Origin of the sequence: Domibacillus enclensis (assembly GCF_900156125.1) — a bacterium.
In the GTDB taxonomy this organism is placed as follows: domain Bacteria; phylum Bacillota; class Bacilli; order Bacillales; family Domibacillaceae; genus Domibacillus; species Domibacillus enclensis.
Genome location: NZ_FTLX01000004.1, coordinates 1 through 57,671, shown reverse-complemented (window position 1 = coordinate 57,671; position 57,671 = coordinate 1). Strand labels below are relative to the sequence as shown.

General features: G+C 42.6%; 52 protein-coding genes, 2 tRNA genes and 2 rRNA genes. 12 read left to right on the top strand and 44 right to left on the bottom strand.

Annotation, left to right across the window (positions count from 1 at the left end):
* Positions 1 to 33: 33 nt before the first annotated feature.
* The 4 genes from BW952_RS09560 to BW952_RS09545 all read right to left on the bottom strand — a co-directional run bounded on the left by BW952_RS09560 (position 34) and on the right by BW952_RS09545 (position 7,590).
* On the bottom strand, positions 34 to 2,079 hold the full coding sequence (locus tag BW952_RS09560; protein WP_045849122.1) for a molybdopterin oxidoreductase family protein: 2,046 nt from the start codon (positions 2,077 to 2,079) through the stop codon (positions 34 to 36).
* 192 nt (positions 2,080 to 2,271) lie between these two features.
* Complete coding sequence (locus BW952_RS09555) at positions 2,272 to 2,661, bottom strand: hypothetical protein (protein WP_045849121.1); 390 nt, start codon at positions 2,659 to 2,661, stop codon at positions 2,272 to 2,274.
* Between the two features lie 154 nt (positions 2,662 to 2,815).
* Positions 2,816 to 3,643: an aldo/keto reductase gene (locus tag BW952_RS09550; RefSeq protein WP_045849120.1), complete on the bottom strand. Its 828-nt coding sequence runs from the start codon at positions 3,641 to 3,643 to the stop codon at positions 2,816 to 2,818.
* Between the two features lie 149 nt (positions 3,644 to 3,792).
* On the bottom strand, positions 3,793 to 7,590 hold the full coding sequence (locus BW952_RS09545) for a GH32 C-terminal domain-containing protein (RefSeq protein ID WP_052698321.1): 3,798 nt from the start codon (positions 7,588 to 7,590) through the stop codon (positions 3,793 to 3,795).
* A 349-nt stretch (positions 7,591 to 7,939) separates the two neighbouring features.
* Here BW952_RS09545 and BW952_RS09540 point away from each other — a divergent pair, with 349 nt between their 5' ends.
* Entirely contained in the window at positions 7,940 to 8,980 is a 1,041-nt protein-coding gene (locus BW952_RS09540; protein ID WP_045849119.1) for a LacI family DNA-binding transcriptional regulator, read from the top strand.
* Between the two features lie 68 nt (positions 8,981 to 9,048).
* Positions 9,049 to 10,272 carry a benzoate/H(+) symporter BenE family transporter gene (locus tag BW952_RS09535; RefSeq protein WP_045849118.1) on the top strand — a complete coding sequence of 408 codons (1,224 nt, stop codon included), beginning with the start codon at positions 9,049 to 9,051 and terminating at the stop codon, positions 10,270 to 10,272.
* Between the two features lie 46 nt (positions 10,273 to 10,318).
* Here BW952_RS09535 and BW952_RS09530 read toward each other — a convergent pair whose 3' ends face one another.
* Entirely contained in the window at positions 10,319 to 10,867 is a 549-nt protein-coding gene (locus tag BW952_RS09530) for a GNAT family N-acetyltransferase (protein ID WP_045849117.1), read from the bottom strand.
* A gap of 28 nt (positions 10,868 to 10,895) precedes the next feature.
* Complete coding sequence (locus tag BW952_RS09525) at positions 10,896 to 12,836, bottom strand: helicase-related protein (RefSeq protein ID WP_052698320.1); 1,941 nt, start codon at positions 12,834 to 12,836, stop codon at positions 10,896 to 10,898.
* A 243-nt stretch (positions 12,837 to 13,079) separates the two neighbouring features.
* Here BW952_RS09525 and BW952_RS09520 point away from each other — a divergent pair, with 243 nt between their 5' ends.
* On the top strand, positions 13,080 to 13,313 hold the full coding sequence (locus BW952_RS09520) for a hypothetical protein (protein WP_045849116.1): 234 nt from the start codon (positions 13,080 to 13,082) through the stop codon (positions 13,311 to 13,313).
* A gap of 13 nt (positions 13,314 to 13,326) precedes the next feature.
* Here the strand turns inward: BW952_RS09520 and BW952_RS09515 are convergent, their stop codons facing one another.
* The 6 genes from BW952_RS09515 to BW952_RS09490 form a co-directional block, all read right to left on the bottom strand.
* A complete protein-coding gene (locus BW952_RS09515) occupies positions 13,327 to 15,300 on the bottom strand; it encodes a glycosyl hydrolase 53 family protein (protein ID WP_052698319.1) in 1,974 nt (657 codons plus the stop codon).
* Positions 15,301 to 15,416: 116 nt separating this feature from the next.
* Positions 15,417 to 17,483: a beta-galactosidase GanA gene (locus tag BW952_RS09510; protein WP_045849115.1), complete on the bottom strand. Its 2,067-nt coding sequence runs from the start codon at positions 17,481 to 17,483 to the stop codon at positions 15,417 to 15,419.
* A gap of 40 nt (positions 17,484 to 17,523) precedes the next feature.
* A complete protein-coding gene (ganQ, locus tag BW952_RS09505) occupies positions 17,524 to 18,363 on the bottom strand; it encodes a galactooligosaccharide ABC transporter permease GanQ (protein WP_045849169.1) in 840 nt (279 codons plus the stop codon).
* A 12-nt stretch (positions 18,364 to 18,375) separates the two neighbouring features.
* Positions 18,376 to 19,632 carry a galactooligosaccharide ABC transporter permease GanP gene (gene ganP / locus BW952_RS09500; RefSeq protein ID WP_045849114.1) on the bottom strand — a complete coding sequence of 419 codons (1,257 nt, stop codon included), beginning with the start codon at positions 19,630 to 19,632 and terminating at the stop codon, positions 18,376 to 18,378.
* 102 nt (positions 19,633 to 19,734) lie between these two features.
* Positions 19,735 to 21,012, bottom strand: a complete 1,278-nt coding sequence (gene ganS / locus BW952_RS09495) for an arabinogalactan oligomer ABC transporter substrate-binding protein GanS (RefSeq protein ID WP_045849113.1) — start codon at positions 21,010 to 21,012, stop codon at positions 19,735 to 19,737.
* 160 nt (positions 21,013 to 21,172) lie between these two features.
* Positions 21,173 to 22,165: a galactan degradation operon transcriptional regulator GanR gene (locus BW952_RS09490; protein ID WP_045849112.1), complete on the bottom strand. Its 993-nt coding sequence runs from the start codon at positions 22,163 to 22,165 to the stop codon at positions 21,173 to 21,175.
* A gap of 264 nt (positions 22,166 to 22,429) precedes the next feature.
* Between BW952_RS09490 and BW952_RS09485 the strand changes: the two genes are divergently transcribed.
* Both BW952_RS09485 and hpaB read left to right on the top strand, forming a co-directional pair.
* Positions 22,430 to 22,642 carry a hypothetical protein gene (locus BW952_RS09485; RefSeq protein WP_045849111.1) on the top strand — a complete coding sequence of 71 codons (213 nt, stop codon included), beginning with the start codon at positions 22,430 to 22,432 and terminating at the stop codon, positions 22,640 to 22,642.
* 147 nt (positions 22,643 to 22,789) lie between these two features.
* The gene (hpaB, locus tag BW952_RS09480) at positions 22,790 to 24,229 is read left to right on the top strand and encodes a 4-hydroxyphenylacetate 3-monooxygenase, oxygenase component (protein WP_045849110.1); all 1,440 of its coding nucleotides are present in this window, start codon (positions 22,790 to 22,792) and stop codon (positions 24,227 to 24,229) included.
* Between the two features lie 221 nt (positions 24,230 to 24,450).
* Here hpaB and BW952_RS09475 read toward each other — a convergent pair whose 3' ends face one another.
* A complete protein-coding gene (locus BW952_RS09475) occupies positions 24,451 to 24,981 on the bottom strand; it encodes an immunoglobulin-like domain-containing protein (protein ID WP_045849109.1) in 531 nt (176 codons plus the stop codon).
* Between the two features lie 320 nt (positions 24,982 to 25,301).
* On the opposite strand from BW952_RS09475, the gene BW952_RS09470 reads away from it, so the two are divergent.
* On the top strand, positions 25,302 to 26,648 hold the full coding sequence (locus tag BW952_RS09470; RefSeq protein WP_045849108.1) for a TrkH family potassium uptake protein: 1,347 nt from the start codon (positions 25,302 to 25,304) through the stop codon (positions 26,646 to 26,648).
* Between the two features lie 503 nt (positions 26,649 to 27,151).
* Here BW952_RS09470 and BW952_RS09465 read toward each other — a convergent pair.
* From BW952_RS09465 to lgt, 7 genes are all read right to left on the bottom strand, one after another.
* Complete coding sequence (locus BW952_RS09465; protein WP_139325436.1) at positions 27,152 to 27,832, bottom strand: hypothetical protein; 681 nt, start codon at positions 27,830 to 27,832, stop codon at positions 27,152 to 27,154.
* Between the two features lie 513 nt (positions 27,833 to 28,345).
* Positions 28,346 to 28,942: a YdhK family protein gene (locus BW952_RS09460; protein WP_045852562.1), complete on the bottom strand. Its 597-nt coding sequence runs from the start codon at positions 28,940 to 28,942 to the stop codon at positions 28,346 to 28,348.
* Positions 28,943 to 29,239: 297 nt separating this feature from the next.
* Positions 29,240 to 29,527, bottom strand: a complete 288-nt coding sequence (locus tag BW952_RS09455) for a hypothetical protein (protein ID WP_045852563.1) — start codon at positions 29,525 to 29,527, stop codon at positions 29,240 to 29,242.
* 82 nt (positions 29,528 to 29,609) lie between these two features.
* Positions 29,610 to 31,217 (bottom strand): multicopper oxidase family protein, encoded by a 1,608-nt coding sequence (locus tag BW952_RS09450; RefSeq protein ID WP_052698562.1) that lies wholly within the window; start codon positions 31,215 to 31,217, stop codon positions 29,610 to 29,612.
* Between the two features lie 163 nt (positions 31,218 to 31,380).
* Positions 31,381 to 31,680 carry a hypothetical protein gene (locus tag BW952_RS09445; protein ID WP_139325435.1) on the bottom strand — a complete coding sequence of 100 codons (300 nt, stop codon included), beginning with the start codon at positions 31,678 to 31,680 and terminating at the stop codon, positions 31,381 to 31,383.
* Between the two features lie 150 nt (positions 31,681 to 31,830).
* Positions 31,831 to 32,769, bottom strand: a complete 939-nt coding sequence (locus tag BW952_RS09440) for a F510_1955 family glycosylhydrolase (RefSeq protein ID WP_052698563.1) — start codon at positions 32,767 to 32,769, stop codon at positions 31,831 to 31,833.
* The gene (gene lgt, locus BW952_RS09435; protein WP_045852565.1) at positions 32,753 to 33,580 is read right to left on the bottom strand and encodes a prolipoprotein diacylglyceryl transferase; all 828 of its coding nucleotides are present in this window, start codon (positions 33,578 to 33,580) and stop codon (positions 32,753 to 32,755) included. Before lgt ends, BW952_RS09440 begins: the two co-directional genes overlap by 17 nt.
* Positions 33,581 to 33,791: 211 nt before the next feature.
* Here lgt and asnB point away from each other — a divergent pair, with 211 nt between their 5' ends.
* Entirely contained in the window at positions 33,792 to 35,690 is a 1,899-nt protein-coding gene (gene asnB, locus BW952_RS09430) for an asparagine synthase (glutamine-hydrolyzing) (protein WP_045852566.1), read from the top strand.
* Positions 35,691 to 35,790: 100 nt separating this feature from the next.
* Here the strand turns inward: asnB and BW952_RS09425 are convergent, their stop codons facing one another.
* The 6 genes from BW952_RS09425 to BW952_RS09400 all read right to left on the bottom strand — a co-directional run bounded on the left by BW952_RS09425 (position 35,791) and on the right by BW952_RS09400 (position 41,955).
* A complete protein-coding gene (locus tag BW952_RS09425; protein ID WP_082084696.1) occupies positions 35,791 to 36,669 on the bottom strand; it encodes a C39 family peptidase in 879 nt (292 codons plus the stop codon).
* Between the two features lie 11 nt (positions 36,670 to 36,680).
* Complete coding sequence (locus BW952_RS09420) at positions 36,681 to 37,406, bottom strand: urease accessory protein UreH domain-containing protein (protein WP_045852567.1); 726 nt, start codon at positions 37,404 to 37,406, stop codon at positions 36,681 to 36,683.
* A 90-nt stretch (positions 37,407 to 37,496) separates the two neighbouring features.
* Complete coding sequence (locus tag BW952_RS09415; RefSeq protein ID WP_045852568.1) at positions 37,497 to 38,414, bottom strand: cupredoxin domain-containing protein; 918 nt, start codon at positions 38,412 to 38,414, stop codon at positions 37,497 to 37,499.
* A gap of 294 nt (positions 38,415 to 38,708) precedes the next feature.
* Positions 38,709 to 40,136, bottom strand: coding sequence for a sensor histidine kinase (locus BW952_RS09410; RefSeq protein ID WP_045852569.1), 1,428 nt, complete (start codon positions 40,134 to 40,136; stop codon positions 38,709 to 38,711).
* Positions 40,133 to 40,846 (bottom strand): response regulator transcription factor, encoded by a 714-nt coding sequence (locus BW952_RS09405; RefSeq protein WP_045852570.1) that lies wholly within the window; start codon positions 40,844 to 40,846, stop codon positions 40,133 to 40,135. Before BW952_RS09405 ends, BW952_RS09410 begins: the two co-directional genes overlap by 4 nt.
* A 401-nt stretch (positions 40,847 to 41,247) precedes the next feature.
* Complete coding sequence (locus BW952_RS09400) at positions 41,248 to 41,955, bottom strand: response regulator transcription factor (RefSeq protein WP_052698564.1); 708 nt, start codon at positions 41,953 to 41,955, stop codon at positions 41,248 to 41,250.
* Between the two features lie 150 nt (positions 41,956 to 42,105).
* On the opposite strand from BW952_RS09400, the gene BW952_RS09395 reads away from it, so the two are divergent.
* The gene (locus BW952_RS09395; RefSeq protein WP_076496269.1) at positions 42,106 to 42,432 is read left to right on the top strand and encodes a four-helix bundle copper-binding protein; all 327 of its coding nucleotides are present in this window, start codon (positions 42,106 to 42,108) and stop codon (positions 42,430 to 42,432) included.
* Positions 42,433 to 42,640: 208 nt separating this feature from the next.
* On the opposite strand, the gene BW952_RS09390 is transcribed toward BW952_RS09395, so the two are convergent.
* Positions 42,641 to 43,663, bottom strand: a complete 1,023-nt coding sequence (locus tag BW952_RS09390) for a C40 family peptidase (RefSeq protein WP_076496267.1) — start codon at positions 43,661 to 43,663, stop codon at positions 42,641 to 42,643.
* Positions 43,664 to 43,973: 310 nt separating this feature from the next.
* Entirely contained in the window at positions 43,974 to 45,023 is a 1,050-nt protein-coding gene (gene spoIIP, locus BW952_RS09385) for a stage II sporulation protein P (RefSeq protein WP_045852571.1), read from the bottom strand.
* 182 nt (positions 45,024 to 45,205) lie between these two features.
* Between spoIIP and BW952_RS09380 the strand changes: the two genes are divergently transcribed.
* Positions 45,206 to 45,658: a DUF305 domain-containing protein gene (locus BW952_RS09380; protein ID WP_045852572.1), complete on the top strand. Its 453-nt coding sequence runs from the start codon at positions 45,206 to 45,208 to the stop codon at positions 45,656 to 45,658.
* A 488-nt stretch (positions 45,659 to 46,146) separates the two neighbouring features.
* Here BW952_RS09380 and BW952_RS09375 read toward each other — a convergent pair whose 3' ends face one another.
* The 5 genes from BW952_RS09375 to groES all read right to left on the bottom strand — a co-directional run bounded on the left by BW952_RS09375 (position 46,147) and on the right by groES (position 49,301).
* On the bottom strand, positions 46,147 to 46,329 hold the full coding sequence (locus BW952_RS09375) for a hypothetical protein (RefSeq protein WP_045852573.1): 183 nt from the start codon (positions 46,327 to 46,329) through the stop codon (positions 46,147 to 46,149).
* A gap of 9 nt (positions 46,330 to 46,338) precedes the next feature.
* A complete protein-coding gene (locus BW952_RS09370; RefSeq protein ID WP_045852574.1) occupies positions 46,339 to 46,617 on the bottom strand; it encodes a hypothetical protein in 279 nt (92 codons plus the stop codon).
* Between the two features lie 74 nt (positions 46,618 to 46,691).
* Positions 46,692 to 46,976, bottom strand: coding sequence for a hypothetical protein (locus BW952_RS09365; RefSeq protein ID WP_045852575.1), 285 nt, complete (start codon positions 46,974 to 46,976; stop codon positions 46,692 to 46,694).
* 346 nt (positions 46,977 to 47,322) lie between these two features.
* Positions 47,323 to 48,957, bottom strand: a complete 1,635-nt coding sequence (gene groL / locus BW952_RS09360; protein ID WP_045852576.1) for a chaperonin GroEL — start codon at positions 48,955 to 48,957, stop codon at positions 47,323 to 47,325.
* A gap of 59 nt (positions 48,958 to 49,016) precedes the next feature.
* Positions 49,017 to 49,301 carry a co-chaperone GroES gene (gene groES / locus BW952_RS09355; RefSeq protein WP_045852577.1) on the bottom strand — a complete coding sequence of 95 codons (285 nt, stop codon included), beginning with the start codon at positions 49,299 to 49,301 and terminating at the stop codon, positions 49,017 to 49,019.
* Positions 49,302 to 49,495: 194 nt separating this feature from the next.
* On the opposite strand from groES, the gene BW952_RS09350 reads away from it, so the two are divergent.
* Positions 49,496 to 50,215 (top strand): CPBP family intramembrane glutamic endopeptidase, encoded by a 720-nt coding sequence (locus BW952_RS09350; RefSeq protein ID WP_045852578.1) that lies wholly within the window; start codon positions 49,496 to 49,498, stop codon positions 50,213 to 50,215.
* Positions 50,216 to 50,227: 12 nt separating this feature from the next.
* On the top strand, positions 50,228 to 50,422 hold the full coding sequence (locus tag BW952_RS09345) for a YdiK family protein (protein ID WP_045852579.1): 195 nt from the start codon (positions 50,228 to 50,230) through the stop codon (positions 50,420 to 50,422).
* A gap of 13 nt (positions 50,423 to 50,435) precedes the next feature.
* Here BW952_RS09345 and tatC read toward each other — a convergent pair whose 3' ends face one another.
* From tatC to BW952_RS09330, 3 genes are read right to left on the bottom strand one after another with little or no spacing between them, the layout of a single operon-like run.
* On the bottom strand, positions 50,436 to 51,191 hold the full coding sequence (tatC, locus tag BW952_RS09340; protein WP_045852580.1) for a twin-arginine translocase subunit TatC: 756 nt from the start codon (positions 51,189 to 51,191) through the stop codon (positions 50,436 to 50,438).
* A gap of 18 nt (positions 51,192 to 51,209) precedes the next feature.
* Positions 51,210 to 51,392: a twin-arginine translocase TatA/TatE family subunit gene (locus BW952_RS09335; protein ID WP_045852581.1), complete on the bottom strand. Its 183-nt coding sequence runs from the start codon at positions 51,390 to 51,392 to the stop codon at positions 51,210 to 51,212.
* Between the two features lie 55 nt (positions 51,393 to 51,447).
* Complete coding sequence (locus BW952_RS09330) at positions 51,448 to 52,101, bottom strand: redox-sensing transcriptional repressor Rex (protein ID WP_045852591.1); 654 nt, start codon at positions 52,099 to 52,101, stop codon at positions 51,448 to 51,450.
* Between the two features lie 148 nt (positions 52,102 to 52,249).
* Here BW952_RS09330 and BW952_RS09325 point away from each other — a divergent pair, with 148 nt between their 5' ends.
* Positions 52,250 to 54,172 carry an ABC-F family ATP-binding cassette domain-containing protein gene (locus BW952_RS09325; RefSeq protein WP_045852582.1) on the top strand — a complete coding sequence of 641 codons (1,923 nt, stop codon included), beginning with the start codon at positions 52,250 to 52,252 and terminating at the stop codon, positions 54,170 to 54,172.
* A 158-nt stretch (positions 54,173 to 54,330) separates the two neighbouring features.
* On the opposite strand, the gene tsaD is transcribed toward BW952_RS09325, so the two are convergent.
* From tsaD to BW952_RS09285, 8 genes are all read right to left on the bottom strand, one after another.
* Positions 54,331 to 55,350: a tRNA (adenosine(37)-N6)-threonylcarbamoyltransferase complex transferase subunit TsaD gene (gene tsaD / locus BW952_RS09320; protein ID WP_045852583.1), complete on the bottom strand. Its 1,020-nt coding sequence runs from the start codon at positions 55,348 to 55,350 to the stop codon at positions 54,331 to 54,333.
* A complete protein-coding gene (gene rimI, locus BW952_RS09315) occupies positions 55,350 to 55,796 on the bottom strand; it encodes a ribosomal protein S18-alanine N-acetyltransferase (RefSeq protein WP_175607573.1) in 447 nt (148 codons plus the stop codon). Before rimI ends, tsaD begins: the two co-directional genes overlap by 1 nt.
* Positions 55,789 to 56,496 (bottom strand): tRNA (adenosine(37)-N6)-threonylcarbamoyltransferase complex dimerization subunit type 1 TsaB, encoded by a 708-nt coding sequence (gene tsaB / locus BW952_RS09310; RefSeq protein ID WP_045852584.1) that lies wholly within the window; start codon positions 56,494 to 56,496, stop codon positions 55,789 to 55,791. Before tsaB ends, rimI begins: the two co-directional genes overlap by 8 nt.
* Entirely contained in the window at positions 56,477 to 56,959 is a 483-nt protein-coding gene (gene tsaE, locus BW952_RS09305) for a tRNA (adenosine(37)-N6)-threonylcarbamoyltransferase complex ATPase subunit type 1 TsaE (RefSeq protein WP_045852585.1), read from the bottom strand. Before tsaE ends, tsaB begins: the two co-directional genes overlap by 20 nt.
* A 104-nt stretch (positions 56,960 to 57,063) precedes the next feature.
* Positions 57,064 to 57,140: transfer RNA gene (locus tag BW952_RS09300), tRNA-Asp, on the bottom strand.
* A 6-nt stretch (positions 57,141 to 57,146) separates the two neighbouring features.
* Positions 57,147 to 57,220: transfer RNA gene (locus tag BW952_RS09295), tRNA-Met, on the bottom strand.
* 32 nt (positions 57,221 to 57,252) lie between these two features.
* A 5S ribosomal RNA gene (rrf, locus tag BW952_RS09290) occupies positions 57,253 to 57,368 on the bottom strand.
* 209 nt (positions 57,369 to 57,577) lie between these two features.
* Positions 57,578 to 57,671 (bottom strand): 23S ribosomal RNA (locus BW952_RS09285); the annotation flags it as partial.

Genomic DNA, 57,671 nt, shown 5'->3' with positions numbered 1-57,671 from the left:
GGAGGCATGAATCTATTCGCTTGAAATCTCCTCTTACCGCGCCATTTTTGATACATTTACCCGGCCGGAAAAAAAGACCGCGCCGCCGCCCATGTCTGACAGACGGTCCGGCGTGAGAGAATTAACGAGCTGCTTTGTGCCGGCCTTGTCCGCCCAGAGTCCCTGCGATACAACCACACCCGGGAGAACATGTTCACCAACGGCCGCGGTCAACATACATTCACCGCGTGAATTCCAGACGCGGACCTGTTCACCGTCCTGTATGCCGGACGCTTCGGCATCTTTTTCGTTCATATATAAGCTCGCTTCTTTCGCCATCCGCTCATGCTTTTCATTGTTAGAAAACGTTGAATTTAAAAACTGATGATTCGGTGCCGGGATAAAAAGGTACGGGCCGTCCTCATCGTCTTGAAGCGGCACATAAGTCGGCAGCGGCGGATAGCCGTCCTGCTTCATTTGCTCGGAATACAATTCAATTTTCCCGCTCGGTGTTGGCAATGTTCCTGGAAACATCGGCTCTACCTCTGCCTTGATAAATTGCTCCTCCGCAAGTGAATCATACCGAATGCCCCGAATAAACGGATTGAAGTCATAATCCAATGCCTGATCAATCATGTCTTTTTCTGTTTCTTGAAACAGCGCATCATCAAACCCCATGCCCTTGGCCAGCAGACGGAATACATCCACATTGGATTTCGATTCCCCGTACGGCTTGATCACCGGCTGCTGCAGCTGAATAAAATGGTGCCAGTACGACGCGAAAAAATCAGTGTTTTCATATGACGAAGTAGCAGGCAGCACAATATCGGCATATCGTGCTGTTTCCGTTAAAAACAAGTCATGCACGACGAGGAACAAATCTTCCCGCAAAAGCCCCTGTCTGACCTTGTTGCCTTCCGGCGCCACGACCGCTGGATTCGTACTGTACACAAACATGGATTGGATCGGCTCCTCGAGTTCCGTCAGCGCATGGCCGATTCGATTCATATTGATATGTCTCGTTTGTGGATGTTGAAGCAAATCCGGCCGCTGCAGGGCATCAGAATGAAAAGCCAGGTAGTCGGAGTTCGCCTTGATCGCGCCTCCGCCTTTTTGAAGCCACTGGCCTGTAATAGCCGGCAGACACGAAATGGCCCGGATACACATACCGCCGTTATCGTGATGCTGCAGCCCGTTTCCAATCCGGATAAAGGAAGGAGAGGCCGCCCCGTACATACGGGCGAGCTTGTATATATCTTCTGCAGGAATGCCCGTTATATTCGCCACCGTTTCAGGATCGTACGACTTCACGTGCTCGCGCAGCTCTTCCACACCAACGGTATATTCTGTCAGAAACGATTCATCCGCCGCTCCTTCCGCAAATAAAACATGCATGATGCCAAGCGCCAGTGCTGCATCCGTGCCAGGCATGATCGGAATAAACCAGTCCGCGAGCTTGCCGGTTTGATTTTGATGCACATCAATGACGACGATCTTCGCGCCGTTTTTCCGCGCCTGCTGGGCAAGCACCACCTGATGCATGTTCGTACTCACCGCATTGATTCCCCAGAAAATGATCAATTGAGCATGAACGGTTTCCTCCGGATCGGTTCCCTTGCTCGTGCCCATCGTATAACGATAACCGGCTTCACCCGCAGACTGGCAAATAGTCCGGTCCAGCAACGATGCCCCAAGCCGGTGAAAAAAACGCCGGTCCATGCTTTCCGAGTTTAAAATACCCATATTCCCGTAATAGCTATAGGGCAGGATGCTTTCAGGACCATCTGTTTCGATCAGCTCTTTCCAGCGGGACGTAATCGTTTGAATGGCTTCCTCCCAGCTGATCCGCTCAAACTGCCCTTCGCCTTTTTTGCCGGTGCGCTTCATTGGATAACGAAGACGCTTTTCATCATAAAGCCGCTCCTTCATGTTGCGCACTTTGTTGCAGATGCTGCCCTTTGTCACCGGGTGGCTCGGATCGCCTTCCACCTTAATGATCTTTCCGTCCTTTTTATGAACAAGCAATCCGCACTGGTCCGGGCAGTCAAGTGAACAAACAGATGGAAACACACCAGTCGGTTGATCTTTAAAAGAATGCATGCTGATTCTCCTCATCTTTATTAATTCTCTTCCATAAGAATAGCACGTCCTTCGCTGCAGGAAAAAGGCCCTGCGCTGAATCTTGAAGAAAACAACGAGGAAAGGGTAAAATGCGGGTGATATAAAGAGGAAAGAGAGAGGAAGAGGTGGAAATGTTCAGCCGCTCTCATAGAAAGAGCGACAATGTGCGCATTATGGCTCTTTCCTGCAGGAAAACATGATGTGATGGGCATCTTCTGTTACAACGATGTCGATGCTGCTTGTATCAATAGGAAAGACAAAATCGACCGTCTCCGTTAGTCCGTTCTGCCACCTTTTCGTGTACTGCCCGCTCACTTCCTGGCGCTCGTAGTGGATGCTGATTGGAATCGTTTCAGACCCGTCCCGATCATTAATGATAACGAACTCTTCTTCTTGATCCATTTGATGGACAGGATTGGCAACGGTCGCGGATATCGCTTTAAATCCGAGAGTGTCCCGGTCAAACTGATTGTTGACCTTGCATTTCCCTAAAAGCGGCAGATCGATCTCCTCCACCCACAGCTGCTCCTTTGCAGCCAGTAGCTCTTGCATGTTCCCCATTTCAACGGCCCCCTGACATGATCTGTACGGATTCAATGTAACACATCCATCCATTTCCTTATAGAGTTGGATGTGTTAGGCCGATAATTCTCTCCCCACTACTTACGTTAAACAAAAAAAGAACCTTGAATACAGGTTCTTTTCCGTTCGTAAATTAGTCTCGCTTGTTCATTTCATTCGGATGGGAGCCGTTGCGGCGGTCACGGTTTAACTGCGTGATTTCGCTCATTTCCTCCGCTGTCAGTTCAAAATTAAACACATGGAAATTTTCTTCAATTCTGGATGGCGTAACGGATTTTGGAATCACGACTGTGCCATTTTGCAAATGCCAGCGCAGCACGACCTGGGCCGGCGTTTTGCCATGCGCATCCGCTATTTTTTGAACAACATTGTCCTTCAGCACTTCTCCGCCTTGATCAAGCGGGCTCCAGGCTTCGATCAAAATATCATGCTTCGCACAAAAATCCTTTAAGTCCTGCTGCACAAGATATGGGTGGCATTCCACCTGGTTGAGCACAGGCTTGACCTCACATTCCGTTAACAGGCGTTCCAAATGCTCAATTTCAAAATTACAAACCCCAATCGACTTCACTCGGCCGTCTTTATACAGCTTTTCCATCGCTTTATACGTTTCTACATATTGATCAAACTTCGGTGTCGGCCAGTGAATCAAATACAAATCAACATACTCCAGCCCCAGCCGCTCCAGGCTTTCATCATACGCATGCAATGTGCTCTCGTATCCCTGGTCGCCATTCCAGACCTTTGTCGTAATAAAAAGCTCTTCTCGCGGAACGGATGAATTTTTCAGCGCCTGTCCCACACCCCGCTCGTTTTTATAAATCATCGCCGTATCAATTGACCGGTAGCCAGTCTCCAGCGCTTTCCCAACAGCAGAAGCGGCTTCATCGTCTGGCACCTGCCAGACACCAAATCCAAGCTGCGGCATTTTCAGCCCGTTGTTCAATGTCACAAAGTGCATATCATCCAGCTCCTTTTTTCATTAGTCAAAGCGATCTCTCTTAGAAAGTATACGCTTTCTTTTATTCCCCTTCAATTACTGAAATTTTAGTAATGTGATTGCAAAAAGGATAGCTGCTATCTATTTTATAGTAGAAAACGGCTTTGTTTTTAATCAGCTGACAATACCCACTGCTGGTTTTCTTCATTTGGGTTCAACTCGTGGAGTGTTAGCATTCCCTCTCCTGAAAGTCCTACCGCCTGTCCGTTGTGAACAGAGAGAATGCTTACTGTTCCATTGTTATTTTCTTTGATCATCCATCGCTGATTTTGATAGCCCAAATAGCTGTAGAGCTGAATTTTGTTTTGCTGTGTATCCAGATCAAGTGCTTTCCCTTCTTCTGTCCGGATGGAGTACGAACCGTGTTCATCACCTGTAGGAATCAGCACCCAGTTGGTTGCTTGACCTCCATCTGCTGCAGTCACCGGCTCACCGTTTTGAGATTTCGCCGCATAAATAGCTTTTCCTGTTTCAGGATTCGTAATACTTGCGGCCATTACATTTGCTTCTGACATACCACTGACTTTCACATTTTGATAGGAAGCCTGACCGCCAAAAACATTTAAACCAAAATGACCGCTCGCAAACGTCCCGTCTTTTATATCCATGATTTTTTCGCCATCTACACTGATCTGAATATGTGGACCGTTCGCTTCAATTTTCACCTTGTACGTTTTTCCAGGCTTAATAAAGGCAGGCACTTTCCCAATGACCATTCGATCTTCAAAACGGCCGTCAACCTTGTAAAAAAGCCGGAACGCTTTCATATTCGGGTCCATGTTAAAATAATAACCGCTTCTTCCATCCTCACTCGCCCGGAACAAAATAGAACCAGCTCCTCCTGTCTCTCCGAGCATCATATCCGCTTCATATGTGAAGTTCCCGGCCTTTTCCTTTGCCACATAGTTTGCATCACTTGTATGCGTACCACGAATGCCATTTTCAGTAATAGTCCATTTGAAAGCAGACAAATCGGACGTCCAGCCAGTCAGGTTTGTATGAAACTCCCCATCGTATACCTTTACGTTCACATGGGCCGAAGCCTTTCCATTTGGCATAGAAGCTGTAATGACGGCTTCACCGGTGCGTCCTGCTTTTACAATCGCTTTAGTATTACGGGCAGTATTCACTTTTACTATAGTCGGATCACTGGATGTCCACTTAATCGGCTGATTTCTTTTGCCATTTTTCACAGAAGCGAACAGTTCAAGTGAAGCACCACTATTCATCTCCCGTTGATTCGTATCCATGACAATGCTCGTCACTTCGTTTTCCTGCACAGTCCACGTATCTGCCAGAGAATGGACATTTAACGATACAATTTTCACCTCTCCGCCCTCGGTGTAAAAACTCATGTTCCGGCTTGCTGGGTCGGGAAAAATAACATCAGAAAATACCACTTTTCCGTCATTTGCGAATACTTCAATAGAGGAATCATCGACAAACAGATTCAGCTTAATCCGTTTGTTTTCCGGCTTTACGTGCGCCTCATGCAAGGTGGTAAAAAGATTAGAAAAATCAGCTTCTCCTGATTCCGTGCGGTCAACAAATAATTGTTCCTCTGCTGGTTTGTATCCAACAACCGTTTTTTCTCCCGCACCTTCCCGAACATTAAATCCGAACTCTGTCACATCGCTGGCTGCAGGGATTTCGATCTCCGCTTCAATTTCAAATGCACCTGAGGTAAGGCCTTTTAATACATTTTGAGCGTTATCCGGGTTGACGACTTTGTTTTCTGTCTGCCGGACGGTGCTGCGGATCGACTTCAGCTCTTGAATCGGGGCTTGTGCAAGTCTGATCCCTTCTTCCGTCTCGACCAGTCTGACTTCTCTCGGAATCGTCAGCTCTCCCTTCCAGCCCAGCGTCGGGAACGCAAAAGGATAATCCCAGTTTGTCATCCATGCCATCATTACCCGTCGGTTATCCGGCATATCAGAGAAAGACATCGAAGCATAAAATTCCTTGCCGAAATCTGTTTTCAACACATTTCCAGCGGGATTGTCATTCACGAATTTCCCTTCCGCTGTTAACTGACCGATAAAATACTCCGCATCAGAGCCTTGTGTGTTCGGATTGGCTCCCGTACTGATCATCAACACCCACTTTTTCTCTTCTGTGCCTTCCACTTGAAGCTGAAAAAGATCCGGACATTCCCATACGCCGCCACGCACGTACTCCCCATAGCCAAAATTATCTGTCAGCGTCCAGTCTATTAAGTTCACAGACGTGAAGAAGCGAATATGGTCTCCGCCTGAAACGACCATTATCCAACGGTTATTTTCTTCATCCCTCACCACTTTCGGGTCACGGAAGTCCCAGCCACCCGGATCTTCTCCATTTTTGCCTGGATTCTCAATAACAATTGGACGATCCGCTGCATAGTCCCATTTACGTCCATTGTCAGAGCTGTAAGCAAGGCCAATTCGCTGATTGCCATTTGGCCCGTCCGGATTAAATGACGTGTAGTAGGCAACCAGACCGTTTCCGCCGGTATCAGTGAATAAACCAGACGCATTATTTAAATCTGCTACCGCAGAGCCGGACCAGATATGGCCGTGATCGTTCCACGGCAGCGCAATCGGAAGTCGCTTCCAATTCACCATATCTTTACTGACCGCATGAGCCCACGTCCCGCCATCCTGATGAAACAAATGATATTCGCCTTCATAATAAACGAGGCCGTTCGGGTCACTCACTGAGCCACGGGCTGGCGTATAATGATAATCCGGACGGTATTTTTCGTTGTAATAATCAGAAGACGGAACAAGGTAAATATCCTGGAAATAAGCCGTACCCTGTCCAACCGTCACCCCGGAAAGACCCGTACTGTAAGTGCTGTCCGTTACTTTCACAGCGGGTTCAGTATAACCATCAACATACAGCTCAATCTCGTCTTTATTTGCGATAATCTCAAGATGATGCTTTGTTTCTTCCTGCGTTTTATATACGCGGTCAGATGTTTTCAAAACGGTGCCGTCTGCTTTCTTCAGCTGCGCCTTCACCGTGCTTCCTTCCTTTAAAAGAACTGCCTCATACCCGGCTGTTCCTTGCTCGTTCATGCGAAAAGCAAGAGCTGCTTCTGCCGGACTTTGATCAAAGGATAGATTTCCTTCTAAAATAAAATTGTCTCCACTTTTATTGTAAAGCTGTCTGGCTTTCCCTCCACTAGCGGCCGTTCCTTTTAACCCTTTAATATCTGGCTCCCAGCTTCCATTTTGGTAAATAGGCATACCCAGATTCGTTGAAAGCTCGCTCACTTTTACATTTTGAAAAAGCGCAGAGCCGTTCCAGACGTTCAATCCAAGAAACCCTTTCTCATATGCAGCGTTTCGAACATCGATAACCGGCGCGTACTGATCTCCCCAATACACTTGAATGCGATCCCCCACTGCCTTTACCTTTAAATGATAAATTTCTCCCTCCTGCACTGTCACAGGGTGTTCTGCCTTTAAACGGTTTTCATCGCGGGCATCCCGAAGACGGATGATGCCTGCGTTAGGGACGATTTGCAGCATATAGGAATCCCAGCCATCTTCATTGGAACGGAAGACCAATGTAGCATCCGCGTTTTGATCCACCAATTTTATATCTGCTTCGTATATAAAATTGGTGGACGTTACATCAGAAATCGCCGTCACATTTTCATTTGGCTCTGACGAAAGCAAAAGCCCTTGTTCTGTATCCTCGAGCGTCCCTTCTCCTTTCACTTGCCAGCCTGTTACATTTGTATTTGAATGAGATGTGCTATCAGAAATGATTGTTTCCTCCTCTGATTCATTTGTATTTGCTGCCGATCCCGCTGAAGGCCGCAGAAGGATTGTCTCCACAGAAGCCAAACTCAATATGCTGATTAATCCGGCAATAATCCACTTTCTTACTATTAATTTCACGTTTCCATCACTCCTCATCTTTATTTTATTCTCATTTGATGTCGATTCATTTCACCTTTAATAAAAGCGCTTTCATTTTGTCTATTAAATTTAACAAACAGAATCATCCCAGTCAATACATTTTGTAAAATTTAATTTTTACATTTGACAATAAATATTTTTACAAAAATAACTGTTTCTACTTAAATAAATTTTGTTTCTTCTATATTAGCGCATCAACAGCGATGTCCGTTTATCATTCATTAATGTTGTTTCTTTTCATTTGTCCATCCATTGAATAGTGGCCGGTTGCTATATTTCACAGCGTATTATACATTTGACATAATAAATTCAGACAATTTTACAAAAGCAAGGGTGAATATACATTATGGCAAAGGAAAAAACAACTATTCAAGATATTGCAGATGCGCTCGGCATTTCCAGAAACACCGCTTCTAAAGCGTTAAATGGAACTAGCGCGATTCCAGAAGAAACGCGCACTAAAGTAATTGAAAAAGCCATTGAGCTGAAATACAAGCAATTTGCTTTTATGGATAGCAGTACACTTTTCGCAAAAAGCACAGGAAATATCGCTCTGTTGACGGCAAACTTGCCGAAATCCTCTCATTTCGGCTCACGGTTGATCAGCGGCCTTGAAAAGCATATTCGTGCGCAAGGATACACGTTGTCTTTTCACATTGTGCGGAACATCGACCAGGAGCAGTTAGTTTTGCCAAACAACTTCGATTCTGAAAATGTAGACGGCATTGTTTGCATTGAATTGTTTGATTTAAACTACAGCAATCTCGTCATGAGCCTTGGCATTCCAACCATTTTTGTCGACTGCCCGGCCAACGTGACCTTCTCAGACTGGAAAGCTGATTTGCTCATGATGGAGAATCAGCACAGCGTTTGCCACCTGACCAGCATGTTAATTGAAACTGGGTATACGACACTCGGATTTGCAGGGGATTATCATCATTGTCTGAGCTTCAACGAAAGATGGCTCGGTTTTCAGAAAGCGTTAACCGCAGCAGGCATCTCACTTAATACGTCTCAATGTATTCAGGGCGACGATTCTTTTTTCTTTGAGCCGGACTGGATAGAAGAACAGCTTAAAAAAATGACGGCTCTCCCTTCTGTATTTGTTTGCGCCAATGATTTTACCGCGATTAATGTAATGAAGGCACTGAAAAACATGAACATCTCCGTGCCTGATCAAGTAGCGATATGCGGGTTTGATAACGGTCCGGAAACAAGTATTGTCGACCCGCAATTAACAAGTATTCATATTCATAGTGATGAAATGGGGATAAAAGCGGCAGAGATGCTGTTATCGAGAATTCAAAAGCCGACGCAGCCGCATCAGGTTTCATATGTATTCACAAAGCCTTTAATTCGGGCCTCCACTCCTTTACTTCATAAATAACAGTCCAGATGATAGAAGGGAATTGCTATAATAAGAGACAAGCACGAATTCAAAGGAGATTTTTCTGAATGAAAGGGTCAAATCCGAAGCAAAAAAACGCACCGTCCTATCGCCTGTCTGCCAGAAGGGATTTGATTCAAGGGGTGACGAGCCAAAACGTCGCAGCCGGGCTTATTTCAAGCACGCTTGTCATGACCGGACCGGCAGCCATTATTTTAGACGCAGCGAATTCCGGCGGGTTTACCGCTGAACAGACGATCAGCTGGATGTTTGCCGTTTATTTTTTCGGTGGTCTGTTCGGCATCATTCTGCCGCTGCTTTATAAAATTCCGATTACCGGCGGTCATTCGATTACTGGTGTGGCTTTTTTAGCCACCGTCACGTCCCAGTTTACGTATTCACAGCTGATTGGCGGCTACATGATGGCGGGTCTGCTTATTTACCTGGTTGGCATATCGGGTCTTTTCACGAAAATGATTCGGCTCGTGCCAAAAGAAGTCATCGCCGCGATGCTGGGCGGGCTGATCACCGGCTATGTCGTCCGGATGATCCCCGCCGTAAAGGAACTGCCGCTTATCGGGGGTGCTGCACTTATCGTGTTTTTCCTGTTAACGAAATTCAAAAGCAAGTTCCCGCCTGTTGTAGGCGCCGTTCTTGCCGCTTTTTTCGTTTTGTTTCTAACCAATGGATTCGGTACGGCAGCCGCGGATATTCCATTTTCGCTTCCTTCCCTGCATATGCCTGAATTTACGTGGATGGGCTTTTTAACACTGGCGATCCCGCTGGCACTGCTTATTTTAAGCAATGACGCCGCACCCGCTGTCGGGGCTCTTGAAAGCACAGACTTTCATCCGCCGATCCGCCCCATTTTATCAGCCAGCGGCATTTTTTCCGTGTGCGCCGCTTTTTTTGGCGGCCAAAGCGCCAACATTGCCGGCATGATGACCGCGATCTGTGCAGATCCATCCGCCGGACCAAAGCAAAAACGGTACGTCGCTTCAGTCGTTTCTGGCGTCATGGTTCTCCTGTTTGGAATCTTTGCCTGGAAAATAGCGCCGTTTATTCAATCGCTTCCGCAGGCACTGGTCGCGATCCTCGCAGGCATTTCATTAGTCGGCGCGCTGCAGTCCAGCCTGCAGACAGCTTTTTCCGTGACACGCTACCGGCTCAGTGTCCTTGCTGCTTTTGTCGTTTCACTTGCGAATGTTTCTTTTCTTCATATGAGCGGTCCCGTCTGGGCATTGATTCTCGGTGCCGTCATCGCCTGGACGATCGAAAAGCCGCAAACGTAAAAACCCTGCACAGTCTTTATGTGCAGGGTTTTTTCGTGCAAAACATCTATTCTGTTCCCCGATCCGATTCCTTGCGAACAAGCCGGTCCATATGCAGCGTTTGCCAAACAGGATCGTCCTCTGCCAGACGTTCTTGAAAACCAAGGTGCTGCCAAAACGGAATCCCGCCGGGCAGAAAAGGATGAGTATGCAAATACAGTGTACGGTAGCCCAGTCGTTCTGCTTCTTTTTTCACCGCTTGAAACAAAATGGTGCCAATGCCAAGCCGCCGGTATGCAGGATCAATGTAGCACCTGACCACTTCGGCTGTGTCGGATTCATCGTACAGCCCGGCAATCTGCTTTAGCCGTCCGTCATACGGACAAAGACCAATGGTGCCCATTATCTTTCCTTCTTCTGAGCAAGCTGCAAAAAAAGCACCGCCTGCGGATTCCGTGTAAAACGATGCAAACTGAAGAATATCTGCCGGCTGTTCATTTGCCGAAAGCATTGGGAACAATGCGCTGCGCTGCTCCATTAAAAATGCTGCAACTGCCTTTGAATTCATCTCCTCTGCCCGCTTCACCTGAATGGCTGGACGCTGTTGTGTATTCATTTTTTCACCTTTTTCTTCATTTCTTCTTTTACCAAATCTCCTGCATACGCTCATAGCACGCCTGGCAAATACCGTGCGGGTAGTCCCAGTCCAGCTGTTTGCCACAGCGGCTGCATGCTTTGCTTAAGGTTTTCATGTTGTGGCCGAGCCAGTGGTGAATGTCGTCTGCTAGTTCCTTTTTCACCCGCTCCCAATAATAGGCTTCCGTTACCTGGTCTTCCCGGTACAAAAACATTAAATGAAGCTCTACTGCTTTGTAGGAAAGCTCCAGCTTCTCCAGACTTCCTTTTTCAATGGCCGGCTCCGGCAAGGCCTTGCCACTAATTAGGGAGAGAAGCGTCCCTTTCCACTGGCTTGACAGCGTTCGGTCGTAAGCGGAAAAAGGCATCTGCAAACAGCTGTACAGCTCCTGCATCGGCAGACGTTCTTCAATTACGCTTCCTTTTACTAGTCCATACAGCAGCTTTTCCTGGGCAAGCGATGCTTTTTGTGTTCCTTTCGGCGGTGTGAATTCTTCCCAGAGCGAAAAGAACGTGCCCAGATTCTGATAATGGCGTCCGAATCGCTCCAGCACGCTCCGGGTCGGGGCAATGGTGAACGTTTGAATGGGCGCGTCACCGCCTTCAAGCAGCTGCTTCATTTTCTTCCGCTCTTCCATGAAAATCACTTCGCCCTGATCGTACATGCCCCTGCGCCCGGCTCGTCCGGCAATTTGCTTGACTTCCTGTGCTGTCAAAATGCGCCGCCGGGTACCGTCAAATTTGTGGCTGTCCATTAAAATAACCCGGCGGATCGGCAAGTTCAGTCCCATGCCGATCGCATCCGTCGCAACCACCACCTGCGTTTTCCCGGAAACAAAATCATCCATCTGACGCTGACGCGATTCAGGCGGCATGTTCCCATAAATGACACTGACTCCATGTCCATCCGCTTCAAGCTTCGCTGCCAGCTGCAGCACCCGCTTTCTTGAAAACGCCACGAGCGCGTCGCCCTTTTGCACACGATTCAACCGGAACGCTTTATCGTGCACAAGCAGCGGCGTTTCCCGCTTGTACTGCCGAATGTCTACATTGGCGTCTTCGCCGAGCAAGCCTAGCACAATCTTTTTCATATTCGGACTGCCGATAATATGGACTTCCTTTGCCCGCGCCCGCGTGATGCTGCGAAACCAGTGAAAGCCGCGCTCCCGGTCTTGAATCATTTGCGCTTCATCAATGACGATGATGTCATACGGTGTTTTCTCTTCAAACATTTCCACCGTGCAGGCCGCATGCGTGGCGCCGTCGATCCGCTTTTCTTCTTCTCCGGTTTTCATGTCGCACAACACGCCTTCACGGTTCAGCTTTTCGTACACCTCCAGCGCCAGAAGCCGAAGCGGCGCAAGATACAGGCCGCTTTCCCTCTTTTTCAATTCTTCCAGTGCAGTGTACGTTTTGCCCGTATTCGTGTCTCCGATATGAACGACATACTGAATGTCCGACAGCGGTGCCGGCGTGTATTCTTCTCCGAAAATAGAGGAAAGATGCTGCTGTCGTTTCGATTGCTCGGCCTGCGCCTTTTTTTTACGTGGAGACAGCACGAGCCGCTCCCGTTTTTTCCCGGCCGCTGGAGCGTTTTCCACCAGCTGGTTCCACTTATCCTTGTACTCCGATCGTACCCACTCATGGCCGTTAAAAGGGCGAAAATCCTTTAGCTCCTGATAAAAAAGCCGGTTCATCTGGCCAGGCGACCGCCCCGCGTTCTGTACATAGGCCGCTTTTTCCTCGCCGCTAAAGGAGCTGACGAGCATTTCCCGCCACGTCTTCTGCCAAACGGCTTTTAAGTACACTTTTCGCTTGCTTACATATTCCTGCAGACGAGGATTTTCTTCCGTTTCTATGTACTCCTGTACATTGCGCTGAATGTGCTGCTTCGTCCGTCTGACTGCTTTTTCGTGTCTCGCTTCGATCTCTTGCTTCGTAATTGCCATGTTCACGGCTCCTTTTCATTGTTCCTTCTTTCTACTTTACCACGAGAGCCAGCTGACGGCTAACACCTAAAGAACTTATGTTCCTAAAATAGCATGATCTGACTAATCTGACAAACAAAAAGACAACCAGCAAAAAAACTCTTTCACACAGGCCCGGTTGAGCCGCATGAAAGAGCAATAAAATGGAATATATGGTACAGTTAAACCTGCCATATTTAGTCATTGGAAAGTGAGCGTGACATCATGACCTATAAGAAGATAAAGATCGGGCTGGCCCTCATCATCACGGTGCTGGCTGTTTATCAGTTTACGTCTGAGCCCAACAATACTCTTTCCGCCTGGTTATCCGTTTGCAACAGTTTGCTTTTGGGAGTCACCGGCATAGATGAGTGGCGTAAAAAAGGCCGGGCCGGCTGGGGAGCTCCCGCTTTAGTTGCAGCTGCGCTCACCTTCATAGCCGCTTTGTTTACCTTTTAAAGAAAACCCATGATTACTTTTCCTGATACAAAGAAAAATCATCCAGGCTTCCCCACGCTCCGCCGTCCGCTTTTATTCTAGCGCCTATCGTAATGGTTCCATCCTGGACTGGAATCCCTTGTACAATAGGGTTGCTCCAGTTTGTCCAGCCCTGGACCGATGTATCCACTTTGTATTCTTTTCCGCCGGTTCGGGCATACACGTACATAGTCGAGTTGTGCGCATCCCCGCCCTGTAAAAACATAGAAAGATTATACGTACCAGAGGCTACTCCTGAAATTGTTTGTTCAACCGTAAAGTCTACTGACTCGGGTGAAAAAAATTGCAATGAATAGGTGCCTGCTTTCGCGTCTGATGCTTTATCTTGAAAACTTGTATGTGGAGAAGCGCCATCTCCGTAGGCAATCTGCCACATTGAACGGTCACTTTCTTCAAACCCTGCATTTAACACAAGGTTTTTCGGCTTAATATCAAGGTGAGCACTGACGGGCTTGCCCCCTTTTACAAATCCTCGAATCACATACGAGCCGGTTCCGTTATCGATCGCTTTATTTAAAGCGGCCTTGTTCCATTTCACCGGAAGCTCCCGTTTGCTTCCATTGTTGTAGGTAGCAGACACTCGTTCAGGCAAAGACACCGTTTCTCCTGCGATGAAGCTTATTGAAATGTCTTTAATTTCATCGATTTTAACCGGTGCAACTGCTCCAGTATTCACGTACATAAAGACATTCAAAGAAGAAAGCGGCCGTCCTGTAAAATCGAAGAGCGCCTGGTTGTCTACTGCACTGCCTCCATACCAATTTCCGGCATCCTCCGGGTCGTATTCTGCTGCGTAGCTCGTTGCCCAGCCCGATCCGTATTTTTCCCATACCTTTTTTCGTTCTTCCAGTTTTTTATGAGGAACAACAGGCAGCCAGGCTGGTTCCCAGTAAAAAACTCCAATCCCCGCGTCTCCTACATTCGCTACTGCCTGGATCACATCTCTCACAGCCGTTGCCTGACCTTGAACGGTTACAGGGTAATTCAACGTCTGTCCAGAACTTTTGGGCGCTGTATTTTCATGCCCGTCCCCATCTCTTGCTGTGTAGGCATAAGAAGTTTCTGCGACCATTACTTTTTTGTCATACGTATCTGCTACATGCTTTAAGACAGCGGTTAAATTCGACAGTGTCCCGTGCCAGAAAGGATAATAGGAGCTGGCAAAAACGTCATAATCGACACCCTGATCGTCCAATGTTCTGGCAATATCAGCATACCGGCCCGGCGTTTCAGGATTTGTAAAGTGCAGCGCGACTAAAATCGATGAATCCAGCTCCCGCACTGCCCGGCTTCCTGCTTGAAACAAGCCGCTCATGTTCGTCCAGGTTGTTTCTCCAGCAAGTCCACCATTTGTTTCATTGCCGATTTGCACCATGCCAATATCGACTCCCGCATTCTCCATTGCTTGCAGGCTTTCTTTCGTATACGTGTAAAGAGCCTGCTGCTTTTTCTCATAACTGAATGACGCCCATGCTTTTGGTGCCTTTTGTTTCGCTGGATCTGCCCAAAAATCTGAGTAATGAAAGTCGACAAGAACCTTCATTCCATGATCAGTGGCTCTTTTGCCCATTTTAATGGCTGTTTCGAGATCATTGTTGCCGCCACCATACCCGTTTCCGCTGGCATCGTACGGATCATTCCAAACACGGATGCGCACGTAATTAACACCCGATTGTTTTAACGTTTTAAACACGTCTTGTTTTTTTCCTTTTTCACTGCGAAAGGTTGCGCCGCTTTTTTCCAGCGCAATAAGACTGGATACATCCACTCCCTTAATGAAGTCGTTCTCGATACCCTCTACTTTTTTCACAAAAATATCGGCCGCAACCGGGCTTTTTGCCGGACCGGCAGCAGCTTCTGCTTTTTGACCGGAACTGCCTGCAGGAAACATCATCACCGCCACACATGCGATTGTTAAAAAAAAACGATTAAAGCAGCTTTTATTCATTTTCCTTTCACACCCTTCGTTATTCCGCCTTTAAACGGGCTTTATGTGACCGCTTTCGTAAATGGATAAAAAGACATCCACCCGGCTTTCTACTGCTCAAGTGGATGACCTTTCTTTTACTGATTGTGTAAAGTTTCGACAATTTTCACTTCATACTTCGCCAGCGTTACTTCACCTGCCAGCTCTTCTCCGGTTTCCATGTCCTTTACCGCTTCCTCAAAGGCAACCGTCTGCGCTTCTTCGGTGAAGTTCATGACAAAAATATAGTTTTTATCCTTCGATTGGCGAACCTGCACGGATACACCCTTTTCATGCTGTACAGCAACAGCAGGTGCAAGCGCCAGCTCATTCATCAATGATTGATAAAAATCCCGATGAAAGTCGTCCTGTAACCGGCCACCGATATAATACGCTTTTCCCTGTCCATGCGAATTGCTCGTGACAGCTGGTGTTTGGGCATAAAAATCTTCTTGATACAACGCCTCTACATGAGCTGACTGATTTTCGATTACCGTCGCATACTCTTTTATTTCATACGTGTTCCCTTGATACTGCACATTATTTCTATCGCCCGGGTACAGCGTATCGGTTTCAATTGGTTTTATTCCAAATAAGTCCTGTAAATCCTGGTGCCAGCCGCCCATATAGGTGAGATCATATTCATTGACGATTCCACTTATATACGTCATCACGAGCGTACCACCGTCTGCCACGAACGATTTCAGCCGTGAAATGGTTTGTTCACTGGCTAAATACAGCATCGGGACGATCAATAGTTTGTAAGAAGAAAAGTCTTGCTCCTTCGTAATGACGTCCACTGGAATATCTCGCTCCCAAAATGGACGATAATGATCATGCAGCGTTTGCGGATAACGCTTTGACTGTAACCCGAAGCCTTGTGCATCATTCAGTGCCCAGTTGTTTTCCCAATCATACAAAATCGCCACATCCGCCGGACGGTTGGTTCCGACAACATTAGAAAGCTGCTGCAGCGCTGCACCGACTTCGGCGACCTCCTGGAACACCCGATTATCGGCACTGTTGTCGTGGTCTACAACAGCTCCATGAAACTTCTCCGATGACCCGCGGGATTTCCGCCATTGGAAATACAAAACACTGTCTGATCCGTGCGCGACCATTTGCATAGAAGAGAGCATATGCATGCCTGGCCGTTTTGCTTTATTGACAGGATGCCAGTTGACCGCGCTCGGCGTCGACTCCATCAGCAAAAAAGGCTGCTGCTTTAAGCTTCTGTACAAATCATTAATAAAGCCGACCTTCATCGCTAAATCCGCTGTACTTTCCCAATCGTTGTGCCAGGCGGGATAAGCATCCCAGCTGATGACATCCAGATGCTTGGCAAACTTGCTGTAATCCAGGCTTTGAAAAGGAATTAAGTCATGCGTATCGGCCATGAAGTTCGTGGTAATCGGAATGGCTGGCGTCAGTTCTTTTAGCGGAACTACTTCATTTTCAAAAAACGAAATCGTTTGATCCGTTACAAAACGGCGCCAATCTAAATTCAAGCCATGAACTGCGTGTTCACCAATAGGCGATGGCGATTCTATTTGAGACCAGTCATTGAAGGTATGACTCCAAAAAGGCCCCCACCATGCATCGTTTACCTGCTTAAGATCTTCATTATATTTCTCCTTCAGCCAATGTCTAAATGCCTGCTGGCACGCATCGCAATGGCATTCACCGCTGTATTCGTTGGAAATATGCCACATAAGCAAAGCAGGGTGGCTGCCATACCGTTCTGCCAGCAGCCGATTCATTTTTTGTGTTTTTTCACGGTAAACCTTGGATGAAAAACAATGATTGTGACGTCCGCCATGCAGCTGCTTCTGCCTTGAAGCATTCACTCTCAGCACTTCCGGGTATTTCTGTGACATCCAGGCAGGGCGGGCGCCGCTCGGCGTGGCTAAAATAATCCGCCCGCTCATCTGGTGAATATTTTCGATGACTTCGTCCAGCCATTCGAATGTATACACGCCCTCTTCCGGCTCCAGTGCGCTCCAGGCAAAAATGCCAAGAGAAAATGTGTTGGTATTAGCCAGCTGCATCAGCTTCATATCGTCCGCCAATATATCCGGCCGGTCCAGCCACTGGTCAGGGTTGTAATCTCCGCCGTGCAGCATAAACGCTGCATCTGTTGTATAGGTTTTATTAAAATTTGACATAATCTTCCCCTTGTCGCTTTATTTAATCGTTTTAACAGGATCAGCCTTTTGTGCCGCCGGCTGTTAAGCCTGACACAAAGTTTTTTTGCAGCAAGATAAAGATCAGGGCGATCGGAATACTAATTAAAATCGCGCCAGCCGCAAATGTTGTATAGCTTGCCCCCATCACTTCATTGACTAGATTGTATAAGCCGATCGGCAGCGTATAGGATTCTGGTGTCCGTAAAATGGTCGACGACAAAATAAAGTCACCAAGCGGTCCTGTAAATCCATTCATCGCTACAACCGCGACCATCGGTTTTGATAAAGGCATAATAATCTGCAAAAAGATCCGCGTATTGCTTGCCCCATCAATCCGGGCACTTTCATCTAAATCTATCGGAATCGAATCCATGTAGCCCTTCATCAAATACGTATTCATTGGAATCAACCCGCCAATGTACAGCAGAATTAACAGCCAGTGACTATTCATCATGCCTAAAATCTGCGCCAGGACAAACAAGGCAATCAAGGCGGAAAACTGTGGAATCATTTGAAGCAATAAGAATAGTGTTAACGCATTTTTTCTTCCTTTAAATCGAAAGCGTGAAAACGCGTAGGCTGTAAAAGATACACTAATGATCGTACCGAGCATCGTAAACAAGCTGATTTTCAATGAATTCATATACCATTGAACATACTGCAGGCTGTCTTTTCCTGCGAACAACTCTTTATAATGATCCAGCGTCGGATTAGCTGGAATAATTGATGTACTTACCAGGCTGTTGCCGGGATTAAAGCTGGCCCCCACTGTCCAAAGCAATGGATACACGATAATAGTGGTCATAAAAATGAGCAGTGCGTATGAAAACAGGAGCCGGATCAATCGTTGCTTCTTCATATTTTGCATTTGTTAAGCCCCCTCTTTAAAAGAGTTTGTCCGTCTAAACTGCCACAGTGCAATGGTGATGACGAAGACAGACAGCAATATGGTTAATGCGGCAGCTAAAGAGTATTGGCTGGATTGCATGGTTAACTTGTAAATCCATGACACCAAAATATCGGTTCCGCCGGCTGTTGATCCCGGTACCGCCGGGCCACCGCCGTTGAAAAGATAGATGATATTAAAGTTATTAAAATTAAACGTAAACTGCGTGATAATAATAGGTGCCATGGCAATTAAAATCATCGGCAATGTAATGTTTTTGAATTTTGCCCAGATCGAAGCCCCATCCACAGTCGCCGCTTCATATAAATCATCCGGAATGGACTGAAGAACACCCGTTGTGACAAGGAAGATATACGGGAATCCAAGCCAGCCCTGCATTAAAATAAGCGCCAGCTTTGACCAGGAGGCATTCGTCAGCCACGGAATCGGATCAATGCCAAAAGCCGCTAAAATGTCATTGTTAATCGCACCGAAACTGTCATTAAATAAACCGGCAAAAATTAAGATCGTTACAAACCCCGGAACAGCCCATGGAAGGACCAGAATTGTCCGGAAAAACCGTTTAAAGCGCATATCCTTTTGGTTCACCACGATGGCGAGCAAGATACCTAAACTCACTTGAAGAGCGGAAGCGACAAGCGTCCACACAACCGTCCAGGCTAAAACATCAAAAAAGGTTGAGCGCCAAATATCGACAGTGAAAATCTCCGAAAATGTTTGCAGCCCTACCCAGTCAACTAAATTAGCCGGAGGAGAATGATAAAGATCATAGTTTGTAAAGGCGAGGGCAAAGCTAAACAGGATGGGAAACACAACAGCGAAAATCAAAACAAACAAAGAAGGGCCGCTAATTAAATACGGATAGCCCTGGCCTATTAAGTTTTGATAATCATCCTTTAGTGTATGGAGGGCTTGATTGTCATCACGCAATTTCCCATTTCGATAGGCATCGCGCAAATTCGCGTAATACACAGCGAGCCCGAATCCAAGCACGAGTATCGCGATGATCCCCTGCGCAAGAAGGAATACAGAATTATCTCGCGGCACTTCTGTACCCAGCGTGACAATGCCCCATAACCCCATATTGAGCAAATCCTTAAACGCAATAAAAAATGAAACACTTGCCAGAAAAAACAACAGACCTTTTACCCATTGTTTATTGTAAAATTGCCCCAGTCCCGGAACAATGGATAGCAATAATGCTTTTTTATGATGCTGCACGTTTTCCACCTCTTTTTATCAGAACGTACGGAACGCTGTCCTTTTGTCTTACAGTAAATGGTGCCAAACCTGAAACAGTTTGACACCATCTGGAATCAGTGTTTAGTTGCTGCTATGTTTTGCGTCAATTTGTCCTTTAATCGTTTCAACTGCCTGATCTAACGCTTCCTTCGGCTCTGCTTTTCCTGTTGCAATAGTTTGCAGAGCTGCATCGGCTGGTGTCCACACTTCATTCATTTGCGGGACGTTCGGCATCAGCTCTGAAAATTCAGATTGTTGAGCGACTGCTTGTGCTGATTCACTTTCCGTCACAATCGGATCATTGGCCAGCGCTTCAACCGCCGGTACTTCTTTTGTCAGTTCATATCTCGTTTTAGAATTTTCTTCATTCGCTAAAAACTCAACCAGTTCTTCTGCGAGCTCGGCATTTTTCGTGTACGTGCTGACGTTGTAGCTTTTCACTCCGATAAATGCACTCATATTTTCACCATTTGACAGCTCAGGAAGCTTTACAACACCGTAGTCAATCCCGGCTTTTGTAAAAGGATCTAAATTCCACGGACCGGAAATAATGGCGGCTGCTTTCCCTTCAGTAAACAGTGATTCCAACACGTTAATGCCTTGTTCTCCGATAATACCCGCCGGGAAAAGACCTTCTTCATAAAATTTTTGAATATACTCTGCCCCTTCTACAGCACCTGCGTTGTTTAAACCGATATCTGAAGTATCGTAGCTGCCGTTTTCATCGCTGGAAAAAATGTATCCTCCGTAACCGCCCATCACGCTTTGCGCGTAATAAATTTGGTCAAAGAGAGCAAGGAAGCCAAACTGTTTGCCATCTGTTACTTCCTTAGAGTACTCATACCATTCATCCAGTGTTTGCGGCAGTTCCTCTTCTGAAACAAGCTCCTTGTTGTAATAAAGCATAGATGTTTCCACAGCTTTTGGAAGTCCGTATACTTTTCCGTCTACCATTTGCGACTGCATGGAAATGTCGGTATAGGTGGATTGAATATCTTCACCCGCCGCTAATTCCTTGATCAGCCCTTCTGTGACAGCTGTGCCGATTTGGTCACTCGCCATTGTTAATACGTCCGGCCCTGTACCAGCAGGCCCGTCCAGACGAAGATCTTCAATTTGCTGTGCGTATGGCTTTTCTATTACTTTTATAGAAACATCATGCTCTTCTTCAAACTGAGCGACGGCGTCTTCAATACCCGCACTTTTTTCAATATCTTCCCACACGATCAATTCTTTACTGCCGGCTTCTCCCTCTGAACCTTCATTTCCTCCGCTACTTTCCTGAGGTCCACAGGCAGCCAAAGATAAACTTAACGCTGCACCCGTTAGCAAGCTTGCATATTTTTTGTATGTCTTCATCGTTTGTGTATCATCCCTTCACGTTTATTGAAAGCGTTTTATAAAAATAATATATCACCACAAAGAAAAAAAGTAAACAACTTTTTTTCTTAAATTAAGTAAAATATTTTACTAAAATAAAAAAAGACCTAGTTTCCTAGGTCCTGTGATCAACATTCAATTAGTTGGTGCTTTTCCTGACGACCAGTTCCGACCCTAAATATAAGGTTTTGACTGTCTTCCGTTTTTCTACTATTTGCTCAAGCAGCAGCTCCATAGCGTTTTTGCATATCTCCTCCAGATCAATCCGGAATGTCGTAAGCGGCGGTGATACATACTTCGCGACACTAATATTATTTACCCCAATAACACTGACACGATTCGGAATCGCAATTCCATACTCATTCAATGCTTGTAAACAGCCTACCGCGATCGGATCAGCTGCCGTAAAAAAAGCAGTAGGCAGAGATTCGCCTAATTGTTCAATTGCCTTGATCATCAAATAGTAGCCATTGTGTACAGAAAAACCCCGGTGGCAAAAAATAAACTGATCGTCCAGCAAGCCTTTTTCCTTCATATAGGCACGAAACGTTTTTTCACGAATATCCATTTCATCCTGGTCCGTATTAGGATTATGGTACGTGCCGCCAATAAAGCCAATACGGGAGTGTCCCTTTTCTATCAGGAAGTCCACCGTTTTTTTCGTCATTTGCGCTAAGTCAGGCCGGACAGAATCATAGAGATCCGGATCAGGTGTAGAATCGATAAAAACGCCCCGGGATGTTATACTTTTCAGATAGTCCAGTTCTTTATCCGAGAACGAGCCTACCGCAATAAACCCTTCGATAGTGTCAGGGATTTTAGCGATGCCGTCTGTAATTTTGTAGGTCGTGAGCTCCACATTGCATTTTTTGGCCCACTTTTCAACTTCCAGCCTCATGGTTTTAAAATAAACGTCTTCTAATTCTTCCTTATCGGTTAGCCAGTACAAGAAAGCAATGTTTTTCACCATCGGCCTGACCGTTTTTTTTCGGTAATTAAGCTTATCCGCTACTTCAAATATTTTCTCTCTCGTTTCATCCGGGACAGATAAACTCAAATCGTTATTTAACACACGCGAAACAGTCGAAATCGAAAACCCGACTTCTTTTGCTATATCCTTAATAGTCGCCATTCTTTTGTCCTCCATATATCCTTTAAAAATGAATGTTGTTCATATTTAATAAGTAAAACTTTTTACTTATATTTTACTTGTTTTTTTGTAGAAGTCAAGCATGCTTCAGATTGTAGGCAGACCTCGCTGCAGAAGCAAAGCAAACGCTTTAGTATCTGCCTTGCAGGTTGATCTCTGTATAGTAAGAATACCTTATTTCAAGACGAATCATAACAAAAAAGACTACCTCTTGTTTTTCAGGAAGTAGTCGAAAGGAGAATTTTCATGAAAAGAAAAAATCCAATAAAGTTCTTACTTCTATTTTCCATCGCCACCGGCCTGTTGTCTGGCTGTACTAATGATCAAAAAGCATCAACGGAGGGTGACACATATTCCTTAAACGCAGAAAGCGAAACCTGGCGTTTAGACGAATATGAGATAACATTTACACCAGAAGACTTCAAAGCTGGAAATAGAATTATTAGACGAACTTCATAAAGAAAGCGCACCGAATTAAAAAATGGATAAGATCATCAGCAGTAACCATGAAAAGCACATATACATATGCTATGACTAAAGAAATGGGTGATCTCTTTCAGTGCGCCCATTAAAAATAGGTAATTAATTTTTAGGGAGTGCACTCTTATGCCTGCTACAACTGGAAATAATTACATTGAACGGATTGATCAGTTAAAAACAAGGATCTGGATCGATGGCGCTCCTGTGACAGGCAAAATTTCCGAGCACCCTGCCTTTCAAGGAGTCATGAAAAGTCAAGCAACGCTATATGACTTGCAGCATAATAAATCACTTAAAGAGGTCATGACCTATCAATCGCCATCAACGGGAGACCACGTGGGGTTGTCCTTTTTACAGCCAAAAACAAAAGAAGATTTAACAAAAAGACGGGCAATGATCCAGCAATGGGCTCTATCCAACAATGGAATGATGGGAAGAAGTCCCGATTATATGAATACAATGTTAACGGCATTTGCAGCATCTGCGGAATTTTTAAGAGGAAAAGAAAATTGTTTTCCCGAAAATATCGTGAATTTTTATGAATGTGCACGTGAAAAGGACTTATCCATGACACATACTTTTATTGATCCGCAAGTAAACCGGGCAAAATTTTATTTTGAAGATACCGATGAACCTGTTGCAGCAAAAGTGATAAAAAAGAACAAAGAAGGGATCGTCGTAAAAGGTGCGCGGCTGCTGGCAACACAGGGCGGAATAACGGATGAAATAGTGGTTTTTTCAGCAGGAGGAATTCAAGATAAAGCGAAAGGTTTTGCGTTTTCTATACCTAGTAACAGTAATGGTCTTACGTTTGTTTGCAGGGATTCTTTTGTTGAAGGAGACTCTTCATTTAACTATCCGTTAAGCTCGCGGTTTGAAGAAATGGATACGATTGTTATTTTCGACAATGTTTTGGTCCCATGGGAACGCGTCTTTTACTATGACAACATAGAAGTATCGAATAGCTTCATGGCTGTTAGTTCGGTGTTGCCTTTGACCTTACATCAAGCGGTCTCCAGACAGATTATTAAAACGGAATTTGTTTTAGGTATTGTCCAGTCCATCATTGATACCATTAATATCACGGAATACCACCACGTTCAGGAAAAAGCTTCTGAAATAATTGTTGCCTTAGAAACGATGAAAGCATTAGTAATTAAATCAGAGGTCGAAGCCAACATCGATGAATGGGGATTTATGCGGCCAGATCAAACAACACTACAAATCGCTATCAACTTTTTCCCGCGAATTTACCCAAGGTTTACTGAAATTATTCAACTGTTAGGTGCAAGTGGATTGATGGCAATCCCGACAGAAAATACATTCAAGTCCATTATTAGAAAGGACTTGGACCAGTATTTACAGGCTAAATCGAGAAATGCAGAGGACCGGGTGAAGATTTTCCGTTTAGCATGGGATTTAACGATGAGCTCATTTGGTACACGTGAAACGCTCTATGAACGGTTTTTCTTTGGCGATCCACTTAAACTTTCAAGTCATTTGTATTTTTCCTATGATAAAACACCCTATGTTAACCGGGTGAAGAATTTTTTGCGAAAAGAGTAGAAGAGACAAAGATAAAAAATTTAACTACAGCAGCAAAAGCACAAAAAGGTGGCACCTACTTTGATTCAGAATGTGCCTTTTTGTGCTTATTTATTTTAATTAAGGATGAATAGTTGATCAAAACTGTTGACTAGTGCTACAAAGCAAAGGACCCTAACTTTTTTGAAAGCTGGGGTCCTTTCAAATACATAAAAACAGCATTGTGTTTCAGTAACTACATTTTAATTGGTGACTTTAAACGGCGCAGCAAGTTTGAAATCTTTGTATTGTGTTTCTGCTTCGCTTTCATTACTGGAAATAACTTTGCTGAATGTTCTAGTGACACGATAATTACCAGGAGAAAGATTGTCCTTTAATTGAGTCAAATCAATTTTTTCTGAAATGGTTTCTTGTGCACTTACTGCGGGGGCATCATCTTGAAACACTTTCAGGTCATCTTCAAAGGGAACGAAATACCATATGCCCTCAACATTTTTTTCAATACTAAACTGTCTGTCATAAATAACAAAGTTATTGCTATTATTCTGCATCAAAATGTTGATCACTGACGGAGAATCCGTGTGTTGTTTTATTTCTACTTCAAATGCTATATCTTCCTTTGATTCAGGAAGTTTTTGCTCCATTGCCTTCTCATTCAGCCCCTCGTCTATTGCATTCGTTGCTTCTGTTACTTTTTGTTCGTTTGATTGACATGCTGCCAAGAATAGAACTATTGCAGTGAAACAGAAAATAAATCCATAAGTTTTCTTCATTGGAATCACCCCTCTGTCCAAGAATTCGGGTCCAATTTGTCTAGTATTACGTTGCTTTTATTATAGCCACTTAAAATGAGATTTCATGAGAAGATGATGAATCCTCTGAAGCATACTTTTTCAGAAAATTGTGGAATGATAAAAAGCATCATTTTGTTTTGATAAAGCTTTAACAATAGGGCTTAAAGGAGGGAATGATTACTCAATAATTAGAATGCAAACATGCTGATAAAGACATGCTAGTTAACCGCTAGATAGCTTCTGCCCAAAGTTATGCTTATAATGGAGAAAGTTAGTGAGCAAAGGAGTTTTATTTTGTCATGCGAATTATAAGAAAAAATGCCTTAACCCCCTCTCAACTCATTGTAGCCTTTTACTTAATTGCAACCGTTATTTCAACAGGTCTGCTTAGTTTGCCTATTGCATTGAATCCTGGTGTTCAGTTAACTTTTTTAGATGTACTATTTACAGCTGTGAGTGCTATCAGTGTTACAGGGTTAGCCGTTGTTTCAACGCCGGAAACATTTAGCACGCCGGGTATCTTTATTTTAATGTTTATCCTGCAGTTTGGCGGCATCGGTATCATGACTCTCGGTACGTTCATTTGGATGCTTGCTCGAAGAAGGATTGGGTTAAAGGAAAGGCAGTTAATCATGACTGATCAAAACCAGTCCCAACTCTCCGGACTGGTCAATCTTATGAGGCAGATCTTAGCCATTATTCTCTTGATAGAATTGGTTGGCACAGTAGTACTCGGCACCTATTTTTTGAACTATTTCCCAACCTGGCAAGAAGCCTATTTTCAGGGACTATTTGCGTCGGTCAGTGCCACCACCAATGCCGGATTTGATATCACAGGCAGTTCACTTGTTCCATTTGCTCAGGATTACTTTGTTCAATTTGTTCATATTCTTCTATTAACACTGGGAGCCATCGGTTTCCCTGTATTGATCGAAGTGAAGAATTATATGACCAGTAAAAAAAAGACAGTAGGGCCTTCTTTTTCTTTATATACAAAATTAACCACGACTACCTTCTTTTTGCTGTTTGCCTTTGGAACGATCATGATTTTATTATTAGAAACCAATCATTTTTTTAAAGATAAAAGCTGGCACGAATCCTTCTTTTACGCCTTGTTTCAATCAGCCACAACAAGAAATGGCGGGCTGGCTACCATGGACGTTAGTGAGTTTTCTGAACCTACCTTGCTAGTGATCTGTTTTTTAATGTTTATTGGTGCTTCTCCCAGTTCAGTTGGAGGTGGTGTAAGGACCACCACTTTCGCGGTAAACCTTTTGTTTCTTTACTCGTTCGCAAGAGGATACCAAAACACAAAGATATTTAAGCGTGAATTACATGTCGAGGATGTAAGAAAATCATTTGTAGTCAGCTTTACGGCTTTTTTTGTTTGCTTTATCGCGACCATTGCTCTTTCGATAACTGAACCCTTTTCCTTGATGGAAATCTTATTTGAAGTAAGTTCTGCATTTGGCACCACAGGACTATCGATGGGCATCACGCCAGAATTGAGCTCTCCAGGAAAAGTGACCATTATCCTGTTGATGTTTATCGGCCGGATCGGAATTTTATCCTTTATCTTTTTACTGAGCAAAGGAACTCTAAAAGAGAATTACCATTACCCAAAAGAACGTGTAATTATCGGGTAATTCTTAGTTGAAGCTTTATTTATTTTAGAATAAATAGAGAAGTAAGCTAAAAAAACACCTTGGATGTGGGGTCAGTTCCGTGTAACATCCAAGACGTTTTCAACGCAACAAAATAACATTTATATTGAATTAAATTTTTACTGGACAACAGCTGGCAGCCAATTATGCTCATCACTTCAATGAAGTAGGGATACTTTCTTCTAAAGGGGTCAAGTAAAAGACATCCATCTTACGGAAGGATAAAGAAATAGAGTAGTATGCAGATATGTATTTGGTTGAAAATTGAATTGAAGAACAAATGAAGCGAAGGACCAAAAAATTGGTCCTCTTTTTCTTTCAATAATATACCTGCACCAGTGTTTAGGAGAACCCAAATATTATCGACATAACAACTCAATCCTTAATCAATAGTTCGTTCCTACTGCACATTAAACGCCCTGGCTATTAAAAGCAGCCGGGGCGTTTTCAATAAAACAAAACTGCATTTATGTTGCATTTGAAAATTATTGAGGAGTGAAATTTTCATTCAGTTGTTTACCAGAAACGTCTGTGTAGGCTTTTAGTTCTTCTTTATATTCAAATTTACCATTTGGTCCACCGACCATGATTACATCACCTATTTCAGATATCTTCAAAAATAAGATATATTTATTTCCGATTTCCAACAATGGATGCTCATCAAAAACCATTACAGTATTTCCATCCTGCAAAAATTCGATTTCTTTCTCGATTTCTTTTTTATCTCCTTTATGCACTTTATTCACTTTAAAAGAGAATTTTGTAAATGGCACGTCTCCGTCCACCATATATTCTTCTAATATGGCTGTTGGCTTTCCTTCAACAATTAAATCGGCTTTTTCATTTAATTCCGCAAAAGAATAAGAGGGAAACGTTCCTTGCACAGCATATTTAACACCCTCATCGTAAAGCCAGGGACCTACATTCTCTATTTCAGAAATAAGGGTTTTTTCTACCGATAACGATTTAACAACTTTTTCTTCCTCGGATGCTGCCTTAACAATCGCACTTTGTTCAGCCTTATTACAGAATCCATACACTCCAGCAGACAATAGAAAAGCTATTCTGCTAATAAACAGGGCCTGCCAAGGTTTCTTCCATAATCCATAAACTAATAATGCCGAGGCAAATCTAAGCAATAATGTTGAAAAAATAAATCTAAACAAAGAAAAGCTCGTTTGATACCCCCTATTTACTGTTTCACTGGTCAATAGTTGTCAAGGCCGGTCATTTTATTCCAGCAGTTACACCTGTTATTAAAGACTTTAAATCATCTAAAGCAAAGAAATCATTTGAGGATAAATTGAAAATCAAAGATAATAAAATATTTTTATGTTTGGTAAATAAAAAGAAATGAGAATTTTAGTCGTACTTCCCCATGTCATTGTTCAAATAGACTACGTGTAGTCTATTTGAACAATGACATGGGGACTGCTGTACGCTCAAGTTGGACATTTAAAAAAGAATGATTCTCCACACTTTCTTCAAATTTAGATATTATAATAATTCTTACATATAGAGATCTTTTTTTGAAATATTTTTTCTCGAAGAGCAGGTAGAAGAAATAAAAAGTTATTCCACTCATCATATTGAATAGACAAGAAAGCGCTTACTTTTTTGTCTAAAATACAAAATTAGTGCCGCATATATTCAATGGAATATGTACGGCACTAGTGGTTTTATTGAACTGGTGAAAGTTCACTTTCTGTTACCCATTGGTGGTTTATAACTTTTTCTCCACCCGTCGTTGGGGTGTAGTCAACCATGTATATGGTGGTTTCTTCTGCTGAATCAATTTCGGCTGTCGCACCTTCCATGCCTTCCATGTGATCTGCGTTAACTGTTACTTCTGTTCCTGACTCTAGTGGTGCTTCACCAGCATCTTGAAGCTCTTCATGAATGACCCATTTATGATCTTCTACTCTTTCTCCACCCGTTGTTGGAGTGTAAGAAACGGTATAAACGGTAGTATCATATGCACCGACAATCCTTGCTTCAGCTCCATTCATGCCTTCCATATGGTCTGCATTGATCATGGCAGAAGTGCCGACTTCATAGGTTGGACTTTCAGCTGTTTTCAAACCTTCCGGGACTTCACCAGAGGTAGACATATCCATATTTCCATGATCCATGCCTTCCATATTTTCATCCATTGTTTCTGTGTTTTCTGTATTTCCCATATTTTCATCATCTGTATTGCCGCAGGCTCCCAGTACTAATAAAAAGGATGCAAATGATATTCCTAATACAGATTTTTTTAGTTTCTTATTCCACATGTAAATAACCCCTCCTTTAATTATAAATTATAATATACCCGGAAAATGTGCAGAAAATATGGAGGATGCACTGCAGATGAAAAAGAAATGATTATGAGTGTATCTGGAAGCTCAAAACAGGACTTACATTCTGCTGAATTAAACGGTGCATATTATAATTTCTGTGAAGCCATCCTCATTAGGCTATTGATTTTTACAGGTTGGCTCTTTTTAAAATAAAAAAGTTATTGCAGGACCGAGGTTAAGAACGATTTTCCATTAGTCGTTCTAGTTTGCAGCTTTACAAGTAGAATATGTTTATTTAATGGAATGATTTTTTACGTTCTCTTCTTTAACTAAATAATCAAAAACTTCCTGAACGGCCTCTTTGTAAGAAAGCAATTCCTCAAAATATTCAAGACTGATCAAAATACCTTCTTCTTTTGGGTTTTCTCTATTTTGAACTAAGACAGTTTTTTCTTTATTCCCGGCAGAAAAGCGGTAAAGTATTTCGAGCAACTTCCTTTTATCTGCAATATCTGTTGCATTTAAGCGGAGATCGTTCACAGTATTGTTGACGTCAAAAGTTTTAGACTTGTTTGGCATTACAGCTCTCGCCCTTCATAATATTATTTGACTTAAAAAAAGAGACCGACACCAGTCTCTTTTTTTAGCATGAATGCATCTTTTATTCAGGATTGTTGTTTGCTGCAGGATCCGGTACAAAATTGGGTTTAAATCCTTCGTAATTTACTTGTGTAACCATTCCAGCGGTTGCATGGTGTAAATCATGACAGTGGAACATCCAGTTGCCACGATTATCTGCTTTAAAAGCCACAATGTACTCGTCACCTGGTTCCAAACTAATCGTATCTTTCATCAAAGGAGACCCTTCAACGGGCTTCCCATTTTTGCTTAAAACCTGAAAAAAGTGACCATGTAAATGCATAGGGTGATCATCATCTTTTGAGTTGTTTACCAAGTTGACTTTTACTGTGTCTCCTTCGTTTACCTGTATCTGCTCAGTTTGGGGATACGTTTTGTCATTAATAGTGAATTTTTGCTTTCCATTTGTTGTTTGAGTGTTCAAGTCCATAGTATAGGATACATCGTATACTTGATCTAATGTAAACTCTCCTTCTTCTTTTTCGCCGTAAGAAGTCAAATCAAATGCGGGAAGCTCTTCACGATTGTTGGATTTATCAGTCGATTTTCCTGAGAAGTCTTCATACTGAATAAGCGTTCGCATACCATCAGTGCCTTCCATATCCCCATGGCATTCTAAAAGCCATTCGCCAGGGTTATCCGCTGTAAATTCAATATCATATCTTTCACCTGGGGCAATTGAGATCAACTGTTCTTTTACTTCTTGAGGATTGGAAATATTCTGACCATCCGAGCTAATGATTTTGAAATTATGGCCGTGCAGATGAATTTTATGTGACATAAATCCAGCATTTACTAAGCGCAAGCGGACTTTCTCTCCTTCTTTCACCGTTAACTTATTAATGCTTTCTCCGCTTTTCCCATTAATGGTATAAATATTATACATACTCATATCATGTGCCATATCTTCAGACTCTGGACCTGCTAATTCCGCTTTTGGCCCCATCTCCATATTGCTATGATCCATGCCTTCCATGTTTTCAGCGTTGTCTGACTCTATATTCATTGTTTCTTCCATATCCATGGAGTCCATATTACTCATCCACTCATCAAGAACAAGAGTATAATCTCGGTCATATTCTCTTTGATCTTTTCCTTCTACAATAAAGGAACCGTATAATCCTTTATCAACCTGAGTTGCTCCTTCTTGATGAGAGTGGTACCAGTAAGTTCCGGGTACCTCTGCTGTGAATTTATAAGTAAAGCTCTCGCCAGGCTGTACAGCATTTTGAGTTACCCCAGGTATTCCATCCATTTCATTTGGGACAGGAAGACCATGCCAATGAATTGTTACAGGATCTTTCAATTCGTTTTTCAAATTGATCTTTACCTCTTCACCTTCCTGGACTCTAATTTCTGGGCCAGGTACGGATCCATTAAATGTCCATGCCGTAACGCTCTTTTTGCTTGTTAAATTATGTGTTCTCTCTTGGGCTACCAAGGTAAACTCATTATCTGTTATGGTTTCCGCTGCGGCTGTAGCCTGTAAATCTTTTGTTTCTTCTTTCTTTGTTTCTGCATCTTTGTCCCCCATATTCATGTTGCTATGGTCCATGCCAGCCATACTACAGGCACTTAATATTAAGGCAAAAAGGGATATAAAAAAGAATAAAGTAACTTTTGATTTCATTTGCTGCACCTCCATATATGATCGTTTTTTAATCATAGCGATTAATTATGGAGAATTAATGGAGTCATCATCAAAATACGCATTTTTAAAAGCGATTGTTTGATTTTACAAAAAACCGACGCAATAACGACATGTTTTTGCGTCGGTTGAGCGGCAGAATGGTCTAAAGCAAGTACCAGATGAACGTTCCGCCTGCTGCTAAGTAAACAGTGATTGTTAAAAGCAATAGGCGAGTCCCTTGTTTCTTTTCGTTTCGTTCTAACTCCTTGTACTCATGAAATGTGATGGTCCCTTCTGCAAATCGTAGTCCATTCGGGTTTGGTTCAATGCAGTACTTTTTTCCACTGTGATCTTCTAACGTGATTCTCGAAATTAAGTTCAAGTCGTCATCGTTATCGTGTCCATTTATAAAATCAGCCTTTACAAATTTGTAAATAGTTTTCTTTTTTATTTGTTCCGTCACTTTTAAAGCCTCTTGCTCTATAGCGTTGCTTGAAAAACACATCTTTATCACCTCTCTATACTGTATTTCGGAAGGATATAATAGGTGTTAATCTTTCTTGCCTTCAGTATAAGGCGCTTGAGATATGAACGGCTACAGCTTTTTGTCAGTTTAGTCACTCTTTACACCCTTTCCTTTTTTTACAATTGCAGTCCAACTAGCTCCCCCGTTCTTACTTTGGTATACATTATTTTCACTGGTTGAATACGCAATAACATTTACATCTTTAGGGTTTACTGCAATAAATGAAATAAACTCTCCTTCATTCGGCGATGGAATAGACAGCTCTTTTGGTTCAAGAGAGATTAAATCTAGAATCGTCACTTTTGCTTTTTCCCCCCTAGAACCTATTGCTACCTTTTCATCGAACGTATACGTCATAGCAGAGACGGGCTCTTTTAATGTCTGGTTGAAAGTATTCCCATTGTCTGCAGAAAGAAACGCACCTTGATCAGTTCCAAGCGCAATCATTTGTTCATTTTCAGGGTGAACTGCTATGGCCGATGCAGATCCAACTAGATTGTTCAACTTGCTATTCTTCCAAGTCCTCGCTTCATCTGTAGAAAAATAAAGACCGGGGGACGCCATAACGGTGTTAGGCTGCGGGTTCATAACATAAATGATATTTGAGTTGTAGCCTGCCGCCATTCCATGAAAATCCACTTCCCCGTATAAAGTCAAGGGTTCGATTTCAGAACCGAAATTATCACTTTTCACAATACCGAATGGATTTTTCAAGTCGCTGCCTGGAGCCGGGTGGCCACTGCTATAAAAGCCATCATTTATCATTGAAAAACCCATATAGTCGTTTGGTTCGTTTTCAGCATTTCGCCAAGTATCTTCTTCATATATTCTCAATCCATCATGAGCCGGTATGACCAAACTGTTGCCATCACCTGTGTAGCCGATTCCATGGATATGATCAAAACTGACTGATTTCTCTGTGCCTTTACTCAAAAAGAAAATCCCCGCTGTACTTGCTGCGATAACTGTCAATAAAATGCCCCACATGAGCATAGGACTTTTTTTAGGTTTATTTGATTTTTTCATCATTAGGCTCTCCGTTTCCGTTTCTTATTTTCAAGCTGTTTCTTCGACAGGCTATCATGCTGATTCCTATACAGATTAGCCCAATAGACACCAACTGGGCCACTCTTAACCCTTCAGACAACATTAAACTATCGGTCCTCATACCTTCGATGAAAAATCGCCCGATAGAATAGAGAACAAGATATGAAAAGAAAAGTTCGCCTTCGACTAAACGTTTTCTTCTTGCGTATAGCAGTAAGCCGAAAATAATTGTGCTCCAGACCGACTCATACAAAAATGTTGGGTGGTAGTATTGTCCATCAATGTACATTTGGTTAATTATCACATCAGGTAAATATAATTGCTCCAAAAAAGCTCTAGACACTTCTCTTCCATGAGCTTCCTGATTCATAAAATTTCCCCACCGACCAATTGCTTGTCCTAACACGATGCTAGGTGCTGCAATATCTGCCAATTTCAAAAATGAAATCTTTTTTCTTTTGGAAAAGATATATCCAGCTACATATGATCCTAAAAGCGCACCATGAATTGCAATACCACCTTCCCAAATCGCAAAGATTTGGGAGGGATTTTGAGAGTAGTAGGTCCATTCAAAAGTAACATAATATAGCCTAGCTGAAATTATTGCTACAGGCAATACAATAAAAAGCAAATCACTAAATGTATCTTTTGGTAGCCCCTGCCTCACGGACTCTCTTGTCGCCAACCACAACCCAAGTAAAATACCTGTCATGATAATCAGTCCATACCAATAAATCGTTAAGGGTCCAACTTGAAAGGCAATACGATCTAATGCTTTAATACTTTCCATGTCATAAGGTTCCCCCTCATTTAATTTGCTGCATTAACAGTATAAGTAGTAAATGTGTATTTTCTAAGGAGAGACAACAATAGCTTTTAGAAAATAATTATTTAATCGTTTTCAAACTATGTCTCATTTTGAAAACTACACATATTCTACAAAATCCCCTGCTAAAATGAGTATTTTGATAGTAGAAACTACCAGAGGTGGAGTGAAAAGAATGTGTGGTTTTGTAGGGATATTTTCTAATGTAGCGCATAATGACTTTTTAGAAAATCAAAATACAGTAGAGAATATGAATAATATGATTATTCATAGAGGTCCGGATGACGCTGGGTATTATTTAGATGAGCATGTAAAGCTTGGTTTCAGAAGGCTTAGTATTATTGATTTGAAAGCGGGTCATCAGCCTTTGTCTTATGAAAATGAGCGGTATTGGATTGTCTTCAATGGAGAGATTTATAACTATTTAGAACTGAGAAATCAATTAGAAGAAGAGGGATACCATTTTAGTACTCATTCTGATACAGAGGTTTTAATTGCTCTTTACAGTGCAAGAAATGACAAAATGGTAAATGAATTAAGAGGAATGTTTGGGTTTTTGATATGGGACAAACAGGACAAAAGGTTATTTGGTGCCCGTGATCCATTCGGCATTAAACCGTTTTATTATCTAGAAAAAGAAAACCAAACCTTTTTCGGTTCTGAAAGAAAAAGCATTGCCAAGGCCGTCAATGATACGGCCATCAGGCCCGAATCTCTTCATCATTATCTCACTTTTCAATATGTACCGGAACCTGCTACAATGACTCAAGCGATTAAAAAGCTACGGCCGGGACACTTTTTTACCAAATCTCCCGGACAGCCGATGGACATTCAACGCTACTGGCAGCCGACGTTTAATCCTGTACAGTCTGATGAAGTAAAACTGGCAAAAGAAATACAGGATGTTTTATTAGAATCAGTCAATATTCACATGAGGAGTGATGTGCCAGTAGGCTCTTTCCTTTCTGGTGGAATTGACTCAAGCTTCATTGTTTCATTAGCTAAACAAGTTAACCCGAAAATTAAAACGTTTTCTGTTGGTTTTGAAAGCAGCGGTTACAGTGAAGTCGATGTAGCGAAAGAAACAGCTGATGTATTGGGCTTAGAAAATATTGATTATACGATTTCTGCTAAAGAGTTTATGGAGGAATTGCCTAAGATTATCTGGCACATGGATGACCCATTGGCAGATCCTGCTGCTGTCCCTTTATACTTTGTCGCACGTGAAGCAAAAAAACAAGTAAAAGTGGTTTTATCAGGAGAAGGGGCCGATGAACTATTCGGCGGCTATAATATTTATCGAGAATCTATTGATTTACAAGGCTTCGATAATATCCCTGCTCCGATGAAAAAAGCGCTGAAAAGCCTCGTTAAACTTTTACCAGAAGGAGTAAAAGGGAAAAGCTTCACGGAAAGGGGATGCACGCCCCTCGAAGAACGGTATATAGGGAATGCTAAAATTTTCGAGGAATTAGAAAAGCGCGCTCTTCTTCATCAAGTAAATCCGGCACTGCATTATACTGATATAACCAGTCCATTTTATGGTGAAGCGGTAAAGTACGATAAAGTATTGAAGATGCAGCATATTGATATTCATACATGGTTAAGAGGCGACATTTTATTAAAAGCTGACAAAATGACAATGGCAAACTCTTTAGAACTAAGAGTTCCGTTCCTAGATCGTAATGTGTTCGAGGTCGCTTCCAAAATCCCAACAAAATTCAAGCTCGCAAATAACACAACTAAATATATCCTAAGAAAAGCTGCAGAGGGCATTGTGCCGGAGCATATCTTGCAAAGAAAAAAGCTTGGATTCCCGGTTCCGATCCGGCTCTGGCTTAAAGACGAGATGTATGACTGGACAGTGGATCTTATCAAAAACAGCCATGTGAACCATTTGATTCATACAGACGCCGTGTTGGCACTACTTAATGAGCATTGTGCCAATAAAAAAGATAATAGCCGAAAACTATGGACTGTCATTATCTTTATGCTTTGGCACCAGATCCACATTGAGAATAAATTTGATTTTTCTTCAGTTGCTCAAGAAAAAGAACTGGTTTTACAAAAGTAAATGCCCATATAAAAAAGGTGACCCCTTACAGGGGATCACCTTTTTTGTTCACTTTTTTCAGGTCATAGTGCCTTCAATCGGCCTTGAGATTATCCACTACCTACTTTAAACTGATTGCTTGCTTCCCCATTTGTTCCCAGGCTGCAATAAATTGTTTCTTGTTCGCTTTGCTGTTTTTAATACTGGTCAGCGGGTCATTAAAGTAAATGTAATTCCCATCAAAGCCGGTAACTAAAACAGAATGTTCTTTATACGTTATCTTAATTTCCCCTTCAGGTGTATTCCACGTTTCAAACTGTAAATCCTCAAGTACACCAAAGGTTACATTTGTAATAATCCAAACAGGTTGATCTGTCTTGATTTTGTTAAGCACACTGTCAAAAGCTTCGCCTGTCATATTGATCACCTGTCCTGGAAGATACCTTTCCGCCAAATGGAAAACAGGCTTATCGTACACACCATATCCAGGATTCTTAAATGAATGCATGTCTCCTACAAATCCAATGGCAGGATTGCCGAAATGTACTCGGCCGTTTCGATAAGTCATCGGTGTAGGGTCTTTCCTCACTTCTTTTGCCAACTGCATTTTATCTACTTTGACACCTGCATTCCTCAAAAGCATGGCAAGACTTGTTACTTCACACCCTCTGGGCAGTTCCGGGAGTTGGTTGATTAATGGAGCATCCAAGAGCTTTTTAGTCACTTCTGCTTTTCCTTTTGCTCCGACTAAATTTTGTTCCGTTTCTATGTTTTCTTCCATAATGGTTTCCTTTGGCTCTTCTTTAACATTTGAAAAGGCAAGTGCAATTTCATCCTTGTACATATTCAAATTATAAAAGAAAAGCAACCAAAGCAGCAGAAAAGAAAATAAAGAATAAATAAATAAAGGTTTTGTCGTAACTGAAGATGTGCTTTTCAAATGAGCTATACTGAAAATGATGGTCAGAATTCCTGTGCCAAAAAGAAGAATAACTTCCATAACCGTCACTCCTACAAGTACACAATGGTGTCCATCATACCAATCAATATAAGAACAGCACCAGTCATTTTTTGTATCATGTCCCCTATTTTTTTGCTTTTCGCCATAATGACTTTATCCATTTCTAAGAACCAGACAATAAAGATGATGATCAAAAGAGGAAGCGTTGTTCCGACTGCAAAAACACTTGGAAGAACAAATCCATATGGAACCGATAAAGCCAGTGGCATCAGTGTAACAAAGAAAAGTACGAACATCGTGGGACAAAAGCCCAGAGAAAAGCTGACACCCATTAAAAAAGAACCTGTTTTCCCTTTAAACAGTCTCGAAGGGATTTTCCCAAAAGAAATTTCTTTTTTCCAGTTAATAATTCCTAATAAAAAGAACCCCGCAAGAATTAACAATGGGCCAATTATTTTTCTAAACCAAGGAAAAAACAGCGTCAAGGTCTGTTCGATCTGGCTTCCAACGAGCCAAACCATGAGACCTAACCCGCTAAAAACAACTATTTTTCCTAAGAGGAATAAAAAAATATGAGACCATACAACGCCTTTTCTAAGGGATGAGTTTCCATAGATCATAAGCGCACTGCCATTGGCTGTCAGCTGGCAGGGCACTAACGCACCAATAAACCCTAAAAGCAGTGCTCCTCCAATTGAGATATTGTCCATTTGATGAAACCAATTCAAAAAGGGCTGTGTGACAAAATTGCTGAAATTATTGAACAAATTATACATGTTCCCGATTCCTTTTTGTATTTTCATACTAAATCAACTGAAAGGAGACTTTCAATTTGCATATGCCGATTATTTGAAAATTTCTTTCCGTCAAAGAACATCAAATGTTCCCGCCATTCCCGATTCTTTGTGCCCTGGAAGTGTACAATAGAACTCAAACCTTCCAGTTTCTAATGGTTTGAAGGTGATGGAAGAATTTTTACCAGGCATGGCATGTATATGTAAGTCTCTTTGGTCTCCTGAATGATGGCTTTCTGACTCTATCACTTCTGCCTTTAAACCTTTCACTTGTAGGTCATGCTCAACTTGTCCAACATTTTTCAAACGGATTGTAACCGTTTGAGATTTCTTGAATTTTATATTATGCGGTGAATATGAAAAATCTTCTGCATTAATTTCTATAATGCTGCTCATATCTTTGGTTGATCCATTGCTGCTTTGTGAAGTGTGATTCACATGAGGGGGCTGTTTAGGAAAAGCGATGGGACCGGCCATGTTAAAAAAAAAGAAAAATAAGGCTAGCGTTGTACTCATTAATGCAGGGTTTTCAAACCACCTTCTTCCTATCGATTCTTTTCCCCTCGGCCCTTCACTGATTAACAGGTAAAGGATGATTAAATTAAATAAGAGTTCCAATGAAAACAAAAGCTTAATTATCGCATCCGCATATACACTCGGAATCATGGCTCCAAGCATGGCACCCATCATGCCGCCCATCAGACCGGACAGCATTCCTTCTATTGTGGAGAGGAGGTTGAAAGGGAGTCCAATAAAGGTCCCTGCTAAAAACCCAATCCCTCCCCCAACAAGAGTTGATAAAAAGAGGTTTTCCACAAAGTATACGCCTGCTATAGTCCCCCCTAGTAACCCGATCATCATTCCTAATGCCATCGCAGCAATCATTCCCACCATAGAAGGCACTTCTCTTCTATATTTTGAAATATAAATGAAGGTGATAAGGTAAACCAATATGACACTTGATGTCAAGATGAGTAAAGATGTAGACATTCTAGATCCCTCCCCAGAGCAGATTTTGTACAGTATATGTGCAAAGCCCTTTTTATAGTCATTTTCAAAAAACCTTGTTGAAAGCCCCTGCCTTTTGACCCTTATTCTCTTGATTTTTTTGTTCTATTAACCCATATAAATATTGTTCCTAAGAGAATCGGTATTAGTAAAAAAATACAAATCCCAATTGTGGACTCAAATAGACTATGCAGTGCATTATGTGAATGAAAAACAGTACTTGACAGTGTAAGACAGCCTATTCCCATCAAAATAAAAAATAGTGGTATGACTATATCAATTATTTTTTTCATTTGTTTCACCCACTTTTTGTTCTGTAGAAAATACTAATTTAAACAGCGTCCCTTTTCCTTGGATGCTTTCAAATTTGATTTCTCCACCTAATAATTGTACTAAATTTTTGACAATAGCGAGACCTAAGCCGGTCCCTCCCGATGCTCTTGATCTTGATTTTTCTACTCTATAGAAGCGTTCAAAAATAAATGGTACATCATCTTCGGGTATACCCATACCAAAGTCTTGAATGAATATTTCAAGATTTTCATTATACATTTTAGTGTAAATATCTATACGTGATTCATCGTCGCTATATCGAATAGCATTTTCAATTAAGTTAATAATCACTTGCTCTAAACGGACTCCATCGGTGTAAAGCAGCGGATAATCGATGACTGTGTTTAACCGTATTTCTATTTTTTTCTCTGCCGCTTTGAGGGATACTTTTTTCACAGAACTGTTTAAAATGTCGCCGATGTCTAGCCACTCATAATTTAAATCGATTTTGCCTTCTTCCATTTTAGCGAGTTCAAACAAGTCGTTTATTAATGTTGTTAAGCGGTCCGCTTCCTCATTAATAATGGTTAAATATTGATTTTTTTCAGCCTCGTTAGAAATAAGACCATTAGTCAATACCTGTGAATATCCCTTTATATAAGAAATAGGTGTTCTTAGTTCATGTGATATATTGGCAAAGAACTCTCTTCGGTTGGTCCTGTATTCATCTAATTCTCTTCCTAGATCTGTAATGGCTGTTGCCAAACTGCCTACTTCATCATTTGTAGGAACTATCAGATTTGTGCTTAGATTACCTTTTGCTATCTCACGTGTTGCCTGTTCCATCTTCAAAAGAGGGTTAGATAGTCTTTTGGATACGAAAAATGTAAAGCCAATAGCTATAAAAAAAGCACCGATAACAGATATTAATAGCCACAGACGTACTTTTTCTATAGAAGTATTTACACCTTCCATGCTTGATACAATAACAAGACCACCATTTACCTTGCCGTTGACTACAATGGACTTTCCGGCAAGGAAAAATTCTTTTGAGCTCGATGGTGCTGTATATTCGTAGCCAAGCGTCTTATTTTGAGCAATTGGATTATAGATTTGTTTTGGCACTTTGGTGTCCTCAATAAAATTTAATACTCCTGTGCTCTTTAAAATATCCCCCTCCATGTCAAAAACAAAAAGTTCTGCATCCATTAACTCAGACAACATCTCAAACATGTGATAAGAATTCACGTCTTCAACATCTGTAATGGTAGTAGAGTATTTTGATGCGAAATTTTCAAGTTGCTCCTGTTTTTGGCTAATATAAAAAGAAGTAAACATCTGGTCGATAGTATACACTAATGGAAAAAGTACAAATGAAAATAAAACCATAATAATGATACCCAATTTTACCGTTATACTGTTTAGTTTCATAACTGTTCATCCGGTTCGCGAAATTTATACCCTACTCCCCATACGGTCTCAAATGGGTTATAGTCAAATCCTTTTTCCTTTATTTTAATACGGATATTCTTCACGTGACTGTCGACCGTTCTGGTGTCACGTGAGTCATTATATCCCCATAAAATATCGAGAAGAACATCTCTTGTGAAAACTCTTTTGGGGTTTGATGCAATGACATGCAACAATTTATACTCTTTGGGCGTTAATTCGAGCTTTTCACCTGCGATAAACACACTATGCCCTTCCTGGTCAATTTCCATAAATCCATTTCCATAATTCAGGGCTCCCTTGCCTTCTTTCTCGCTTGTTTCGCTGCTTAATGCTGACCTTCTCAGCAAAGCCTTTACTCTAGCTAAAAGTTCATCCGGTTCAAATGGCTTAACTAAATAATCGTCGGCTCCCATTTCTAGTCCGTGAACTTTATCTTTCGTATCGTTTCTAGCGGTTAGCATCAGAATAGGTGTTTTCTTTACTTTTCTGACTTCTTTGCACACTTCCATGCCGTCTAACCCAGGCATCATAACATCTAATATAATGAGGTCCAGCGAACTTTTTTTGATAAGGGATACTGCTTCTTCTCCGTCAACTGCTTCAGTAATGTCAAAGTCCTTTGTTAAATGAATTCTAAGTAGATTCCTCATATTCCATTCGTCATCAACAATCAATAACTTCTTTTTCATGCTCCCTCTCTCCATTCCGTTGTTTAGATGGTCCCATCTATTTCTTTCATATAGCAGTATTTAATTATTTTTGATGAATTTTAATGGTGGATTTGTATGAAAAGCCATTATTTACTGTTCAAATTCGCAGAAAATCTTTTTCATTTTATTATAGTTTCAAAATGTAGAGAATTTATGGATTTTAAAAAAAGCCTCCAAAATAGAAACTATTATGGAGACCAGCCGTTATTATTCTTTTTACTGTTACAACATTATCAAGACTGCCTTTTTTTCAACATAAATAGCTGTTGAAATCTTAGTCAAACTTTCTAGACCTGTTCGTGCGTGCGTTCGATTTTCTTCAAGGTTGCCTACAACAATAAATTTACTAATAAAACATACTACCTTTTTCACTTTTGACGTTAATCTGATTTATGGTAAGTTGATTTTTCCTTTCTCCCTTCAGTCATCCAAATATATCCATATCCCCATGATGTTCTTAAATGATCATCTATTGGAAATTTAACTGTCCTTAGTTTTCCACGCAAATTTCTTATATGGGAATCCACTGTGCGAGTATCTGTGTATTTATATCCCCATATTTGCATAATCAATTGTTCTCTCGTTAAAACTTGATTTTTATTGCTCAAAAAACAGTCGAGCAAACTAAATTCTTTTTGAGTCAAGGACAAGGATGTATTCTCATATGCAGTTTCATACCTTGTTTTATTGAGCACCAGACCATTAAAATGAATTTCATTGACACTAACAGTACCTTCTCTTCTTAAATTAGCTTTAATTTTAGCTAAAAAGATGTCCTCGTCAATTGGTGCCGCTATGAAATCATCCGCTCCAGCATACAAACCGTTCAAAATGGATTCCTTATCAGTGCTTTCTGTTACCATGAGAATTGGAATGTCAGAAAGTGTTTTTACTTTTTTGCATATTTTCAGCCACAACTCAGAAGAACTTGGATCGAAAACAAACAAATTAATCCGTTCATTTTGGATCATATGTATGACATCCTTTTCAGATACGGCAAATAAACACCTTATTTTTTCTTTTTTCAGAAGTGAATGGAGAACAGTTAAAGAATCTTTTTCACCTAAAAATATAAGAACAGAATACAAAATAACACCTCCGTTGTTGATAAAAAAGATAAGTGTTATTAATTATCGAGAAAAATTGTGCAGAAATTATGGAGTTTGAATTTTTTCGTTTAAATTAAATAAAGTGGGCAATATATTTAAGGAACTCAAATTTTTAAAGGAGGTACAATCATGAACCATCATTTCCAAGATTGTATTAAAGCTTGCTTAGAGTGTATGGAGGCTTGTAATAAGTGCTTCGATCAATGTTTAACTGAAGAACACGTCCAAATGATGAGCGAATGTATTCGTTTAGACCGTGAATGTGCCGAAATTTGTTCTTTTGCAGCACAATCAATGCAGAGAAACAGCCCATTTGTAAAACAAATTTGTCAACTGTGTGCTGAAATTTGTGAAGCATGTGGGAATGAGTGTAAAAAACATGAAGCTGACCATTGCCAAAGATGCGCCGAAGCTTGTTTCAAGTGTGCTGAAATGTGCCGCAGCATGGCGTCTTAAGATTCGTCTTTAAGAAACCTGATGTTTAGATTCACCAGGTTTTTCGTATGAGCGAATCGATATGGTTTGACTCTCCCCCCCTACTTTTAAAGATGCGACTAACGAGCATTCTTGATTAGATAATGCCAAAAAGGATGAGTTATTCGAATAACTCATCCTAAAAGCAGAAAAAAGGAAGCTCTGATCGATTGGGCAGAGCTTCCTTTTTTCATTTTGCATTTATAGCGTTATAAATTCCAACTGTAAATGCTTCACGTGTTGCAAGGTGAGTTCCATAGAATTTATCCCCTTGAAAGAGGCCTGTTTTATCGATTAAAGACATTGTCACAATCCCTTTATACGCCCAATGATCAGCCCGAATATCAGAATACTTAATATTCGTAGCAGTCGTCTGCGACATTTTCAGATCAAATGCCCGCTGGATTATAGCGGCCATTTCATTGCGCGTCATTTCCACTTCCGGTCGGAACGTTTTATCATCGAATCCCATAATGATGCCCGCTTCGCGAATTGCAGCAATATCAGAGGCAAAACGATGTGTTTTTGATACATCTGTAAAGTGGCTCATTCTTTCAGCTTTCAAGCCAAGTGCTCGGTTTATGATTGCCGCTGCTTGTCCGCGGGTTACTTGAGCTTTTGGTTGGAACGTGTAATCTTCAAAACCATTTATGACATTTTGATCTGTCAATGTTTTAATTGCTGTGTATGTGGCATCTGTTTTTGGTACATCTGTAAACCAGTCCGGTATCACAGAAGCTGTTGTTTCGTTTAATACCCGTTTTGCTCCTGCGTATTTTGGTCCCCAATACGGGTTATCCATAGATACAAGGTCAATCCCATTACTAGATGTAGCATTTAAGACCATATTATTCCCAGCATATACACCAACATGAGAAATCCCTTGTTTATATGTATTTTTGTAAAAAATAAGATCGCCAGGCTGAAGATCACTTTTAGCTACTGATGTCCCAATGTTGTATTGTTGGTCAGTTGTCCGTGGAATGGAGATACCTGCGGCATTTTTAAAAATGTATTGAGTAAATCCTGAACAATCAAACCCGCTTGGTGAAGTCCCGCCCCAAACATAAGGAACTCCCATAAACTTCTTCCCGTAGCTAATAATGGACTCTCCAGCAGAAGCTGCTTCTGATTTAAACGAACTTAAAGGGGATAAAGTCAACATCATTATTGCTGCCATAAACATAACCAATACTCTCTTAAAACTCTTCACTCAACATAGACCTCCCACAGCCTTATATTATTTATCTATATTTCCATACAAATAATCATAGCAAAATAAAAAGATCTTAGTTTTAAAGTTACATTACAAATAGACTCATTTCTTTTGATTTAGTGTTTTTATGTAATAATACACAATTTATCCATCAAAAATTGATGGATTTTGCACAGTATTGTAATAAAAATGTGACAATACTAACTATTCAAAAAATTTGGTGCTAAAAAGAAAAAAGACTGCTATTACTCCTGTGCAGTCTCTTCGAATATATTCCATATTTATTATTCACTTTTTTCTATGCTGGTCAATCATAGCCACTCAAAACATCAGCTAATACTTCAATGGTCCTCGAAATCTCTTCTGCCGTATTATCCACTCCTCCTACTTCCAAGATTACGGACCTCGGGGCCAAATCTTGATTATAAACCCCATTACCCTGATGACTGTCCTTTGTTAATATTCCCTTTGACAGCCCGGGGTTTTGGGCGGAAATCTTCTCATGCAAATCATTTGCGAATGAAAGATTTTCTTCATAGGCAGCATGTCCAGTTCCTACGACGAAAAGAAGGCGCGCATAAGTCTCTCCATTCTTTTCAATTGTGGTGGCCGATTTACGCAGCGAATCTCGATGGATATCTAATAAAATGTCGAAATTCTTGTTTGCTTTTTTAGCAGACCGAACACGCTCCCGCGAAATTAGATAAGAACTTCCATATTCCATGCCCTTCTCTTCCAATGCGCTGACAATATCAGTGGAATCCGATTGTGCGCCGACTCCTCTTCTTTCCAAAGCCCGTTCGAGCATCTTTCCGGCTAATGTGATATTCAATTTCGGATGAAAAGCGTCTTCTGGCTGATTCGTATTTTTAAAATAAGGCAAAAACGATTCTCTGCTGTGCGAATGATAAATGTACACACGATCTCGTTCGATGGGTGAATGGGAATGATCCGTGCTTTCAGGTATTTTTATATTTTCAAAAATTGCTTCAGCGTTTTGAAACAAAAGTTCTCTTTCCATCAATAACTCTTCCATTGAAAATTCAATCTCGTCTCGTTCGGGGTTCTCCAGAGATTCTTCTGCATCTTTTTTGTCAACAGAGGCTTCACTTGGTGCCTTTTTCACATCATTGAATAAAGGTACATTTTCTAAACTCTCCATCTCAATGCCGGTTAAGACTCTTAGATCGTTTAACAGTGGCTGTTCTCCGGTCTCATTTCCGTTTGAAAGGAACAGTAAAAACAGCACAAACAACAGCCAAAGAGTAAACAGAAGAATGGATATCTCTAGTAACGTTCTTAAGCGCGATCTAATTCTAGTTGTCTTTTTATTGTTTTTTTCGTTTGTGGATTCCATATAGCGCCTTCCTTTGAAAAATATGCATGATAAGCCATTTCGTTGATCATATCATGTTTATCGGCATGTTTATAGAAAGGATAAAATCATGCAGTTTTTGTGCAATTTCAGCTGAGACGTTTATACGAATAAAAACAGTGAAAATAAAAGATAGATAAAAGAGTAAAGAAAGGAGCGATTTTTTGAACAAATACGCTAAATTTGGGGTGATGATTGCTGTCTCCACTATCCTTATGTATGCTTTTATGTATTTTAATGTCTTCCAGCTTGATCATATTTTTTTCAGCGAAACAAGAGTATATATGGCACTTATGATGGGTTCGGTGATGGCCATTGTGATGTTGGTGTTTATGTGGAATATGTACGATAAGCGGCGTTTAAATACACTTATTCTTGCGGGAAGTGCAGCTGTGCTGGTTCTTTCCATTTGGTTGATGCGAAGCCAGAGTACTGTTGAAGATGTATCCTGGATGAAAGCTATGATCCCCCATCATTCTATTGCCATTCTGACAAGCGAACGGGCCAACATTTCAGATCCACGTGTAAAGGAACTTGCAAACAGCATCATTGAAGCGCAACGCAGGGAAATTGATGAAATGAAAAAGCTGATCGAAGAATTAGAAGAACAGAAATAAAAATCCTCGTTAAACCGTCCTGTGGTACTAGTGGGGTTCTGACTTTACCTTATTGCATCTATAGGACTATCCTGAAAATGATAAGTGATGCAAAGGATAATTTGTTAAAGAAATTTATTCTATGTGAGGGTGTGGGTTGAATGATTCGATATGAAAATGAACTAGTATATTAGGAAGTTAATTTTTTTTCTAAATGATTAACATAAGTGATAGACATAATAGATTAAAAGCTCATTCCAATAGAGATTAAAAAAATAATGAGCAGTAGAGTTAGACGATTAATGATGCTGAAAAGCCAGATTTCGATTTATCCAGTTCAATGGTGCAAATGGGCCGATTAGCTCTGAATCTTTGGAACGGATATGAACATTTCAATCTTATGAACTGCCTAGCTGTGATCGACGAAACAAAATACGAAATCGTGAAAACAGCTATAAACATTCGGATGGAGATAAGCGGTTGACCGATACTGCAAAAAAGAGGAGCATTTATTCCTTTGTTTCTTCCCCATCTTTTTGCTGTAAATTAAGCTTTTCAATAATTACATTTAGTTGATCAATAATTGTAAAGAGCAAACCGCCCACCCCACCTATCAAAGCACCGAGTGGACCAGCTAATATAAAGCCTAGAAGGATCCCGATTATTAAATAGATCGCCATTTGTACAAACATATAAGTGTCTCATCTCCTTGTCGAACCAGCTGCTCTATTTCTTTTCACCTTTAAAGCAATAATACTAGCTAACAAAGTAAACGCACTTGTTATAAAAAAACCACACGCATAGGAAGGAATGTTTTCCTCAGACACTCTGTCATTTATCTCAATCCCTAAAAAATTAATTCCTATACCAGCGCCATCAACGTTTGTTCCAATAGACCATAACTCAATTCCTTTATTGACTAACAAGATAGTAATTAAGACAAAGGCGACCAAAAAAATCCAACGACCAAAAGAATTCAAAATAATTCCTCCTTTTCTTCATATCAGCATATATGATTGAGCGAAACAAATTTAAAAAGCACCTGTAAAGGGCGTTAATCAAATGTAATGGATCCATACGGAATGATATCGGTAAAGAAAAGGATAAAAGAAAGCAGAGTGAGGCCCATTCCTATCCAAAACAATTTTCTCCAACACTGGACGGCCACGCCCAGAAGGAAAACTGCACCCGGAATAAGCCAAAGAGGTGTAGGAAAGGTAGGAGCTTCGGGTCCATATTCAGCTATAAAACCAGCAGCAAACCAAAGGGACATCGGCAGAATGAAGAGACCTGCTAAAGGAAGATAAACAAAACGCAGAAGTATTACTGTTATTTTCATAAAGAACGATCCTCCTGTCGCATTTTATAATCTTAAGTATCATATTCCCGCAAAATCCAAAGAGCTTTTAAACCTAACACTTACAGGAAATATACCATAAAATACAAATTATTGAAATGGAATCCTGGTTTTTAATAAACAGAACGTCCCTTATTGTACAATAAATTTCTTGAATTTTTTCAAACCTTTCAATACGACAATATACCTGTTCCTAAAACAACAAATTAATAACACATTAAAAAATTCATTTAAACAGTACCCACTATGGATTTTTCAAAAACAGCAGAAAATAAAAAAGCGTCAAACCCTGATAAATCAAGGTTTGACGCTTTTTCGGGGGATGATATTACATCATGCCGCCCATTCCACCCATGCCACCCATATCCGGCATGCCCATACCGCCGCCGCCTTCTTCTGGCTTATCTGCGACTACTGCTTCTGTTGTTAGGAACAGAGCTGCGACAGAGGCTGCGTTTTGAAGTGCATAGCGTGTTACTTTTGTTGGGTCAACGATGCCTGTGTCGATCATGTTCACCCATTCGCTTGTTGCTGCGTTGAAGCCGATGCCGATTTCTTCGCGCTTCAGGCGATCGATGATCACAGATCCTTCGAGGCCTGCGTTGTGTGCGATTTGACGAACTGGCTCTTCAAGGGCACGCAGAACGATTTTCACGCCTGTTGCCACGTCGCCTTCGCCTTCTACTTCTGCTACTTTGTTGTAGACGTTCACAAGCGCTGTACCACCACCGGATACGATGCCTTCTTCGACCGCTGCACGTGTTGCGTTCAGAGCATCTTCAATGCGAAGTTTGCGCTCTTTCAGCTCTGTTTCCGTTGCTGCGCCGACTTTGATGACTGCAACGCCGCCTGCAAGCTTAGCAAGACGCTCCTGCAATTTTTCGCGGTCGAATTCAGATGTTGTTTCTTCGAGCTGCGCACGGATTTGGCTTACGCGGCCGCCGATGTTTTGAGAATCGCCAGCACCTTCAACGATTGTTGTGTTTTCTTTTGTTACAACGACTTTAGACGCGCGTCCAAGCTGTGTGATATCTGTTGATTTCAGGTCAAGACCAAGCTCTTCCGTAATCACTTCGCCGCCTGTTAACACAGCGATATCTTCAAGCATGGCTTTACGGCGGTCACCGAAGCCTGGTGCTTTTACTGCAACAGCGTTGAATGTACCGCGCAGCTTGTTTACTACTAGTGTAGCCAGCGCTTCGCCTTCTACATCTTCAGAGATCAATAGAAGCGGCTTGCTTTGCTGCACAACCTGCTCAAGCACTGGCAGGATTTCTTGAATGCTTGTAATCTTTTTATCTGTAATTAAGATGTATGGATTTTCAAGAACAGCTTCCATTTTGTCCGAGTCAGTGATCATGTATGGAGAGGCATAGCCGCGGTCAAACTGCATGCCTTCTACGACGTCAAGCTCTGTCGTGAAGCCTTTTGATTCTTCGATTGTGATGACGCCGTCGTTGCCAACGCGCTCCATTGCTTCTGCGATCAATTGGCCTACTTCTTCGTCAGCCGATGAAATTGCCGCAACCTGTGCGATCGATTCTTTGCCTTCGATTTGCTTGGAAATGGATTTAAGCTCCGTCACCGCTGCTGCAACCGCTTTGTCCATCCCTTTACGGATGCCGACAGGGTTTGCGCCTGCTGTTACGTTTTTCAAGCCTTCACGAATCATCGCTTGTGCTAAAACAGTTGCCGTTGTTGTTCCGTCACCGGCTACGTCGTTTGTTTTGCTTGCAACTTCTGCCACAAGCTTAGCGCCCATGTTTTCAAACGCATCTTCAAGCTCGATTTCCTTCGCGATTGTCACACCGTCATTTGTGATCAGCGGCGAACCGAATTTTTTCTCAAGGACAACGTTGCGTCCTTTTGGTCCAAGCGTTACTTTTACTGCATCTGCCAGTTTGTCCACACCTGCAAGCATAGAGCGGCGAGCGTCTTCGCTGAATTTAATGTCTTTAGCCATTTAAAAGTGCCTCCTTTAAATTGATGGTTCTATTAATCATTCATTTAATGGTTATTTCATTAGCCAATAACAGCTAAAATATCGTTTTCACGAAGCAATAAGTAGTCGTTTCCTTCGTACTTTACTTCTGTTCCTGCGTATTTTGAGAAGATGATGCGGTCGCCTGCAGCAACTTCAAGTGCTACGCGCTCTCCGCTTTCAAGCACACGTCCTGTACCCACGGCTACAACTTTGCCTTCCTGCGGCTTTTCTTTCGCCGAATCCGGAAGTACAATTCCGCTGGCTGTTTTTTCTTCTGATTCTACTAGCTCAATTACTACGCGGTCACCTAGTGGTTTTAACAAGTGAAACCCTCCTCAAAAATGGTTGAATAGTTTTATTAGCACTCTTCTCTTCTGAGTGCTAACACAAGTATTATAATAATGAATCTGTCTCCTGTTTGCAAGCGGGAAGCAAAAAAATTTTCAGACTCCTGATTTGAAGCGGGTTCCGTTCAATAGTACAATGAAAGCATGTTCATTGAAGAAGGAGTTTTTTCGTGAAAAAAGAATACGGATGGATTTTAATCACCTATATTTTAATGCAGTTTTCTGCCTTTGTCGGCGGACCGCTTCTTTACGAGGCGGGTGTCGATCCATCGCGCATTGCCGGTTACTGGACGGTCATTAGCTTCTCAACGGCAACGCTCGTTATTTTGATTCTTTTGTGGCGCTCCACCTACCGCAATTCGATTGAACGGCAGACACCGGTATCGGCCGGCTCTGCCGTAACCTGGTCCATTTTAGGCGTTTTCATGGCCTTTGCGGCTCAATATGCCGCCATTATCATTGAAACATTCATTGGCATCAAGCCGGGCTCTGATAACACACAGGACATTATTCAGCTTGTCCAGGGTGTTCCGCTGGTTATTTTAGCCGTGGCTGTACTCGGCCCCATTTTGGAGGAAATCATCTTCCGTAAGATTATTTTCGGCTCTCTTTACAGCAAAATGCCGTTTTTCTTCGCCGCTCTTATCAGCTCCCTCGTGTTTTCCGTTGCGCACGCAGAGCTTGAGCACACGATATTATATGCGGCAATGGGCTTTACATTCGCTTTTCTTTACGTAAAAACAAAAAGAATTATCGTGCCGATTATGGCTCACGTGGCGATGAACACCTTTGTTGTGCTGATGCAGTATGTATTTGCAGATGAGATTCAGGACATGATCCGCAAAGCAGAGGAGATGGAACAAATGTCGCAGTGGATTCACTGGCTTTAAGGAGGAACTGACTTGCAGTCGTATTTAACGAGAGGCATCTTTTTTAACATTTTGGGGTTCTTTTTCGTGTTTCTGGCGATTCAGGACGTCAACCAAAACGAGTTTGGTTTTTTTACCTACCTGCTTATTTTGCTGGCAACGATGGATATCGGCACCGGCATCCGCATGATGTTCATGCATTTCAAATTGAAAAAAAGCCAAAAATAAAAATCCGTCCCCTTTACTGGACGGATTTTTCCTGTTCGGCACGTGCTTCTGCCTGCAGGGCTTTTTTATAGCCGATTTTGGAAACAAAGATGCTCACTTCATATAGGATAAACAGCGGCAGGCTGACCATCATATGCGAAATAATGTCCGGCGGCGTAATGAGTGCGGCAATGACGAGCAAAATAAAATACGCGTAGCGGCGCATTTGGCCCAGCAGCTGCGGCGTAACAATGCCAAGACGCGTCAGAAACAGCATAATAACCGGCAGCTGGAACAAAAAGCCGAACGGAATGGTCGTTTGAAATAAAAATTGGAAATATTCATTGATGCCGATTACCTGCTCAATGCTTAAATCATTGGACAGCTGCATCATAAAATGAATGATGTACGGAAACAAAATGAAATAGGAAAACGCGAGGCCTCCTAGAAACAAAATCACCGAAGCCGGAATGTAGCTCAGAGTCACTCGCCGCTCCTTTTCGTGAAGACCGGGGCTGACAAACGACCAGAGCTGATATAAAATCACCGGCGATGTTAAAATAATGCCGACCACAAACGCCATTTGAAAGTAAATTTTCAACGGGTCGGTTACGCGAAAGGCATTCAGCGTTAACGCGGCCGCTTCGTCTGCATGCTGCAAATAATGAATGAGCGGCTTCGCGAGAAACAATCCGCCAATCACGGCAATAAAAAAGAAAACGACGACAATCATCAGCCGTTTTCGAAGTTCTTCTAAATGTTCATATATCGTCATGTCTTGCTGACTCATGTGTCCATCATCCTAACCTTACTTGGACTCTTTTTTGTCCTCTGTCCGATCATCGTCATCATCATCGGCTAATCCTTTTGTTGAGTTTTTAAACTCACGCAATGTATCACCGGCTGCTCGTCCGAGTTCCGGAAGCTTCTTCGGTCCAAAAATCAAGAGCGCTGCTGCACCGATGACAACCATGCTGCCAACACCTACCATTGGCACACACCTCCCTTTTCCTTATCATAACTGATTTGCCCCTGCAATACTATGATCATTTTTCAACAGATTCATCCGGATAATTTTTCAAAAAGTACACGAGTGACTGCAGTTCAATCGCCAGGTCAATGTGATGAACCCGGATGTCCGGCGGCACATTCAGACGCGCGGGTGTGAAATTCAAGATCCCTTTAATGTCTGCTCCGACAAGACGGTCCGTAATGGGCTGTGCCGCTGCTTGTGGAATCGTTAAAATCGCAACCGGCACCTGTAAGTCCGCCAGTGTTTTTTCAAGGTCGTCCATATGATAAATCGGCACATCGCCAATTTTTTTGCCCACCTTGCTTTCTTCGACATCAAACGCAACTTGAATTTTTGTGTTGTTGTTTTTCAAGAAATTATAATTTAAAAAAGCGGTTCCTAAATTTCCGACGCCAATTAACGCAACATTGGTTACTTCGTCCTGATCCAAGGTTTTTCGGAAAAACGACAGCAAGTAGCTGACATTATAGCCGTAGCCTTTTTTCCCGAGCGCGCCAAAGTAAGAAAAGTCTCGTCTGATAGTGGCTGAATCCACTTTTACAGCTTCGCTCAGCTCTGCTGATGAAACCCGCTGCTTGCCTGAAGAGTGCAGGTTCTGAATAAATCGGTAGTATAAAGGCAGACGCTTCGCCGTTGCCTGTGGTATTTTCATCGAATCGTTGTTCATTTTTTTCCCTCCAGCGTGATACCGCTTCCACGTTTCTTTTGTCCCTCTTCTATCATCATAAATCTTTGTAGCGTTTTTCACAAGAACTGCTTCTTTTTCATTGCCGGAAGCGTCCTCCTCAAGTAAAGTGGAATGTGAGGTGAGAAACATGATTTTACTGCAAGTTCAGCAGCTTTCGAAATATTTTGGAGCTGAACGTATTTTATCCAATATTAAGCTCGAAGTGCAGTCGGGTGACCGGATTGCCCTTGTTGGCCGAAACGGCGCCGGCAAGTCGACGCTTTTAAAAATAATTGCTGGCCAGCTTTCACACGAAGAAGGTTCTATTATGAAGCCAAAGGATGTGTCCATCGGCTACCTTGCCCAGGATACTGGTCTTGAATCCGACTTGTCCATCTGGGACGAAATGAACAGCGTATTCGACGGCCTTCGGGAAATGGAACAAAAAATCCGTTCCCTTGAAGCCGACATGGCCGATCCGGACGTATACAATCAGCCTGCACGCTATGAACAAGTGATGTCCGCTTACGACAGCCTGCAAAATGAATTTAAAGAAGCGGGAGGCTATCAGTATGAAGCAGACCTGCGTTCAGTTCTGCATGGCTTTCGTTTTCATGATTATGATTACAGCACGCTCATTTCCACGCTGAGCGGCGGCCAAAAAACGCGGCTTGCGCTTGCCAAGCTGCTGCTGACAAAGCCGGATATTTTAATTCTCGATGAGCCGACCAATCACCTTGATATTGAGACGCTCGCCTGGCTGGAGCACTATTTACAAGGGTATCAGGGCGCAATCTTAATTGTTTCCCATGACCGTTATTTTTTGGATCAGACCGTAAACCAGGTATATGAGGTGTCCCGCCATAAAATCCGCCGCTTTACAGGTAATTATAGCAAATATTTAACACAAAAAGCTGAACAGTTTGAACGGGACATGAAGCAATATGAAAAGCAGCAGGATGAAGTGGCCAAGCTTGAAGATTTTGTTCAGCGCAACATCGCACGGGCGTCCACGACAAAGCGAGCGCAAAGCCGGCGTAAGCAGCTGGACCGGATGGAGCTGCTCGCCCGCCCAGACGGAGACGAAAAGCCGCCTGGCATGCTCTTTGATATCGACCGCCAGAGCGGAAATGAAGTGCTGTCGATTGATCGTGTGGCAATCGGGTATAACGGAGAAAAAATCGGCAACGAGCTTTCTTTCACTGTTTCCCGCGGCGACAGCATTGCTTTGGTCGGACCAAATGGCGCCGGCAAGTCCACGCTGCTGAAATCCATTACCGGTGCCCTTCCGCTGATCAGCGGCGGGATTCAGCCTGGAGCTGGCGTTGAAATCGGGTATTACGATCAGGAGCAGTCTCATTTAAATCGGTCAAAAACGGTTTTGGCTGAGCTGTGGGATGATTATGCCGGCACGCCTGAAAAAGAGATCCGTTCGATTCTCGGTACATTTTTATTCTCAGGAGACGATGTATTAAAGCCTGTTGCGGCTCTCAGCGGCGGTGAAAAAGCACGGCTTGCGCTCGCCAAGCTGACGATGCAGAAAGCCAATTTCCTCATTTTGGACGAGCCGACGAACCATTTGGATCTCGACAGCAAAGAAGTGCTGGAGAATGCGCTGATTGAGTACCCGGGCACCCTTTTGTTTGTATCACACGACCGTTACTTTATTAACCGGATTGCGACAAAAGTCATTGAGCTGGACCAAAAAGGCATTACGGTTTATTTGGGCGACTACGACTATTACGTTGAAAAAAAGAACGAGCAGGAGGAGCTTGCTGCACTTGAAGCCGTTCAATCCAGCACGGCACCGCCAAAGTCAGCTTCCGCCGACTCGTATAAAACGGATAAAGAACAGCGCAAAAAAGAACGGCAAAAGGCCCGGCGCATTGAAGAAATTGAAAACGAAATTGCCCGGCAGGAAGAACAGATCGCTGAAGCTGAAAACCTTCTTTGCCTGCCAGAAGTATACGAAGATCATGAACAGTCCTTGACCCTCCAGCAGCAGCTTGATCAGGCAAATGATGCGATTGAAAAGCTGATGGAAGAATGGGAACTTCTTCAACTCGATTAACGAAAAGGCTATCCACAGCCTTTTCTTTTTTTATCCACAGAAATACGTAGAATATTCTGCTATTTGCAAGGGTTTCCACAGATTTATGCACATTACCCACAGGATGTGGACCGTTTTTCCCCACTTACCCACAAAAAAAACTGCCAGTTTCGGCAGTTTTAAAACGTTTCAATATCCAGTCCAGGATGGCCATTCATATCCATTCCGTCTTTTTTTCCTTGTTCGAAAAGAATCGTTCCTGCTGCTGCGATCATCGCTGCATTATCGGTGCACAAAGACAATGGAGGAATAACAAGCTCCGTCGCCGGCATATCGCTAAATGCTTTTTCCAAGGAAGCACGCAGTCCTTCATTAGCCGCCACGCCTCCTGCCAAAAGTACTTGCTCTACACAATACTCTTTCGCAGCACGAATCGTTTTTTCCGTTAGCACTTCAACGACACTTGCTTGAAAGCTCGCGGCCAGGTTTTCCGGAACCAGTTCTTCTCCACGCTGCTGCGCATTGTGGACCGTGTTAATGACGGCTGATTTCAAGCCGCTGAAGCTGAAATCATATGATCCTTCTTCCAAGCGCACACGCGGCAAGCCATACGTGTCCTCTCCTGCTGCTGCCAGTCGGTCGATATGCGGTCCACCCGGGTAAGGAAGATGAAGCGTCCTTGCTACTTTGTCGTACGCTTCTCCTGCCGCATCATCCCGCGTTTCGCCAATCACCTTGAATGAGCCGTGCTCAGCCATATAAACAATTTCTGTATGACCACCTGAAACAACCAGCGAAAGAAGCGGAAAGGCCATTTCCTTTACGAGCCGGTTTGCATAAATGTGGCCGGCAATATGATGGACGCCAATAAGCGGCAATTGATGTGCGAACGCAATCGCCTTCGCTGCATTCACACCGATCAGCAGCGCACCGACAAGCCCAGGCCCTTTTGTCACAGCAATGGCATCCATATCCTTGAACGTGAGACCTGCCTGCTCAAGTGTTTCCTGAAAAACCGCAATAATCTGCTCCACATGATGGCGGGACGCAATTTCAGGCACCACACCGCCAAAGCGCTTATGGCTTTCAATTTGAGAAGAGACAACATTCGCCACGATCTCTGTTCCGTTTTTTACAATAGCGGCAGCTGTTTCATCACAGCTTGTTTCAATTCCAAAAATATACGTATCTTTTTTCATTATAAATTCACCCACATTACTAAAGCATCTTCTTGATTATCGGTATAATATTGCTTCCGGATTCCACCCGGCTGCAACCCGAATTTCTTATAAAGAGTCATCGCAGCCGTGTTGCTGACGCGCACTTCTAATGACAGAACCGTGCCTCCGTATTCCCGTGCTTTTCCGATGACGAACCCAAGCAGCTCCGCACCAAACCCTTTTCCCCGAAACGCCGGCAGAACGGCAATGTTCGTAATTTGCACTTGATCGTAAACGACCCACATTCCGCAATAGCCGACGAGAACACCTTCACATTCAGCTACATAATAATGAGCATACTGATTCATCACGATTTCGCGCTCAAACGCTTCTTTCGGCCAGGGAATGGTAAAGCTTTGAAGCTCCACATCCAGAACGGCTGGAATATCTTCAACGACCATTGGACGAATGAATAGCTCACTCATCACCCTTGGCCTTCTTTTCATTTGCTTCCATCCATTTGACCTCTGCTTCCGCGAGACGGGCATAATTCGGAACAACCTCAGCCGGATTTGATGAAGTCTCGCTTCCAAGAGCTAATAAAGCCGCCGGACGTGTATACGGAACGGCCTTTCCAGCAAAAACAGCCACATCGCCCATTTTTTCAGCGATGACCGGTTCATGTAAAATGCTTTCCTGCCCGACAAATAAAACGGTTTCCCCTCGCTGCAGCAGCTCGTCACACCAGTCCGTTACTAAAACGTTCCGGTCTTCTATAATCGTTTCGACTACACCGTTAGATAGCCGGTATAAACCCGTGAACACTTGACCACGCCTTGCGTCAAACATTGGACAAACCAGCCCGTCAATTACCGGCGCAGAAGCAGCGAGCGACGCAAGCCCTGAAACCGCCGCAATTGGAATATTCAGTGTCCAGGCCAGTGTTTTGGCAATCGTGACACCGATTCGAACCCCCGTGTAAGAACCAGGCCCATTGGCGACAATAATTTTTTCAAGATCACTTGGCTTCAGCTCTACTTCTTCCATTAATGCCTGAATAGCGGGCATCACACGAATAGAATGATTTTTTTTCAAATTCGTTACCTGCTCCGCTACGATTACATCTCCATCGGCAATACCGATTGACAATGTGAAGGTAGATGTATCAATCGCTAACGTTTTCATTCATGCTCACCTTTTCAAGAACACGGCTATATCGATCGCCGCTTACTTTTAATGTTAGTTTTCGCTGGTTTTCTATCCCGGTGTGGACAAGATCAATTTGAATAAATTCCTCCGGGAGCTGGTCCGCAATTAAATGAGCCCATTCCACTATCGTAATCCCGTCTCCATAAAAATATTCATCAAACCCAAGGTCCTCGTCCGATTCTTCCCCTAACCGGTAGACGTCCATATGATAAAAGGGATAGATGCCTTTATATTCTTTAATAATCGTGAAGGTTGGGCTGTTTACGTTTTTCTGTACCCCTAGTGCCCTTGCCAGGCGCTGGGTAAAGGTTGTTTTGCCTGCCCCTAGGTCCCCTTCCAGTAACAGGACATCTCCGGGAAGCAAAGAAGCAGCCAGGCGTTGAGCAAAGAGATCTAATTCCGTTACATTATGAATGATTCGTGTATGAGAGGATTTCATCGATCCGCCTTCTTTCCTCGAAAAAAAACCTTAGGATAATGTTGATCCTAAGGTTTCTGATTGTATCGTTATTATATCGAATAAATGTACATTCTTAAAGTAAATGGCGGTCCGGACGGGACTCGAACCCGCGACCTCCTGCGTGACAGGCAGGCATTCTAACCAACTGAACTACCGGACCAAATGATTGCGGGGGCAGGATTTGAACCTGCGACCTTCGGGTTATGAGCCCGACGAGCTACCGAGCTGCTCCACCCCGCGACGATAAAAAGTATTAAATAAATTGTTTCACAGCCAGGCGGCGTCCTGCTCTCACAGGGGGAGACCCCCAACTACCATCGGCGCTGAAGAGCTTAACTGCCGTGTTCGGGATGGGAACGGGTGTGACCTCTTCGCTGTAGCCACCTGACTATGAAGCATGAAAGAAGTATTCTTTCAAAACTGGATAGAAGCGTTTTATTGTATGGGCATAAAGCCGAGTTGATACATGCCATTTGTGTCTAGCTCCGGGCAGCCAGATACTCGGTGATAAGCCATGCCAGCCATGTGGCAAAGAGCGCCACCCGTCTGTCCTGTCTTATCTCTGCCGTATCTGAACGGCTGCCCTGCGCATTTCAAATGATTAAGTCCTCGATCGATTAGTATTCGTCAGCTCCATGCGTCGCCGCACTTCCACCCCGAACCTATCTACCTCGTCTTCTTCAAGGGATCT

Bases quoted from the DNA above. Each gene is read 5' to 3' on its own strand.
- BW952_RS09560 (WP_045849122.1), bottom strand. From the start codon at position 2,079: ATGCATTCTTTTAAAGATCAACCGACTGGTGTGTTTCCATCTGTTTGT.
- BW952_RS09555 (WP_045849121.1), bottom strand. From the start codon at position 2,661: ATGGGGAACATGCAAGAGCTACTGGCTGCAAAGGAGCAGCTGTGGGTG.
- BW952_RS09550 (WP_045849120.1), bottom strand. From the start codon at position 3,643: ATGCACTTTGTGACATTGAACAACGGGCTGAAAATGCCGCAGCTTGGA.
- BW952_RS09545 (WP_052698321.1), bottom strand. From the start codon at position 7,590: ATGAGGAGTGATGGAAACGTGAAATTAATAGTAAGAAAGTGGATTATT.
- BW952_RS09540 (WP_045849119.1), top strand. From the start codon at position 7,940: ATGGCAAAGGAAAAAACAACTATTCAAGATATTGCAGATGCGCTCGGC.
- BW952_RS09535 (WP_045849118.1), top strand. From the start codon at position 9,049: ATGAAAGGGTCAAATCCGAAGCAAAAAAACGCACCGTCCTATCGCCTG.
- BW952_RS09530 (WP_045849117.1), bottom strand. From the start codon at position 10,867: ATGAATACACAACAGCGTCCAGCCATTCAGGTGAAGCGGGCAGAGGAG.
- BW952_RS09525 (WP_052698320.1), bottom strand. From the start codon at position 12,836: ATGGCAATTACGAAGCAAGAGATCGAAGCGAGACACGAAAAAGCAGTC.
- BW952_RS09520 (WP_045849116.1), top strand. From the start codon at position 13,080: ATGACCTATAAGAAGATAAAGATCGGGCTGGCCCTCATCATCACGGTG.
- BW952_RS09515 (WP_052698319.1), bottom strand. From the start codon at position 15,300: ATGAATAAAAGCTGCTTTAATCGTTTTTTTTTAACAATCGCATGTGTG.
- BW952_RS09510 (WP_045849115.1), bottom strand. From the start codon at position 17,483: ATGTCAAATTTTAATAAAACCTATACAACAGATGCAGCGTTTATGCTG.
- ganQ (WP_045849169.1), bottom strand. From the start codon at position 18,363: ATGAAGAAGCAACGATTGATCCGGCTCCTGTTTTCATACGCACTGCTC.
- ganS (WP_045849113.1), bottom strand. From the start codon at position 21,012: ATGAAGACATACAAAAAATATGCAAGCTTGCTAACGGGTGCAGCGTTA.
- BW952_RS09490 (WP_045849112.1), bottom strand. From the start codon at position 22,165: ATGGCGACTATTAAGGATATAGCAAAAGAAGTCGGGTTTTCGATTTCG.
- BW952_RS09485 (WP_045849111.1), top strand. From the start codon at position 22,430: ATGAAAAGAAAAAATCCAATAAAGTTCTTACTTCTATTTTCCATCGCC.
- hpaB (WP_045849110.1), top strand. From the start codon at position 22,790: ATGCCTGCTACAACTGGAAATAATTACATTGAACGGATTGATCAGTTA.
- BW952_RS09475 (WP_045849109.1), bottom strand. From the start codon at position 24,981: ATGAAGAAAACTTATGGATTTATTTTCTGTTTCACTGCAATAGTTCTA.
- BW952_RS09470 (WP_045849108.1), top strand. From the start codon at position 25,302: ATGCGAATTATAAGAAAAAATGCCTTAACCCCCTCTCAACTCATTGTA.
- BW952_RS09460 (WP_045852562.1), bottom strand. From the start codon at position 28,942: ATGTGGAATAAGAAACTAAAAAAATCTGTATTAGGAATATCATTTGCA.
- BW952_RS09455 (WP_045852563.1), bottom strand. From the start codon at position 29,527: ATGCCAAACAAGTCTAAAACTTTTGACGTCAACAATACTGTGAACGAT.
- BW952_RS09450 (WP_052698562.1), bottom strand. From the start codon at position 31,217: ATGAAATCAAAAGTTACTTTATTCTTTTTTATATCCCTTTTTGCCTTA.
- BW952_RS09440 (WP_052698563.1), bottom strand. From the start codon at position 32,769: ATGAAAAAATCAAATAAACCTAAAAAAAGTCCTATGCTCATGTGGGGC.
- lgt (WP_045852565.1), bottom strand. From the start codon at position 33,580: ATGGAAAGTATTAAAGCATTAGATCGTATTGCCTTTCAAGTTGGACCC.
- asnB (WP_045852566.1), top strand. From the start codon at position 33,792: ATGTGTGGTTTTGTAGGGATATTTTCTAATGTAGCGCATAATGACTTT.
- BW952_RS09425 (WP_082084696.1), bottom strand. From the start codon at position 36,669: ATGGAAGTTATTCTTCTTTTTGGCACAGGAATTCTGACCATCATTTTC.
- BW952_RS09420 (WP_045852567.1), bottom strand. From the start codon at position 37,406: ATGTATAATTTGTTCAATAATTTCAGCAATTTTGTCACACAGCCCTTT.
- BW952_RS09415 (WP_045852568.1), bottom strand. From the start codon at position 38,414: ATGTCTACATCTTTACTCATCTTGACATCAAGTGTCATATTGGTTTAC.
- BW952_RS09410 (WP_045852569.1), bottom strand. From the start codon at position 40,136: ATGAAACTAAACAGTATAACGGTAAAATTGGGTATCATTATTATGGTT.
- BW952_RS09405 (WP_045852570.1), bottom strand. From the start codon at position 40,846: ATGAAAAAGAAGTTATTGATTGTTGATGACGAATGGAATATGAGGAAT.
- BW952_RS09395 (WP_076496269.1), top strand. From the start codon at position 42,106: ATGAACCATCATTTCCAAGATTGTATTAAAGCTTGCTTAGAGTGTATG.
- spoIIP (WP_045852571.1), bottom strand. From the start codon at position 45,023: ATGGAATCCACAAACGAAAAAAACAATAAAAAGACAACTAGAATTAGA.
- BW952_RS09375 (WP_045852573.1), bottom strand. From the start codon at position 46,329: ATGTTTGTACAAATGGCGATCTATTTAATAATCGGGATCCTTCTAGGC.
- BW952_RS09365 (WP_045852575.1), bottom strand. From the start codon at position 46,976: ATGAAAATAACAGTAATACTTCTGCGTTTTGTTTATCTTCCTTTAGCA.
- groL (WP_045852576.1), bottom strand. From the start codon at position 48,957: ATGGCTAAAGACATTAAATTCAGCGAAGACGCTCGCCGCTCTATGCTT.
- tatC (WP_045852580.1), bottom strand. From the start codon at position 51,191: ATGAGTCAGCAAGACATGACGATATATGAACATTTAGAAGAACTTCGA.
- BW952_RS09335 (WP_045852581.1), bottom strand. From the start codon at position 51,392: ATGGTAGGTGTTGGCAGCATGGTTGTCATCGGTGCAGCAGCGCTCTTG.
- BW952_RS09330 (WP_045852591.1), bottom strand. From the start codon at position 52,101: ATGAACAACGATTCGATGAAAATACCACAGGCAACGGCGAAGCGTCTG.
- BW952_RS09325 (WP_045852582.1), top strand. From the start codon at position 52,250: ATGATTTTACTGCAAGTTCAGCAGCTTTCGAAATATTTTGGAGCTGAA.
- tsaD (WP_045852583.1), bottom strand. From the start codon at position 55,350: ATGAAAAAAGATACGTATATTTTTGGAATTGAAACAAGCTGTGATGAA.
- rimI (WP_175607573.1), bottom strand. From the start codon at position 55,796: ATGAGTGAGCTATTCATTCGTCCAATGGTCGTTGAAGATATTCCAGCC.
- tsaB (WP_045852584.1), bottom strand. From the start codon at position 56,496: ATGAAAACGTTAGCGATTGATACATCTACCTTCACATTGTCAATCGGT.
- tsaE (WP_045852585.1), bottom strand. From the start codon at position 56,959: ATGAAATCCTCTCATACACGAATCATTCATAATGTAACGGAATTAGAT.